The 56073-nt window shown below is 60.5% G+C and carries 55 protein-coding genes (2 of these 55 only partly in view); 26 read left to right on the forward strand and 29 right to left on the reverse strand.

Translation table 11 applies throughout. The annotated features are described in order from the left end of the window. Positions 1–108 carry the beginning of an Lrp/AsnC family transcriptional regulator gene (locus AC4IHP_RS11920; RefSeq protein ID WP_007909658.1) on the reverse strand. 372 nt of this gene lie to the left of the window's left edge, so 108 of the gene's 480 nt are visible here — the first part of the coding sequence; its start codon is at positions 106–108; its stop codon lies beyond the left edge, outside the window. 450 nt (positions 109–558) lie between these two features. On the opposite strand from AC4IHP_RS11920, the gene AC4IHP_RS11925 reads away from it, so the two are divergent. After that, on the forward strand, positions 559–1521 hold the full coding sequence (locus AC4IHP_RS11925; protein WP_490831757.1) for a DUF6515 family protein: 963 nt from the start codon (positions 559–561) through the stop codon (positions 1519–1521). Between the two features lie 48 nt (positions 1522–1569). On the opposite strand, the gene AC4IHP_RS11930 is transcribed toward AC4IHP_RS11925, so the two are convergent. Further along, positions 1570–2478 carry a cation diffusion facilitator family transporter gene (locus AC4IHP_RS11930; RefSeq protein ID WP_490831758.1) on the reverse strand — a complete coding sequence of 303 codons (909 nt, stop codon included), beginning with the start codon at positions 2476–2478 and terminating at the stop codon, positions 1570–1572. Between the two features lie 13 nt (positions 2479–2491). Next, positions 2492–2911, reverse strand: coding sequence for a polyribonucleotide nucleotidyltransferase (locus tag AC4IHP_RS11935; RefSeq protein ID WP_490831759.1), 420 nt, complete (start codon positions 2909–2911; stop codon positions 2492–2494). Between the two features lie 101 nt (positions 2912–3012). Between AC4IHP_RS11935 and hrpB the strand changes: the two genes are divergently transcribed. After that, on the forward strand, positions 3013–5532 hold the full coding sequence (gene hrpB / locus AC4IHP_RS11940; protein ID WP_490831760.1) for an ATP-dependent helicase HrpB: 2520 nt from the start codon (positions 3013–3015) through the stop codon (positions 5530–5532). Positions 5533–5561: 29 nt separating this feature from the next. On the opposite strand, the gene AC4IHP_RS11945 is transcribed toward hrpB, so the two are convergent. From AC4IHP_RS11945 to AC4IHP_RS11985, 9 genes are all read right to left on the reverse strand, one after another. Continuing rightward, positions 5562–6755 (reverse strand): MFS transporter, encoded by a 1194-nt coding sequence (locus AC4IHP_RS11945; RefSeq protein WP_490831761.1) that lies wholly within the window; start codon positions 6753–6755, stop codon positions 5562–5564. Positions 6756–6868: 113 nt separating this feature from the next. Continuing rightward, entirely contained in the window at positions 6869–8143 is a 1275-nt protein-coding gene (locus tag AC4IHP_RS11950) for an aminotransferase class V-fold PLP-dependent enzyme (RefSeq protein WP_252882726.1), read from the reverse strand. Between the two features lie 92 nt (positions 8144–8235). Then, a complete protein-coding gene (locus tag AC4IHP_RS11955) occupies positions 8236–9132 on the reverse strand; it encodes an EamA family transporter (protein WP_460121629.1) in 897 nt (298 codons plus the stop codon). Positions 9133–9163: 31 nt separating this feature from the next. After that, positions 9164–10393: an ATP-grasp domain-containing protein gene (locus AC4IHP_RS11960; RefSeq protein WP_490831762.1), complete on the reverse strand. Its 1230-nt coding sequence runs from the start codon at positions 10391–10393 to the stop codon at positions 9164–9166. Positions 10394–10424: 31 nt separating this feature from the next. Next, entirely contained in the window at positions 10425–11756 is a 1332-nt protein-coding gene (locus tag AC4IHP_RS11965) for an ATP-grasp domain-containing protein (RefSeq protein WP_252884876.1), read from the reverse strand. Positions 11757–11824: 68 nt separating this feature from the next. Beyond that, positions 11825–12967, reverse strand: a complete 1143-nt coding sequence (locus tag AC4IHP_RS11970; protein ID WP_490831763.1) for an ATP-grasp domain-containing protein — start codon at positions 12965–12967, stop codon at positions 11825–11827. Between the two features lie 213 nt (positions 12968–13180). After that, complete coding sequence (locus tag AC4IHP_RS11975) at positions 13181–13933, reverse strand: iron-containing redox enzyme family protein (protein WP_150742290.1); 753 nt, start codon at positions 13931–13933, stop codon at positions 13181–13183. A gap of 64 nt (positions 13934–13997) precedes the next feature. Beyond that, complete coding sequence (locus tag AC4IHP_RS11980; protein ID WP_150742289.1) at positions 13998–14294, reverse strand: 2Fe-2S iron-sulfur cluster binding domain-containing protein; 297 nt, start codon at positions 14292–14294, stop codon at positions 13998–14000. 98 nt (positions 14295–14392) lie between these two features. Continuing rightward, positions 14393–15655 carry an MFS transporter gene (locus AC4IHP_RS11985; protein ID WP_490831764.1) on the reverse strand — a complete coding sequence of 421 codons (1263 nt, stop codon included), beginning with the start codon at positions 15653–15655 and terminating at the stop codon, positions 14393–14395. A 148-nt stretch (positions 15656–15803) separates the two neighbouring features. Here AC4IHP_RS11985 and AC4IHP_RS11990 point away from each other — a divergent pair, with 148 nt between their 5' ends. Beyond that, positions 15804–16259, forward strand: coding sequence for a winged helix-turn-helix transcriptional regulator (locus AC4IHP_RS11990; RefSeq protein WP_076564201.1), 456 nt, complete (start codon positions 15804–15806; stop codon positions 16257–16259). A gap of 13 nt (positions 16260–16272) precedes the next feature. On the opposite strand, the gene AC4IHP_RS11995 is transcribed toward AC4IHP_RS11990, so the two are convergent. After that, positions 16273–17352 carry an endonuclease/exonuclease/phosphatase family protein gene (locus tag AC4IHP_RS11995; protein ID WP_460121627.1) on the reverse strand — a complete coding sequence of 360 codons (1080 nt, stop codon included), beginning with the start codon at positions 17350–17352 and terminating at the stop codon, positions 16273–16275. A 75-nt stretch (positions 17353–17427) separates the two neighbouring features. Then, positions 17428–18102, reverse strand: a complete 675-nt coding sequence (locus AC4IHP_RS12000) for a YciC family protein (protein WP_490831765.1) — start codon at positions 18100–18102, stop codon at positions 17428–17430. A gap of 177 nt (positions 18103–18279) precedes the next feature. On the opposite strand from AC4IHP_RS12000, the gene AC4IHP_RS12005 reads away from it, so the two are divergent. From AC4IHP_RS12005 to AC4IHP_RS12015, 3 genes are all read left to right on the forward strand, one after another. After that, positions 18280–19014: a DUF2076 domain-containing protein gene (locus tag AC4IHP_RS12005; protein ID WP_490831766.1), complete on the forward strand. Its 735-nt coding sequence runs from the start codon at positions 18280–18282 to the stop codon at positions 19012–19014. Between the two features lie 139 nt (positions 19015–19153). Next, positions 19154–19633 carry a LabA-like NYN domain-containing protein gene (locus AC4IHP_RS12010; protein WP_056790604.1) on the forward strand — a complete coding sequence of 160 codons (480 nt, stop codon included), beginning with the start codon at positions 19154–19156 and terminating at the stop codon, positions 19631–19633. Positions 19634–19668: 35 nt separating this feature from the next. Beyond that, entirely contained in the window at positions 19669–20274 is a 606-nt protein-coding gene (locus AC4IHP_RS12015; RefSeq protein WP_076564198.1) for a 3'-5' exonuclease, read from the forward strand. A gap of 135 nt (positions 20275–20409) precedes the next feature. Here the strand turns inward: AC4IHP_RS12015 and AC4IHP_RS12020 are convergent, their stop codons facing one another. Then, entirely contained in the window at positions 20410–20862 is a 453-nt protein-coding gene (locus AC4IHP_RS12020; protein ID WP_460121620.1) for an Lrp/AsnC family transcriptional regulator, read from the reverse strand. A gap of 163 nt (positions 20863–21025) precedes the next feature. Between AC4IHP_RS12020 and yedA the strand changes: the two genes are divergently transcribed. After that, entirely contained in the window at positions 21026–21961 is a 936-nt protein-coding gene (gene yedA, locus AC4IHP_RS12025) for a drug/metabolite exporter YedA (protein ID WP_490831767.1), read from the forward strand. A 52-nt stretch (positions 21962–22013) separates the two neighbouring features. After that, positions 22014–23354 (forward strand): RNA helicase RhlE1, encoded by a 1341-nt coding sequence (gene rhlE1, locus AC4IHP_RS12030; RefSeq protein ID WP_024014423.1) that lies wholly within the window; start codon positions 22014–22016, stop codon positions 23352–23354. 149 nt (positions 23355–23503) lie between these two features. Here the strand turns inward: rhlE1 and AC4IHP_RS12035 are convergent, their stop codons facing one another. Next, a complete protein-coding gene (locus tag AC4IHP_RS12035; protein WP_490831768.1) occupies positions 23504–24748 on the reverse strand; it encodes a TIGR03862 family flavoprotein in 1245 nt (414 codons plus the stop codon). A 186-nt stretch (positions 24749–24934) separates the two neighbouring features. Next, positions 24935–25855 carry a histone deacetylase family protein gene (locus AC4IHP_RS12040; protein ID WP_024014421.1) on the reverse strand — a complete coding sequence of 307 codons (921 nt, stop codon included), beginning with the start codon at positions 25853–25855 and terminating at the stop codon, positions 24935–24937. 82 nt (positions 25856–25937) lie between these two features. Here AC4IHP_RS12040 and AC4IHP_RS12045 point away from each other — a divergent pair, with 82 nt between their 5' ends. The 3 genes from AC4IHP_RS12045 to AC4IHP_RS12055 all read left to right on the forward strand — a co-directional run bounded on the left by AC4IHP_RS12045 (position 25938) and on the right by AC4IHP_RS12055 (position 28078). After that, positions 25938–26507 (forward strand): GNAT family N-acetyltransferase, encoded by a 570-nt coding sequence (locus tag AC4IHP_RS12045; protein ID WP_490831769.1) that lies wholly within the window; start codon positions 25938–25940, stop codon positions 26505–26507. A 111-nt stretch (positions 26508–26618) separates the two neighbouring features. Beyond that, the gene (tesB, locus tag AC4IHP_RS12050; protein WP_016773073.1) at positions 26619–27488 is read left to right on the forward strand and encodes an acyl-CoA thioesterase II; all 870 of its coding nucleotides are present in this window, start codon (positions 26619–26621) and stop codon (positions 27486–27488) included. Further along, positions 27485–28078 carry an HAD family hydrolase gene (locus AC4IHP_RS12055; RefSeq protein ID WP_490831770.1) on the forward strand — a complete coding sequence of 198 codons (594 nt, stop codon included), beginning with the start codon at positions 27485–27487 and terminating at the stop codon, positions 28076–28078. Before tesB ends, AC4IHP_RS12055 begins: the two co-directional genes overlap by 4 nt. A gap of 132 nt (positions 28079–28210) precedes the next feature. On the opposite strand, the gene AC4IHP_RS12060 is transcribed toward AC4IHP_RS12055, so the two are convergent. Then, on the reverse strand, positions 28211–29164 hold the full coding sequence (locus AC4IHP_RS12060) for an alpha/beta fold hydrolase (RefSeq protein WP_460121611.1): 954 nt from the start codon (positions 29162–29164) through the stop codon (positions 28211–28213). After that, complete coding sequence (gene ypfJ, locus AC4IHP_RS12065) at positions 29165–30049, reverse strand: KPN_02809 family neutral zinc metallopeptidase (protein ID WP_073475567.1); 885 nt, start codon at positions 30047–30049, stop codon at positions 29165–29167. It lies immediately after the preceding gene. 391 nt (positions 30050–30440) lie between these two features. On the opposite strand from ypfJ, the gene AC4IHP_RS12070 reads away from it, so the two are divergent. Continuing rightward, positions 30441–31319, forward strand: a complete 879-nt coding sequence (locus tag AC4IHP_RS12070) for a DMT family transporter (RefSeq protein WP_016773077.1) — start codon at positions 30441–30443, stop codon at positions 31317–31319. A gap of 131 nt (positions 31320–31450) precedes the next feature. Here the strand turns inward: AC4IHP_RS12070 and AC4IHP_RS12075 are convergent, their stop codons facing one another. Then, a complete protein-coding gene (locus AC4IHP_RS12075) occupies positions 31451–32788 on the reverse strand; it encodes an MFS transporter (protein WP_024014417.1) in 1338 nt (445 codons plus the stop codon). 352 nt (positions 32789–33140) lie between these two features. Here AC4IHP_RS12075 and quiC point away from each other — a divergent pair, with 352 nt between their 5' ends. Together quiC and AC4IHP_RS12085 are read left to right on the forward strand one after the other, a co-directional pair. After that, complete coding sequence (gene quiC / locus AC4IHP_RS12080) at positions 33141–35042, forward strand: 3-dehydroshikimate dehydratase QuiC (RefSeq protein ID WP_490831771.1); 1902 nt, start codon at positions 33141–33143, stop codon at positions 35040–35042. A gap of 102 nt (positions 35043–35144) precedes the next feature. Then, a complete protein-coding gene (locus tag AC4IHP_RS12085) occupies positions 35145–35822 on the forward strand; it encodes a TetR/AcrR family transcriptional regulator (protein WP_460121606.1) in 678 nt (225 codons plus the stop codon). A 117-nt stretch (positions 35823–35939) separates the two neighbouring features. Here AC4IHP_RS12085 and AC4IHP_RS12090 read toward each other — a convergent pair whose 3' ends face one another. From AC4IHP_RS12090 to AC4IHP_RS12105, 4 genes are all read right to left on the reverse strand, one after another. Then, positions 35940–36794 (reverse strand): shikimate dehydrogenase, encoded by an 855-nt coding sequence (locus AC4IHP_RS12090; RefSeq protein ID WP_490831772.1) that lies wholly within the window; start codon positions 36792–36794, stop codon positions 35940–35942. Between the two features lie 5 nt (positions 36795–36799). Next, positions 36800–37240 carry a type II 3-dehydroquinate dehydratase gene (aroQ, locus tag AC4IHP_RS12095; RefSeq protein ID WP_460121602.1) on the reverse strand — a complete coding sequence of 147 codons (441 nt, stop codon included), beginning with the start codon at positions 37238–37240 and terminating at the stop codon, positions 36800–36802. Between the two features lie 270 nt (positions 37241–37510). Next, positions 37511–38590: a tRNA (uridine(54)-C5)-methyltransferase TrmA gene (trmA, locus tag AC4IHP_RS12100; RefSeq protein ID WP_490831773.1), complete on the reverse strand. Its 1080-nt coding sequence runs from the start codon at positions 38588–38590 to the stop codon at positions 37511–37513. Continuing rightward, positions 38587–39882, reverse strand: coding sequence for an NCS2 family permease (locus tag AC4IHP_RS12105; RefSeq protein ID WP_460121598.1), 1296 nt, complete (start codon positions 39880–39882; stop codon positions 38587–38589). The genes trmA and AC4IHP_RS12105 overlap by 4 nt, the downstream gene beginning before the upstream one ends. 220 nt (positions 39883–40102) lie before the next feature. Here AC4IHP_RS12105 and AC4IHP_RS12110 point away from each other — a divergent pair, with 220 nt between their 5' ends. Continuing rightward, a complete protein-coding gene (locus AC4IHP_RS12110) occupies positions 40103–40549 on the forward strand; it encodes a DUF4879 domain-containing protein (RefSeq protein ID WP_490831774.1) in 447 nt (148 codons plus the stop codon). Positions 40550–40616: 67 nt separating this feature from the next. Next, the gene (locus AC4IHP_RS12115) at positions 40617–41168 is read left to right on the forward strand and encodes a DJ-1 family glyoxalase III (protein WP_460121594.1); all 552 of its coding nucleotides are present in this window, start codon (positions 40617–40619) and stop codon (positions 41166–41168) included. 5 nt (positions 41169–41173) lie between these two features. Here the strand turns inward: AC4IHP_RS12115 and AC4IHP_RS12120 are convergent, their stop codons facing one another. Then, positions 41174–42409 carry an MFS transporter gene (locus tag AC4IHP_RS12120; protein ID WP_490831775.1) on the reverse strand — a complete coding sequence of 412 codons (1236 nt, stop codon included), beginning with the start codon at positions 42407–42409 and terminating at the stop codon, positions 41174–41176. Between the two features lie 395 nt (positions 42410–42804). Here AC4IHP_RS12120 and AC4IHP_RS12125 point away from each other — a divergent pair, with 395 nt between their 5' ends. The 3 genes from AC4IHP_RS12125 (at position 42805) to AC4IHP_RS12135 (ending at position 45513) form a co-directional block, all read left to right on the forward strand. Beyond that, entirely contained in the window at positions 42805–44250 is a 1446-nt protein-coding gene (locus tag AC4IHP_RS12125) for a cytochrome ubiquinol oxidase subunit I (protein WP_024014409.1), read from the forward strand. Positions 44251–44253: 3 nt separating this feature from the next. Then, the gene (gene cydB / locus AC4IHP_RS12130) at positions 44254–45261 is read left to right on the forward strand and encodes a cytochrome d ubiquinol oxidase subunit II (protein ID WP_016773089.1); all 1008 of its coding nucleotides are present in this window, start codon (positions 44254–44256) and stop codon (positions 45259–45261) included. An 84-nt stretch (positions 45262–45345) separates the two neighbouring features. Continuing rightward, complete coding sequence (locus AC4IHP_RS12135) at positions 45346–45513, forward strand: DUF2474 domain-containing protein (RefSeq protein ID WP_016773090.1); 168 nt, start codon at positions 45346–45348, stop codon at positions 45511–45513. A 72-nt stretch (positions 45514–45585) separates the two neighbouring features. On the opposite strand, the gene AC4IHP_RS12140 is transcribed toward AC4IHP_RS12135, so the two are convergent. Then, positions 45586–46710 carry a methyltransferase gene (locus tag AC4IHP_RS12140; protein ID WP_460121592.1) on the reverse strand — a complete coding sequence of 375 codons (1125 nt, stop codon included), beginning with the start codon at positions 46708–46710 and terminating at the stop codon, positions 45586–45588. A gap of 174 nt (positions 46711–46884) precedes the next feature. Beyond that, complete coding sequence (locus tag AC4IHP_RS12145; RefSeq protein WP_490831776.1) at positions 46885–47595, reverse strand: autoinducer binding domain-containing protein; 711 nt, start codon at positions 47593–47595, stop codon at positions 46885–46887. Between the two features lie 315 nt (positions 47596–47910). On the opposite strand from AC4IHP_RS12145, the gene AC4IHP_RS12150 reads away from it, so the two are divergent. Next, positions 47911–48687, forward strand: coding sequence for a ferredoxin--NADP reductase (locus AC4IHP_RS12150; protein WP_490831777.1), 777 nt, complete (start codon positions 47911–47913; stop codon positions 48685–48687). A 45-nt stretch (positions 48688–48732) separates the two neighbouring features. Here AC4IHP_RS12150 and mscL read toward each other — a convergent pair whose 3' ends face one another. Beyond that, the gene (gene mscL / locus AC4IHP_RS12155; protein WP_024014404.1) at positions 48733–49146 is read right to left on the reverse strand and encodes a large-conductance mechanosensitive channel protein MscL; all 414 of its coding nucleotides are present in this window, start codon (positions 49144–49146) and stop codon (positions 48733–48735) included. 285 nt (positions 49147–49431) lie between these two features. Between mscL and AC4IHP_RS12160 the strand changes: the two genes are divergently transcribed. Genes AC4IHP_RS12160 through radA form a run of 3 tightly spaced genes read left to right on the forward strand, consistent with a single transcriptional unit; the run spans position 49432 to position 52991 of the window. Next, positions 49432–50973 (forward strand): catalase, encoded by a 1542-nt coding sequence (locus AC4IHP_RS12160; protein WP_490831778.1) that lies wholly within the window; start codon positions 49432–49434, stop codon positions 50971–50973. A 57-nt stretch (positions 50974–51030) separates the two neighbouring features. After that, entirely contained in the window at positions 51031–51576 is a 546-nt protein-coding gene (locus tag AC4IHP_RS12165) for an ankyrin repeat domain-containing protein (protein ID WP_490831779.1), read from the forward strand. 47 nt (positions 51577–51623) lie between these two features. Next, positions 51624–52991, forward strand: a complete 1368-nt coding sequence (gene radA / locus AC4IHP_RS12170) for a DNA repair protein RadA (RefSeq protein ID WP_095181861.1) — start codon at positions 51624–51626, stop codon at positions 52989–52991. A gap of 99 nt (positions 52992–53090) precedes the next feature. On the opposite strand, the gene AC4IHP_RS12175 is transcribed toward radA, so the two are convergent. Continuing rightward, a complete protein-coding gene (locus tag AC4IHP_RS12175) occupies positions 53091–53459 on the reverse strand; it encodes a PilZ domain-containing protein (RefSeq protein ID WP_490831780.1) in 369 nt (122 codons plus the stop codon). Between the two features lie 159 nt (positions 53460–53618). On the opposite strand from AC4IHP_RS12175, the gene AC4IHP_RS12180 reads away from it, so the two are divergent. The 3 genes from AC4IHP_RS12180 to yjiA form a co-directional block, all read left to right on the forward strand. Next, positions 53619–55685 (forward strand): carbon starvation CstA family protein, encoded by a 2067-nt coding sequence (locus tag AC4IHP_RS12180; protein ID WP_016773099.1) that lies wholly within the window; start codon positions 53619–53621, stop codon positions 55683–55685. 15 nt (positions 55686–55700) lie between these two features. Beyond that, complete coding sequence (locus AC4IHP_RS12185) at positions 55701–55898, forward strand: YbdD/YjiX family protein (protein WP_003228401.1); 198 nt, start codon at positions 55701–55703, stop codon at positions 55896–55898. Positions 55899–56051: 153 nt separating this feature from the next. Then, positions 56052–56073, forward strand: the 5' end (the start) of a protein-coding gene (gene yjiA, locus AC4IHP_RS12190; RefSeq protein ID WP_490831781.1) for a GTPase. The gene runs 953 nt beyond the window's last position; the window shows 22 of its 975 coding nt (coding positions 1–22); the start codon lies at positions 56052–56054; its stop codon lies beyond the right edge, outside the window.

The following is a 56073-nucleotide window of genomic DNA, read 5'->3' on the forward strand; positions in this document are numbered from 1 at the left end:
AGGCGAGGGCGACAGACCGATGCGCTCGGCCAGTTCCTGGTTGGAGATACGGGCGTCGCGCTGCAATTCCGCCAAAATACTCAGGTCATACCGGTCGAGTTTGCTCATCAATCTGTCCTTGGTCGTAACTATTGCGGCGGATTATCTATCCAGGGTTAAAAATTGCGCAAGCGGTGTTTAATTGAGCAATTTTCGCAATCATCTATCGCGTCCTCAGGCCTATTCTTATCACCAGAATCACTGCTCGGTAACACAGTCCACGCGGCCCGCCCAATCAGGCCCGCCGCGGCCGCCACCCCCACCGGGGATGTGCCGGCCCCCGAGCTGCACACTGTCCAGAAGACGGCGTGAGGTGAGCCGACGTCAAAAGCGTCGAGCCAGGACGAAGTTCTCCAGAAGGGAGGCCGACGGGTCTCCCTTTTTTCTTGCCTGCGATTTCATCCTGGCGCCTCAATAAATAAGTCGTGTGACTGATAACCTGTTGCAGAACCCGGTGGGGCTGTTCCGAGTCTTAGCAACAAGCCCTGCCAACGACAGGCTCCCGCAGTGAGGAAAAGCATGAATTCGCGCATCTGGCGTCTGGCCGGTGTTGGTTTGCTGTGTGTGGGTGTCAGTGCGCAAGCGCTGGCCGATGAGCCGCAGAATCGTGGGCCTGGCAACGGGCCGCAGAACGACGGGATCATCCGTGGCGACAACAGCCGTCAGTTCGAGCACAACGGCCAGCCGCACAACAATGACGGTCAATGGCAGAACCGTGATCAGAACCGCCCGGCCTACAACCCCAACCCGGTTCGCCAACCGCCACCGCCGCCACAATTACCGGCCAACAGTCTGCCGATCCAGCCGCGTCCCGACGCCGTGCGCCAGACCCAGGAGCCGCGTCAGGGTTACTACCGCGACGAGCGTCCACAAAACGGTTACCACAATCAGCAATGGCAGACGCAGCCGCGTCCCGATGACAACCGCTGGCCGGGACGGCCGAACGGTCATGGCAATGGCTGGGGGCCGGGCCCGCAGTATCGTCCGGGCCATGTGATCGATCGCTTCCCGGATCGTGATTACCGCGTGCCGTATCGCGGTCAGGATTACTTCTACTCCGGTGGTTACTGGTATCGCCCGCAAGGCCCGCGCTACATCGTCGTACAGCCACCGCGCGGGATCCGCATCCAGTATTTGCCGGATTACGCCCGTGAAGTGTGGATCGGCGGCTCACTGCTGTTCCTCGCCGCCGGTTCCTATTACGCCTATCAAGAGGCGACGCAGGATTACGTGGTGGTCGAGCCGCCGGTACAGCAACAGCCGCAACCGCAATCCCAAGGCTATGACGTCGAAGCCTACCCGGCCAACGGCCAGTCGCCGCAGCAAGTGCAGCAGGACGGTTACCAGTGCTCGCAGTACGCGGTGCAGCAAAGCGGTTTCGACCCGCGCACCGCGACTTATCAACCCGCGCCCGAGGTGGTTCAGGCTTATCGCCAGGCGCAGGGCAACTGCCTGAGCAGTCGCGGTTATCAGGTCAGATAGGAGCAGCTACAAGCTACAAGCTACAAGCTACAAGCTACAAGCTACAAGCTACAAGCTTGAAGCTAGAGGCTTGTCACTTGTGGCTGCTTTTACAGGATCGGCGTGCACCAGCACTTCGGCCTTCGGATAGGCTTTGTGAATTGCCGCCGCCGCTTGATCGCTGATGCCATGGGCGACTGACAGGGTCAGTTCGCCCGGCAATTCCAGGTGCAATTGCACGAACCAGTGGTTGCCGGAGATCCGCGTGCGCAGGTCATGTGCACCGAGCACCCCGGGGACGCTGCAGGCCAGTTCGAGCATGTGCTGGCTGACATCGGTCGGTAGTTCCTCGTCCATCAGCACCGAGAAACTTTCCCGGGCGATCTGGATCGCGCTCCAGAAGATGTACGCGGCGATCCCCAGACCGAACCACGCGTCCAGTTGCGCAAAACCCATCCCGGCCAACACCAGCGCGATGAGGATGCTGCCGTTGAGCAGCAGGTCCGAACGGTAATGCAGCGAGTCGGCGCGTACGGCATTGGAGCCGGTCTGCTTGATCACCCGGTGCTGCAACATCAGCAGCCCCACCGTCAGCAGCAGGGAAAACACGATCACGCCGATGCTTAGCCACGGTGCGCCAAGCGGCTCCGGTGTCTGCAAGCGTTGGTAGGCCTGGAATGCGATCAGCACCGCGCTGCCACCGATGAACAACGCCTGGGCCATGCCCGCCAGCGATTCGGCTTTGCCGTGGCCATAACGGTGATCATCATCCGCCGGGCGCAAGGCGTAATGCACCGCCAGCAGATTGAGCATCGAGGTGACGCCATCCAGCGCCGAGTCGGTGAGGCCGGCGAGCATGCTCACCGATCCGCTGAGCCACCAGGCAATCGCCTTGGCGACGATCAGCGTGCACGCGACCGCCACCGAGGCGCGGGTCGCCAGCCGCAGCAGGCGGGCGTGTTCGGGGCTGGAGGTCATTGAACGTCCTTATTCAAGCGGCCGGTTGCAGGCCGAACATCGCCAGTTGCTGGGTGCTGCCCTTGTGCTGGATCAGGCGTGGATCGTCGAGGGGAAAGTCTCGGCCCAGTTCGCTTTCCAGAATCGCCTGCAGCTTGTGATTATCGACCTGACCGTCCGGGCCGATGGCTTGCTTGAGCTTGGCCGGATCGACCTGCGCGGTGTGGCCCGGTTCGAAATAGATCGCCCCGGTGGCGAAGTCGACGGCAAACGCGATCAGCCCGGGAATGATGTAGAACAGCAGGCCGACGGCATCGAGCACGGCGATCGCCGGGTCGATCTTGCCGTCGATCTGGCCACGGCGGTCCGGGTAGAAAATCGAACCGCACGCCGTGAGCTGCGTGAGCAGAGTGGTGACCAGAACACCGCCGATCAGGCGAGAGGGTAAGCGCATGGAAATGTCTCCTGAGAGCTGAACAATAACGGCTACTGTTTTGAGTTCAGACTACGCCAAACAGTTCGCCGTTATACTCGCCGATCTGTTTGGGAGCCAGCATGATTTCTTTGCCGATCGACGATGTTTTACCCGCCCTGCGTGAAGCCCTCGCGTCACGCCACGAAGCCGTGCTCGAAGCACCGCCCGGCGCCGGTAAAACCACCCGCGTGCCTTTGGCCTTGCTCAACGAAGCCTGGCTGGCCGGGCAGACCATCGTCATGCTTGAGCCTCGGCGTCTGGCTGCGCGGGCGGCGGCGGAGCGCTTGGCCAGCGAGCTCGGTGAACAGGTCGGTGAAACCGTCGGTTATCGCATCCGCCTCGACAGCAAGGTCGGCCCGAAGACGCGTATCGAAGTGGTCACCGAAGGCATTCTCACCCGGCGCTTGCAGGACGACCCGGCGCTGGACGGCGTGGGTCTGCTGATCTTCGACGAATTTCATGAACGCAGTCTCGACGCTGATCTGGCGCTGGCCCTCAGTCTGAACGGTCGCGAGCTGTTTCGCGCTGAACAGCCGCTGAAGATTTTGCTGATGTCGGCCACCCTCGAAGGCGAGCGTCTGGCCGGGTTGCTCGATGACGCGCCGATCCTGCGCAGCGAAGGGCGCATGTATCCAGTGACGATGCGCTGGGGCTGGCCGTTTCAGCCAGGCGAATACATCGACCAGCGCGTCACCCAAACCGTGCTCGAAGCGCTGCACGACGAGACCGGCAGCCTGTTGGTGTTCCTGCCGGGACAGGCGGAGATCCGCCGCGTGCATCAGCAACTGGCCGACGCCATTGGCGAGCGCAAAGACGTCTCGCTGTGCCCGTTGCACGGCGAACTCGACCTCAATGCGCAACGCGCGGCGATCGATCCGGCGCCGCCCGGTCAGCGCAAAGTGGTGCTGGCAACCAACATCGCCGAGACCAGCCTGACCATCAACGGCGTGCGCGTGGTCATCGATGCCGGATTGGCGCGGGTGCCGCGCTTCGACCCGGGCAGCGGCATGACCCGCCTCGACACCCAACGCATCTCCAAGGCCAGCGCCACCCAGCGTGCCGGCCGCGCCGGGCGATTGGAGCCGGGCGTGTGTTATCGCCTGTGGTCGCAGGATCAGCATGAACAACTGGCGGCTTATGGCAGCGCGGAAATTCTCTCGGCGGATCTGGCCAGCCTCGCTTTGCAACTCGGGCGCTGGGGCGTGACCCCGGGCGAACTGGTCTGGCTCGACATGCCGCCCGCCGCAGCTTATGCCCAGGCGCAGGATTTGCTGCAACGCCTCGGCGCGTTACACGGCGACACGCTGACGGCCCACGGCCAGGCCATGGCCGAACTGCCGGCGCATCCGCGCATCGCGCATTTGCTGTTGCGCGGTCAGGCATTGGGGCTGGCGGCGATGGCCTGTGATGTGGCGGCGCTGCTCGGCGAGCGCGATATCCTGCGCGGCGCTGGCGCGGATCTGCACAGCCGATTGGTTCTGCTTTCCGGCGAAGAACGTGCCGGTCGTGGCGCGCAGGGCGGGGTGCAACGCGCCCGGCAATTGGCCCGGCAGTATCGCGGTTACCTGCGTGGCAAGCCGAGCGAACCGGTCAGCGATGCCGAGCATCCGCGCTGGCTCGGCGCGCTGCTGGCGCTGGCCTACCCGGATCGCGTCGCCCAGCAACGGCGCGCCGGTGGTGCCGAATACCGTTTGGCCAACGGTCGCGCCGCGCTGTTCGCTGACGCCGACAGCCTGATGAAGCACGAGTGGATTGTTATCGCCGACCTTGGCAGCCTCCAGGGCCAGCGCGAAGAACGCATCTATCTGGCGGCGGATTTCGATCCGGCGCTGTTCGATTCGGTGCTCGCCGAGCAAGTGCGCAGCGTCGATCAACTCGATTGGGACGAGCGTGAAGGCGTGTTGCGCGCCGAGCGCCAGCGCAAGGTCGGCGAGCTGATTCTCAGCCGTGAACCATTGACAGGTCTGGATGAAAACGCGCGCAGTCAGGCCCTGGTCAATCTGGTGCGGCGCAAGGGCCTGGAGCTACTGCCGTGGACGCCGGAACTGCGCCAGTGGCAGGCGCGGGTGGCGCTGTTGCGTCAGCTTGATCTGAGCACTCAGGACGACAGCCAATGGCCGGATGTCAGCGATACAGCGCTGCTTGATACTCTCGAAGACTGGTTGATGCCGTATCTGGGCAAGGTCTCGCGGCTGAGTCATTTCGCCAACCTCGACCTGTCGAGCATCGTGCGCAATCTGCTGCCGTGGCCGCTGCCGCAGAAGCTCGACGAGCTGGCGCCGCATCATTTGAGCGTGCCGTCGGGCTCATCGATTCGTCTGGATTACAGCGAACATCCACCGATTCTCGCGGTGCGTTTGCAGGAGCTGTTTGGTCTGGCCGATACGCCACGGATCGCCGGTGGCCGGCAAGTGGTCAAGCTGCATCTGCTGTCGCCAGCGCGGCGGCCGGTGCAGGTGACGCAGGACCTGGCCAACTTCTGGCGCAGCACCTATGCCGAGGTGAAGAAGGATCTGAAGGGGCGCTATCCCAAGCATTACTGGCCGGATGATCCGCTGGTGGCTGAAGCCACGGCGCGGGCGAAACCCCGGGGCACCTGACCGGGGTTACGCCAATGCCGGGCGCTGATTCAGGCGCCTGCGGCAGCGGTGTCTGCCTGACCTCGGGCGAAACGTGTAGCCGAGGTCTGCAACAGCAACGCGGCACTCAATGTCACCAGCAGGAAAGGCAGCAGCCAGGCGTTTTCGATCATGGCCAATTGCAGGCTGAGTATCAGCAGCAGCACGGGTGTCGCCAAGGCGTTCGCCCGGCTGACACACAGACCCACCGCCGCCTCACTGTACCGGCAGGCGATGGCGACGCGGATATGCACGCGCGCACCGCCAAATGCCATACCGAGGATCAACAGGCTCAGCGACTTGAGCATCAGATTGTCCGGCAGCAGCAACCACATCGAAGTGGCGATCAGCGCCAGTGCAATCAGGCCTGACAGGTAGGCCGTCAGGTTGCGACCGGTATTGGCAATGATTACCAGCACCCCGATTAGCGCCATGCCCAGTCCGAAGACGGCATCGAGTATGCCCAGTTCGAACAGTGCCCAGCCGTGGCTCGCCACATACACTGGCAGCATGAAGTTGAATGCGCCGAGGATCGGCCAGATCAATACCATCGGCACAAACAGCGTCAGCGGCAACCTGTCAGGTGCAGCAACGTCGGCCGTTGCCTGCACCGCTGTAGGTTGACTGTCGCGGGTGAAGCAAATCGCCGCAACCATAAAAAAGCCAGCGCTGAGCACTATCGAGAAACCCATGCCGGGTAGAATCGGCATCAAGCCTGCCGCGAGCAAAGGCCCGATCATCAGTGCGGCCTGACTGGTAGCCGTGGTTGCACCACTGATTCGCCGGACCTTGGTTTCATCCATGCCGCGTTGAATCTGGGTGAACCACATGTCCAGGCTGGCTTCGAGCGACATGACCATCAGCCAGGCAAACAGGTTGGTGATCAACAAACCGACAGTAAAATCTCGGGACACGCCCGATATCAGCGCGATGCCGGTCAGCCCAAGCACAAACCAACTGCTCATCTGCCGACCGTTCATGCGCAGCGACAGGCGCCTGATCATCGCAGGCGTGATAAACGCTGGAATGAACGAGCAAAAAATCGCTAGCGCCAGTGGCAGATATCCGCCTTCTTCCTGGTTGAGGATGGTCCATGTCAGCGAGACCATCAGCGCACCGGAAAACAACCGATATACCGTCGAGCAGAACAGGAACATGGCCAGCTCTTTTGCAGCTTTTTGGGGGGCGGCGTTTATTTCATTCATTTGATCGATCCTTGCCCTTGAGTACGCGGCGATTCTTCAACTGGAAGGCGGACGCGAGCGACCCGCACCGGCCTTGACCAGGTGCAGGCAACTGACGTCGGTTAGGGCGGATGTCAGACCAGAGTGCGCATCACTTTGAGGGTCTTTTCGATGTCTTCGGGCGTATTGATGATCCCGGCGGAAAAGCGCACGGTCGAATGCCGATAAGGCGTGGCGCTGGCAATGATTTTCTGCTCTTTGAGCCTGGCGACGATCTCTTTGGGGTCGCGGTCTTTGACATCACAGCAGACAAACCCGGCCGAGAACTCTGCAGACTGCGGCGTGTGCAAATACACGTTGGGCAGCTTCGCCAGTCCCTCCTTCAACTGCCCATTGAGTTCGGCGACCCGGTCGGCAATGCGCTTGCGGCCGATCTGCTCGATGAACTTGAACGCCTCGATCATGGCCCACTGGTTTTCGAACGCGAGAAAGCCACCAGGACTGACCCAGGCTGCCTGCGTCTGGCCCTGTGGATCGCGCTGTTGGCGCCAGGCATTGGCGGGTTCGGCGGCCATAATGGTGGGAATGGTCGGTGTGATGTGCGCCCACTGACCTTCGCGAGCCCAGACCAGACCGGTCCCGTGCGGGCCGAGAATCCATTTGTGTGTACCGGCGCTGAAAAAGTCGCAACCCAGGCTCGCCACCTGCGCCTCGGAACAGCCGAAGCCGTGCACGCCGTCGATCACGTAGATAATTCTGTCCGCTTCGGACCGATCACGATTGATCCTAGCTACCAGTGCACCTATTTCTCGCGCCGGCAAGCGTACGCCGGTGCCCGAATGCACCCAGGTCATGGCAAGAATGCGGGTTGCCGGTTTGATGGCTTTTTCAATGCGCGCGACGATGGCGTCGACACTGACATCGTCTGGTCCTTCATACAGGTCGATCCGGCGAATGCTGCCGCCCCACTTGAGGACCGCCAGACGCATCGCTTCGTCGTGGGTGTACCACTCGTGGTTGGTCGTCAGGATTTCCTGGTGGGGGGCCAGTTTCAGTCCGTTGTAGATCATCGACAGACCCTGCGTGGTGCTGGTCGTCAGTGCGATGTCCTCAGCGCGTCCGCCGGTATAGTCGGCAGCCGCGGCGCAGACCTTGCGCCAGACCATGTCCTGCGGTCTGGCGAACATGTTGTCTTCGAGGTAGGTGTACGGATTTTCGTCGAATGCCTGCCGGTGGCGCGCCATGGCATCGCGAACCGGCTTGGGGTTGGAAGCGAGAAAAAAGTTGGAAATGTGCACGAATTCAGGCGACAACTTGAACTGCGCTCGCACGGATGCCCAATCGTTGGGGTCCAGCACCGTCATCACGTCATTCTGAACAGGCTTGTTACCCGCCTGTGCGTTCGTCACACCTGCAATCATGCTGCCTCCAACCAGGGTCGCGCCAACCGAGACCCTCACGAATTCACGTCTTCCCAGACTCATACCTACTCCCTGTCGATTCATATTGAAGTGCGCGCAGGACGCGCAAACATAGCATTGAAAATACGCTGCCCATAGAGGCCGACGGCCAGGCCGATCACTATCAGTACCACCGCCATCACCTTGCTCGCCGGCACTTGCTCATGAAAGATCAAGACCGAGCCGAGCATGCCGAAAATCGGCACCAGCAGCGACAGTGGCGCGACCGTGGAAACCGGATAGGTTTTGAGCAGCGAGTTCCATATCCAGTAGGCGAACAATGTGTTCGGGTAAACCTGAAACAGGATCGACAGCACGGCGGTCGTATCGACCTGATTGACAAACGTGGTGTAGCCGGAGCTGCCGTTCACTGCGTAGTCGAGCGCGAACAACGGGATTGGTGCGAAGGCGCTGGACCAGACCAGAAACGCGAAGACCTCTTTGGTGCTGGCCTTTTTGTTGATGATATTGGCGACGCTCCATGAGGCTGCGCCCACCAGCACCAGCAGCACACCCGGCAGACTGACCGAACCGTCGCTGATCATGATGATGCACAACAACCCACCGAGTGCGATCAGCATGCCCAGCACCTGAAAGCGTGTCAGCGCTTCCTTGAACACCCAGCCGCCCAGCAGAATCGTGAAAAACGCGCTGAATTGCAGCACCAGCGAAGCGATGCCTGCCGATAGCCCGGCCTTGATGCCCAGGTTCACGATGCCCCACAGGCCGATGCCGAACACCAGTCCGTAACCGATGATGTAGCGCCACGGCACATTCGGTTTGCGGATGAAAAAGATCGCCGGTAACGCACAAAGACTGAAGCGGATGCCCGCCAGAATAAACGGGTCTACGGTGGCCAGTCCCAGCTTGATGACCGAGAAGTTGACACCCCAGATTGCCGTGATCAGGACAGCCAATACTACGTGCAGTGGTTTCATTGCTGTGTCGCCTTCATGAGGGTGGGGGGTGTCATGCGACGGATGTCAGGTTTGCCGTCAGGCGTACCCGGGAAAACAGCGTGTGCATCCAGGCCTTGGTCTGTAGCGGTTCGTAGGTTTTGACGATGCCTGCCAAAGGCGCTTCAAATGCCGAATAGGTCACATGGCCCGGCAGCGAGGCGCCCGGTTGCAACTCATTCCACTGCACGATGAAGGGACACGCGCGCAACTCGTCCGCCCCGTCGAGGCCCTGATAGATGCGCTCGCCGTGAGTGTGTCCGGGGAACACAAACCAGCCGAAACCCAGGTCGGGCTGCTGCTCGGTAAGCGGTGCAATATCCACTTCGCCCTCTACATGGATGCGCAACTCCAGCGACGGCAGATGGATGCCGGTGGCAAGCTCGTAGGTCGCGACGACGTCGGCGCCACCGACCCGGTTGCCGACTTCGAGGAACACCGGCTCGTCACCTTCCATAATGGCCTCCAGATGGAACGCGCCATTGCGGATCTGCACGGCTTCCAGCGCGGCACTGACCCATGCCTGCATCGGCGCGGTGGTCTCCAGATGCCAGGAACCCAATGGCTCGCCGCGCTCCATGTAATCCAGGCAGGTGCCGACGTATTGGCTGGAAAGCAGGGTGAGGATTCGCCCGTTCTGGACCAGACCGTCGAAGTGGCGGATGGGGCCGCTGATAAATTCTTCAACCTGAAATTCATCGATGCGCAGGGACAGATCACTGATCTTGCGCCGGATCTCGTCAAGGGCGCACGCAGGTTGCTGGTGAATACTGACGTCCATGCTCGAGGCGCCGCTGTGGGGTTTGAGGACGGTCGCGCCGTGCCACGGCACCTGCCCCTTGAGTGCCAGATAACGATCAAGCGCCATGAACCGCGGCACGCGTAGCTGCCGGGCCGCAACGGCAGCCTTCATATCCAGTTTGTTGCGCGCCAGATTCACCGCCGTCAGCGAAGCCCCTTCGACGTTCAGTGCTTCGCGAAGGCGTGCGGCGTCGAGCAATTCGTACTCGGACATCGAGATGATCCGGTCGAACCGCTGTGGCGACCGGGCCAGCCACTGTTGCGCTTCATCGTAAGCGCTGGCCTCGCCGGGCCGGGTCACTCGATGGCAGCGTAGTTCGGCCGGCAGCGTGTCGATCGCGGCTTGTTTGCCCAAATAGGTGACGTCGTGCAGGTCATGATCGATGCCACGGTGGTATTCGATGCGCGGGTAGGGCACCCGGTGAAGAATGAGAATTTTCATGCAAGCGGTCTCGAAGCGAAAAAGACAGGGATCAGGACGCAACCTTGAGGAGCAACCCGGACGATAGATTGCGCTCCAGCACAAGCAGCCACTGCTCGCGCAGCACTCGCACCAAGTCGCGGATATCTACCGATGAGTCATGCAGCGCAACGCAGGCATGGGCGACGAAGTCACTGTTGTCGCGGGGAGTGGCATGAATCAACCGCGTCTCACCAGCGACCCACGCGGTTTCGAGCAGGACAATATCTTGCTGGGCCAGCTTCAGTTGTTGTGCCGCCAGTGCCAGCGTTTGGTGAACCAGAGCCTCGATGTCGCCCAGTTCGGTCACATCGATCGTCACATCGCGCGGCACACCGAACATCACCGTCGCGGCGCTGCATGTGGCAGCAGGCAGCATGTCCGGCACTGGCCCGGCGAAGACCGAATCAACCCATGCCGCATAGAGGTCAAGGCCGTGTACGGCGTGTGCCAGCGTCCAGATTTTCATGCCGCCGGGACGCCGGTTCGGCTCGATCACAGCCGTCTGATAGCCGCTGTCGCTGAGTTTGATTTCATTGTGGAACGGCCCGATACGCTGGCCGACCAGCCGATTGACCTGCTCGCCAGCGTTGCGAATGGCTTGTCGTTCTTGCTCGGTGATGCGCGCCGGCAAGATTTGTGCGACCTCAACCGGGTAGCGTCCGCTGGCGCTGACCTTCTCAGTGACGAACCATAGCTTGCCCAGGCCGTCATAGGAGTACTCGCGGGTGAATGTAAGGAACGCTTCTGCCAGCACGCCACCGTCCAGATAAGGCTTCACTTCCTCAAACGCCTGCTCGCAGTCACCGCCCGGAGATACCACTACCACGCCACGATTGTTGCCCTCGCACGCAGGCTTGATGACGAAACTGCCTTCCTGGCGCACTGCGAAATTGCGTACATCGTTCAAGCAGTCGATCCGCACGAAGTCCGGCAGCGTGACCCCCAAAGGGTGAAGCTGAGGGCGGATGCGATCTTCGGCGATTCGATACGCCAGTTTGTCAAAGGCACCAAGTGCCAGCGCGGCATCATCAACCGGCAGTCCAAGGCGCTCCAGTAGCGCCGCGCCACTGGCCACGGCGTTGTCGGAAAAAACCATCCCTGCGCTGATCCGTGACGCATCTTCGCCCAAATGATCGAGCACTCGGCTGACGAAGTCCGGGTGCAATGGGTCGGCATCGATCACTCGATCGCTGATGGTCTGGTCATGGTCCTGGGGGTTGGCCCTGATCAGCCAGGTCTGCGCGCCCCATTGCTGGAGCGCGTAGTCACGCAGGTGCAGTACATCGCCGATCCGGCTCAGGTTGTAATCGACAATCAGCAATACAGGCGCTTGCAACGGCATGTTCGTCATCCTCATCCGTGGGGTGGTCATGGGCAGGAGTCATGTTCAGGTGACTGCTCACCGGTTTATCAGGCGCTCGGGACCTGATAGCGAATATCCAGCGCGGTGGCGCTGATGCTGGCCAGTCGTTCAAGCTCGGCTGTCCGGGTGGTACGGTCGAACGTCCATAACAATTGCCCCAGGAACACTTCGCGTGCGTGTGCAGGAATCACATCGCCTGCTTTCAACAGGATGTGCTGCACGACCGGGTCGAGCGGCAGCGCGTTGAGCGTCACTGAACTCAGCGTTCCGGGTTTGGCGAAATACACCCGAAAGAACGTCGCCACGGACTGTTCGCTGGTGCCATCGGCACTCCAGCCAAGCTGTGCCAGACGCTCAACGAGCGCTTCGCGCGGGCGCGCATCGTCCTGACTGGCGAGCAGTAGATCGAGCCACAGTGAAAGCATGCTGTGACCGTCGGTTACCGCCTCGACACTGTGCGAAATAAGGCTGCCGCCGACGCGCGGGTTGATTTCGATCAGGTCCCAGTGCTGCCCGGTGAAGCGTGCTTCCACGTGATAGCAGCCCCACTTGAGCTCCATGCAGCTCAGTACGTTTTTCAGCCATTGCAGGCCTGCGGCGATCTGCGCCTGGTCGAGACTTGCCGGCGGCGTGGTGCAACTGTCTTCAAGCACCGTGTCGGCGGTCTCGGTGACTTCGTATTTCTCATGGATGGCCACCACACTCGGCTGACCATCAACCAGCAGTGTCTCGAAACTGAATTCATTGCCGGCGATGTAATCTTCCGCCATGAACGTCAGCCCATCGTTGAACGCCGAGGCATACACCGTGTCGTCGGCCGAGGCCAGACGCAGGCTCTCGAGGGCATTCCACGTCGTGTCCTTGCGCATGGGGAAGGCCGCGTAGGAAGCGATCCCATGAATCGGTTTGATGAAATAGTGCTGATCCTTCGCTTTGAGCCGTTCCAGCACGGGCTCGGTCAGGGCGTAGGCGTTAGCGTGCGACAGGCCCGCTTCGGCCAGTCGGTTGCGTACATTGAGCTTGTTGCGCAGCGCCAATGCCTGGTCTGCGTCGATGTCATAAGTGCCGAGCGCAGCGTTGGCCGACGCCATCAGGTGGCGATAGCCTTCCCACACACTGATGCAGCAGGTGACCTGCTCGCCGGACTTGCGCAGTGTATCGAGGGCGATCTGCACATCTTCCAGTTTCAACTGGTGTGAGTCGCTGGTATAGAGCCGGTCCGCCCAAGCATGAATCTGCTCCAGGCGAGCCGGTACATGTTCTGGAAGCGGCAATGAAGACAGCACAAAGCACCGGAGCTGCCGTCGATGAAGTTCCTGCTTGAGGTCTTCCAGGAAAGAAAAGCCGCAGTGGCTCAGGATCAGAACACCGGGTCGATTTGAATTCATTGCCTGCTCCATGGCTTAAGCTGCCTGTTCTTGCGGCTTGGCCAGGGTGTTGATGTACAGCTCGCTGAAATACATCGCGAGGATCTTCTGGTGCTCCTCGAGGTAGCGTTTCAGTGCCGCGATGTCCTGCTCGCCCTTGATCAGGAAGCGCAGTGCCGCCCAGACTTCGCCAGGATGGTCATCATTGATGTCGGTGTGCGAGTGCGAAACCTGACCCACGATCTTGGTCTCCCCAACCGAGGTCTTCAGCGCTTCGAGTTTGCGCGGTTCAAGCTTCACGTTGACGTACTCGACCAGGTAGGAGTAAGCGACCACGCCGAGCGGTCCCTCGTGGTCCAGCAGATACGAGAAGAAACCGGCCAGCAGTTTGGTCGACAGGTACGGTTCGGTGGCGAGGAACTCCTCACGGCTAACGCCGACGCGCTTCAGGTCGTCGATGAACAGTTCGTCATGGAGCATTTCTTCCTGCTCGTAGTGCGCCCAGATCTGCGCCGCCGCCGGGCTGACCTTGGCCACTTCCACCAGTGCCTTGGATTCGGCTACTCGCAGCAGGCGGATACGCCAAGCGGTTTCGATCAGGTGGCGCTTGTAATACTCACTGTTAACGTCCTTGCCTTCCAGGTGAGCTGCTTGAGGTACGGTTGCGTACCATTGCTCTACTTGCACGTCGATAATCTTGTCGATCTCTGCGCGCAGATTTACCGAGCCAGCGGCGTTGAGGAAAGGAGTGGTATCACCATAGCCAACATTCTTTACACGGTTAAACATGTACTAAGTCCTTTTTTAGTTTGTTTGAAACGCTTTAATTACAACCACAGTTCAATCGCAACGCTTAGCCAATAACATCAATGGCTACTTCACCTTTTAACCGGCATTGACACGCCAGACGGTACTCTTCACCGCTGAAGCCCAGTATTTCGATAAAGGCTTCTTCGTCGTCATCGCGAGGACTAATTGCCTCGATGCCTGATGTCACCTTAATCAGGCAAGCGCCGCACGCACCTACACGACAGCCCAGCGGTATTATATTTTTGCCCCCGGATTCATACTCGATATCGGTGAATGGGGAATTAGTCGGCAACACAAACTCAAGTTGATGCGATGTGATCGTTAATGTGTGCAGTGCCATACATGCCTCATGTCATTATTAAAGTTTGTGTGGCAGGCACACAGTTTCTCACCACGTATATTCGGGCTGTGCAAGAACGTTTCAGGGGGTGGCTGGACTTAACCGGAAGTTAGCTCCAGGTATAACCAGTACAACAATGCTATTGCGCTGAAGGCTGCGCCTAACAGGCAAACGGCAACCCAGCCCAAGTGCACATACGTGTAAGTTGCCGTAATTGCGCCGACACCGCTGCCCACGGAGTAGAAGCACATATAGGCGCCCACCAGCCGGCTTTGCGCATCGGGCCGGGCGGCGAATATCAGGCTTTGGTTGGTCACATGCACCGCTTGCACAGCGAAGTCCAGCAGTACCACCCCGATGACCATGGCCAGCAGCGAGCTTTCAACAAACGCGGTGGGCAGCCATGACACGGTCAACAGCGCCAGCGCGATGCCTGTCGTGCGATTACCCAGGCCTTGATCGGCCAGCCTTCCGGCCCTTGCTGCAGCCAGCGCGCCGGCTACCCCAGCCAGACCGAACAGGCCTATCTGAGTGTGTGACAGCGACAGGGGAGGTGCGCTCAACGGCAATACCATTGCGGTCCACAGTACGCTGAATGCGGCGAATATCAGCAGGGCGAAGGTGCCCCTGACGCGCAGCGTCCGTTCGGTGATATACAGCTGCAGAACCGACCGCAGCAACTGCAAGTAACTGCCCTTGGCCGGTGGTGTGGTCGATGCTGGCATGGTGCGATACAGCACCAGTGCCATGCCGATCATCAAGGCTGCGGAAACGAAGTAAACGCCGCGCCATCCCGCCAGATCGGCTACCGCGCCCGATACGAAGCGCGCAAGCAGAATGCCCAGCACGACGCCACTGGTCACCGTGCCAATGGCTTCGCCACGTTGTTCCGGGCTGGCCAGCGTCGCAGCGTAGGCAACCACCACTTGCACGACGACCGCCATCAGCCCGACCAGCACCATCGCGCCGAGCAACATGCCCCAATCCTGTGCCAGCCCAACCGCGCACAAGGCAATGGCCGACAGCAGCATCTGCGTCAGGATCAGTCCCTTGCGATTGAGCAGATCTCCCAGCGGGACGATGAACAAAAGGCCTACTGCGTAACCAGCCTGAGTGGCGGTGACCACCACGCCGATAGTGCCGGGCGACACCGACAGGCTCGCAGCCATCGACTCCAGCAGCGGTTGTGCAAAGTAGACGTTAGCCACGGCCATGGCGCAGGTGATTGCGAAGAGAAATGTCTGGTAACGACTTAATCCGGTATTGGCCGCCTGTGTCAGAGGTGCTCGAACGCTGCCGCTGCTGGCTGATTTTTCGGCTTCGACGTCCATTTTCGAAGGCTTTTGAGGGTTCAACGTCATCATTCCATCCTTGGGAATCTGGTTTCCAAAGAAAACCGGTGCGTTGATTTTTATCAAAACTGGTTTTAATCTACAACTAGTTTTTACAGAATATTTTCTTCTGACGTTAGATCCTGTCTAACGCGCTCTTTCCCAAAATTGGAGACTCATGGCCAGACAGCTGCTACTGGCACAAAGCGAATGTCCCGTGGCCCGCACTCTCGAGGCCATCGGAGATCGTTGGGTGTTGATGATCATCCGTGATGCTTTCGATGATGTGCGTCGTTTCAGCGAATTCCAGAAACGTCTGGGGCTGGCGAAAAACATCCTCACGGTGAAACTCAAGAGATTGGTCGAGCTGGGCGTGTTCGAGGTGCAGCCAGCTTCCGATGGCACCGCTTACAAGGAATACGTGTTGACCGAGATGGGCCGTTCGGTTTTTCCCATTGTCATCAGCATGCGCCAATGGGGCGAGCGTTTCCTGTTCAGTAAGGGTGAGAGTTATTCGGTGTTGCTGGACAACGAACAATCGGAGCCGGTCGAGACCATTACGGTACGCTCCCGTGCGGGCAAGGTCTTGGGCCCGGCGGATTGCCATCGGCGCGTGGTCCGGCGCCGAAGTTGATGGCTGTCATTGTCTATGGCGCGGCAGGAAGCAGGAATCGCGCAATCACTGGCAAGTGATCGGAAATGCGCAACGTATCGTCCTGGCGCACCATCGCTTCGATTCGTTTGATCTTCGGGCTGTAGAAAAGATAGTCGACCGTGCGATCCGGGCCGTTGAGGCCGGGGTCGTTGGGGTAATGGGTCAGCCATTTGGCCCTGTCGATGCCGCCGGCTTCGTTGTTGGTCGGGATCATCGGATACTTGTCCCACAGCAGATGCAACTCGCTGTCGGCAGCGTAGGGCGTGCGGCGCTCGACGGGCAGGCGTCGGTACTGGCCCAGCGGCAACAGATTGAAATCGCCACCGATCAGCCAGGGCAGGCCTTGGCTTTCATACTTGTCGAGCACCTTGGCCACGGCAGCCATTTGCGCCTGCACGTTGCCGTCCGCCTGGCTGGCGCGCTGCAAGTGGGTGTTGAACACGGTCAGTTGTCCGCCATCGCTGAGCGGCAGTTTGACTGCCACCAAGGCGTCTTTGGGCTGGAACTGGCGGCTGATGAAGTTGCTCGGTGCTACGGGCAGTTGCAGGCGTTCGGCGTGTTCGATGCGATAGCGACTCAACGTCGCCAACTGGCGGCCGACGCTGCCGTAGATGTGGGGCTCGGGGACAAAATCGGCTTTCCAGTCGAAGGCGCTGGTGCTGCACGGGTACAGATCGGCGACGCGTTCCTGCAACAGTTTGAGCTGGTTCTGGTAGTCGCTGGCCTTGGCGCCGTCGTCGAGCTCCTGCAACAGCACCACATCGGGTTGTTCGTCGCGGATCACCCGCGCCACTTCATCGAGACTGAAAGCCATGTCTTCCTGAGTCGGCGCTTCGTCGTTGCCCTGAGCCAGATCATTCCAGAACACATAGCGCTTGCCAGCGAGGAACTGCACATTCCAGGTCATGACTTTCAATGCTTGCCCGGGCACCAGCGTCGGTGCGGTGGTGCCGCAACTGACCGGCAGGGTTTCGCGAGCGTCGGGGCGCCAGGTCAGGCTGAACAGCAGCACGCCGAACAGGACGCCGGCGAGGATGACGAGGAGCAGGGTGTAGCGCAGCAGACGGGTCATGGCTCGGCTTATAGCGTTACAGAAAGTGGCCCCGAGCATACCTGACGGCAGCGGCGAAGCCCAAGCACGGTGCGGTCAGACCGCTCCGTTACGTTTGTCAGGCAATTCGCTGATCAGCATGAACAGACGGAACAGCACGACGCTGGTGAACAGCTGCAGGAAGCTGTGGGCGCTGTCGATCAGTCCGGCAATCAGCGGATTCTGCGGTTCGGGGTACACCGCCAGCGTCGCGCCCTTGAGCAGCCATAGCGGCGTCATTACACAGAGAATGCACAGCAGAATGCGCCAGAAATGCCCGCGCGTCAGACGCAGGCTTTCCTTCATCGCCTGCAACGGCCCGAGGCCGCGCAGCACCAGCAGGTATTCGGCGAAGGCGAGCATGACCATCAGCATCAGGCCCGGCAGGAAATACAACGACAGGCCAAGCAGAATCAGCAAGGTATTGAGCGCGGTCAGCACGGCGAAGCGCGGCCACAGGGCGGCGGCCATCGCCAGCAGGTCGCGGTTGCGTGGCGCCTCGCCACGACTGCGTGCATCGAGAAACAGGATCAGTGCGGCGGTGTACAGCGGATACACCAGCAGGCCGACGATGATACTGACTCCGGCAAAGGTGTCCGGCCCGGTGGCGTGATCGACCGCCTGCTGCAAGAAAGCTTCGACGATCACCAGCGGCAGGCACAACTGCACGATGCTGCCCAGATGGCGTTTAAAAAAATACAGAGAGTCGCGCAGTACTTCGAGGGCATTCATCAGTCGGTATCGCAGGTCGAAAACAGTGGCTCACTTTAACCGATGCAACGCGGGGCGACACAAACGTAAACATTCGGTAAAGGCCATTGAAACGTTTTGTCACTGTCTCCATTACAGGAGAGCACCGCGCCCAGAGTGGGGGCGGGCACGTTATTACCGGCAATCTACGAGGTCGCCATGAACAGCGAAGAGCAAACCCTGATCGATGGACTGTTTTCCCGGCTGCAACAGGCCGAAACGGAGGCAGCCCCGCGCGACGCCCAGGCCGAGGCGCGGATCAAGGAACACCTGACGCGCCAACCGGCGGCAGGCTATTTCATGACCCAGGCGATTCTGGTGCAAGAGGCCGCGCTGAAAAGCCTCGACGAGCAGAACAAGCAACTGACCCAGCAAGTCCAGCGCCTGCAGGCCGAGCTGCAATCGGCCAAGGCCCAGAGCGGCGCACCGGCATCCAGCGGTGGCGGCGGTTTCCTGTCGAGCATTTTTGGCGGCGGCAATTCGCGTCCGGCGCCGAGCCAGAGCGCAGCACCATCGTCCTCCGGCGGCTGGCGCGAGCCGGCGCCGCAGCAGAACTTCGCCACCGCTCCGTCCAACTACGCGCAGCAGGCAGCCCCGGCGGCCGGCAACAGCTTCCTCGGCGGCGCGCTGAAAACCGCCGCAGGCGTGGCCGGCGGTGTGATGCTGGCGCAGGGCATCAGCAGCCTGTTCCATCACAACCAAGCACCTGAAGAAATCGTCGAGGTTATCAAGGAAGAACCGGCACAGGTCGCCGACCAGAGCAACAACGGCTGGGGCGATGATCAGCGCGTGGCGGACAACGGCTTCTCGGGCAATGACCAGGGCGGTTTCAACGACGCCGATTACAGCAGCGACAATTCGTCGTTCTTCGATGACGACGACTCCTTCGTCTGATTCACCATTCGTCCGGAGCCCTGCGGGGCTTCGGGCCGATTATTCGCGGAACCCTCCTTCGGGCTGGCATACTGAGCGCCTTTTTCAGGCCTGAACGCCTGACCCCGCTTCGTGCGCTTGCGCGCTCACAGGAACTCCGGTGAAAAAAATCGCAGTGTTCGCCGATGTGCAGAACCTCTACTACACCGTGCGTCAGGCCTATGGTTGCCACTTCAACTACGCCGCACTATGGGCGGACATCAGCAAGAACGGGCAGATCGTCGAGGCGTATGCCTATGCGATCGACCGTGGCGACAGCAAGCAGCAGCAGTTCCAGCAGATCCTGCGCAATCTCGGTTTCACCGTGAAGCTCAAGCCCTACATCCAGCGCAGCGACGGCTCGGCCAAGGGTGACTGGGATGTCGGCATTACCCTGGACATCATGGACGCTGCCGACCATGTCGACGAAGTAGTGCTGGCCTCCGGTGACGGCGATTTCGACATGCTGCTCGAACGCATCATCAACAAGCACGGCGTGCAAGCGGTAGCCTATGGCGTCCCCGGCCTGACCGCCAACTCGCTGATCCGCGCCGCCAGCCGCTACGTGCCGATCGAAGGCGCACTGTTGCTCAAGAGCTGAGCTGAACAATAGATTGGAACGGAGTACACCCCGGTTTGGAACGCATTGCAGTCATCGACTTTGAAACCACCGGCCTGTCGCCGAACAGCAGCTGCCGCGCCACGGAAATTGCCGTGGTCATGCTGGAAAACGGCCGCATCGTCGAGCGTTACCAGAGCCTGATGAACGCCGGCGTGCGCGTCCCCGCGTTCATCGAGCAACTGACCGGCATCAGCAACGCCATGCTGCGCACCGCGCCGCCCGCCGAGCGGGTGATGGAAGAGGTCAACGAGTTTGTCGGCTGCACGCCGTTGCTCGCACACAACGCCTCGTTCGACCAGAAGTTCTGGGATTTCGAACTGGGCCGGATCAAGCGCACACGCCTGCAGAATTTCGCCTGTTCACTGCTGCTGGCGCGGCGCCTGATGCCGGCGGCGCCGAATCACAAGCTCGGCACGCTCACCACTTTCGCGCGGTTGCCGCATACCGGCCAGGCTCACCGGGCCATGGCCGATGCGGAGATGGCGGCCAATCTGATGGCGCATTTGGCGCAAGAGTTACGGGGCAAGCACGGGGTACGCGAGTTGAATCACGACCTGCTGTGCAAGTTGCAGAAGGTGCCTGCCGCAAAAGTCGGCGAGCATTTGCAGCGTTATCGCTGAAGTCGGGCACCACACAGTAACCTTGTAGGAGTAAGCCTGCTCGCGATGACGGAGCATCAGTCGATGGAGATGTTGACTGCCACTGCGCCTTCGCGAGCAGGCTCGCTCCCACATTAATCTTTTCGGTGTGCCTGATTATTTACCGTTGCCTTCGATGTGCCCCAACGGCACACGCTTTTCGACTGCGCTTGAAAGCACAATCGACGTCTTGCTGAACCCGAACTTCGCCACCCGATCGATCAACTCTTCCAGCTCAGGCATCGAGGCCACCGCCGCTTGCATGATCACGCACGGGTCGCCGGTGACCCGATGGCATTCAGTGATCTGCGGGATTTTGATCAGTTCATCGTAGGCCTTCTGGTTGCCGTGCTGGTTCAGGCGCAGTTCGATCACGCACTGGATCGGCAGGCCGATTTTCGCCATATCGATTTTTGCTTGATAACCGGTGATCACTCCGGCCGTTTCCAGTTTGGCCACGCGTTCGGCGACGGCGGGGGCTGAGAGGTTAACCTTGCGCGCCAGATCAGCGTAGGACGCGCGGCCGTTTTCCAGAAGTGCGCCGAGCAGCATGCGGTCGTATTTGTCCAAGGCGAACTCCTGAAATGGCCAGACTTTCGAAATCGCGGCTTAACCCGGCGATCTCCGTGATTTCAAAAGTGTACCGGCGCGATAAATAGGTTTTGTAACTTATTTTTGCGCGGCAGCCTTTCTAGAATAACCCGTCCACAGAAATCTGACTGTCGAGCTGCCCATGCCTGCCTTGCGCCGTTTTTCCCTGCCGTTGATCGCCGCGTTTTTTGCGTTGTACGTGATTTGGGGATCGACCTATCTGGTGATTCGTATCGGTGTCGAATACTGGCCGCCGCTATTGCTGGCCGGGGTGCGCTTCGTCATTGCCGGCAGCCTGATGTACGCCTGGCTGCGCTGGCGTGGGGCTCCGGCGCCGACCTGGGCGCAGTGGAAAGCGGCGGGGCTGGTCGGCATTCTGCTGCTCAGTTTTGGCAATGGCGCGGTCAGCGTGGCGGAGCATACCGGCGTGGCGTCAGGTGTCGCTGCGCTGGCGGTGGCGACGGTGCCGCTGTTCACCTTGTTGTTCGGCTACTTCTGGGGTGCGCGCAATACGCGGCTGGAATGGGCCGGTGTGGCGTTGGGGATTATTGGCATAGCCATGCTCAACATGGGGTCCAACCTGCAATCGAGCCCGCTCGGCGCGATGTTGCTGATTTTCGCGGCGGCGAGCTGGGCGTTCGGCTCGGTGTGGAGCAAATACCTGCCGTTGCCGGCGGGTGCCATGGCCAGCGCGGTGGAAATGCTCGTAGGCGGCGTCGTCTTGCTGATCGGCAGCGCGCTGAGTGGCGAGCACCTGCAAGCCATGCCGCCGCTCGAAGGATGGCTGGCGCTGGCCTATCTGATTTTTTTTGGCTCGATCATCGCCTTCAATTCCTACATGTATCTGCTCAAACACGTGCGCCCAGCGGCAGCGACCAGTTATGCCTACGTCAACCCGGCAGTGGCGGTGTTGCTCGGTGTGGTGTTTGTTGGCGAGACCATCGGCATCGAAGAAGCGCTGGCGATGCTGGTGATCATCAGCGCGGTGCTGCTGATCAGCCTGCCGCAGTGGCGCCGGCCCGCGCAGCCGCCAGTGGAGGAGGTGAAAGCCGTTCCGACGGAAGCGCGTACGAATTAGGGTAAACTGCGCGGCATTGCATCCCCGCGTCATTTTTTCCTACGGTACTCCCATGACTTTCGCCTCCCTTGGCCTGATCGAACCCTTGCTGCGCTCCCTCGAGACGCTCGGCTACCAGACCCCGACGCCGGTGCAGGCGCAAGCCATTCCGGCGGTGCTGGCCGGTCGCGACCTGATGGCAGCGGCCCAGACCGGCACCGGTAAAACTGCCGGTTTCGCCTTGCCGCTGTTGCAGTTGCTGGCCATGGAAGGGCCGAAAGTCACCGCCAATTCGGCGCGTGCGCTGATTCTGGTGCCGACCCGCGAGCTGGCCGAGCAGGTCCACGAAGCCGTGCGCCAGTACGCGGAAAATCTGCCGTTGCGCACATATGCGGTGTACGGCGGTGTCAGCATCAACCCGCAGATGATGAAGCTGCGCGGCGGCGTCGATGTGCTGGTCGCCACGCCCGGTCGCTTGATCGACCTGTTCCGCCAGAACGCGCTGAAACTCAATCAGTTGCAAACGCTGGTGCTGGATGAAGCCGATCGTATGCTCGACCTGGGCTTCTCTGAAGAACTGGCGAACATTTACCGCATGCTGCCGAAAAAACGCCAGACGCTGCTGTTCTCCGCGACCTTCTCCGATGACATCCGTCTGCTCGCCGGGCAGATGCTCAACGATCCTTTGAGCGTCGAAGTCAGCCCGCGCAACGTCGCTGCCAACACGGTCAAGCAGTGGATCGTCACCGTAGACAAGAAGCGCAAGGCCGAACTGTTCGTGCACCTGATGCGCAAGAACAAGTGGAAGCAGGTGCTGGTGTTCGCCAAGACCCGCAACGGCGTCGATGCGCTGGTGGAAAAACTTCAGGGCCTCGGTGTGAATGCTGACGGCATCCATGGCGACAAACCCCAGGCTACGCGCCAGCGCGCGCTGGACCGTTTCAAGCTCAGCGAAGTGCAGATTCTGGTCGCGACCGACGTCGCCGCCCGTGGTCTGGACATCGAAGACTTGCCGCTGGTGGTCAACTTCGATCTGCCGATCGTCGCCGAGGATTACATTCACCGCATCGGCCGGACTGGCCGTGCGGGTGCCACCGGTGAGGCGATTTCGCTGGTGTGTGCCGATGAAGTGAACATGCTCTCGGCGATCGAGATGCTGACGCGGCAGAACCTGAAGCGCCAGAACGAGCCGGATTTCGAACCCGAGCACCGCGTGCCGGACACCGATGCCAGCGGTCAGGTGATCAAGAAGCCGAAGAAACCGAAGAAGCCGAAAGCATCGGGTGGTGGCGGTGGGAAACGTAATCTGGGCAAGTGGGTCGACAGCGGCGAGACCTCGGCACCGGAGCCATCGATCAAGCCAGTACGCAAAGTGCCGGTGTTCAATACCGGGCCGCGTAAACGTAAGCCGTGATTTGATGCGGCGTTTACAATAGCGCCTTCGCGAGCAGGCTCGCTCCCACATTGGGAATGCGTTTCCCTGTAGGAGCTGCGGAACGCTGCGATCTTTTGATGTTGGTTTTAAAGATCAAAAGATCGCAGCCTCGTTTCACTCGTCAGCTCCTACAGGGTTTTGTGCTTAAGCCACTGCACCATTCCCAGCCCTGCCGCCCGCCCACTGGCGAAACACCCGGTCAGCAAGTAGCCGCCCGTCGGCGCTTCCCAGTCGAGCATCTCGCCGGCACAAAACACCCCCGGCAACGCCTTGAGCATCAAACGCTCATCCATCGCCTCGAACCGCACGCCACCGGCGCTGCTGATTGCCTCATCCAGCGGACGGGTTTTCACCAGGGTCAGTGGCAACGCCTTGATCGCTCGCGCCAACAGCGCCGGATCGGCGAAGGTTTCGGCATCGGTCAGCTCGCGCAACAACGCCGCCTTCACCCCATCAATCCCTACCTGACTGTGCAGATGCTTGGCCATTGAGCGCGCGCCGCGTGGTTTGCTCAGCGCCGCCTGCAATTTATCCACAGGCCGGCCGGGCAGCAGGTCGATGTGGATAACCGCCGCGCCATAGCGATTGATCTCTTCGCGTATCGGGGCGGACAGCGCATAGATCAGACTGCCTTCAATGCCGGTCGCGGTGATCACGCATTCGCCCAGACGCGGGATGTCGTCGTTCAAACCGATGGCGATGTTTTTCAGCGGTGCGCCGGCAAATTTGCTCACCATCAGATCGCTCCAGGCTTGCACCTCGAAGCCGCAATTGCTTGGCTGCAACGGCGCCAGATCCACGCCGCGCTGCTCCAGCGGCAACATCCACGCGCCATCCGAGCCCAGCCGCGACCAACTGCCGCCGCCGAGGGCAAGCAGGGTGGCGTCGGGGTTTACGCTGATTTCGCCTTCCGGACTGTCGATGCGCATTGCGCCACTTGCGTCCCAGCCGAGCCAGCGATGACGGGTGTGGATAACCACGCCGCTGTCGCGCAGGCGCTTGAGCCAGGCGCGTAATAGCGGCGCCGCTTTCATGTCGGTGGGGAATACACGGCCGGAGCTGCCGATGAAGGTTTCGATGCCCAGTTGGTGAATCCACTGGCACAAGGCATCGGCATCGAATGCGCGCAGCAGCGGGGCGATCTGTGGTGCGCGTTCGGCGTAACGGTAGAGGAATGCCGGGTAGGCTTCGGAATGGGTGATGTTCATGCCGCCGACCCCGGCCAGCAGAAACTTGCGCCCGACCGATGGCATGCCGTCGAAAACGTCGACGCGAATTCCGGCCTGGCTCAGCACTTCGGCGGCCATCAGGCCGGCGGGGCCACCGCCGATGATGGCGACGTGGGTGTTGGCGGGAGCGGAATTTTCGGTCATGGGCGTGCGCTGCGGTATGGCGGGACAAGGCGCGCATTCTAACAGCCGAGCCCTCTGTAGGAGCTGCCGCAGGCTGCGATCTTTGCTGTGGATTTTTACAGCAAGATCAAAAGATCGCAGCCTTCGGCAGCTCCTACGGGTTATCCACAGGCAGTTCCACAGCGATTGTGGGTAACGCAGCACGTTTCAGTGACAGCCGTGTGAATCCCAGACCCGTTGCGCGCTGTGATGGAGGATGCCGTGGCGGCGGGCGAGGGCGTGGCGATCCTTGCTGTAGCCGCCGCCGATCACCCCGACCACCGGGATGTCGCGGCCCAGGCAGTGGCGCATCACCCGTTCATCGCGCTCGGCCACGCCGGCGTCGGTCAGTTGCAGATAACCGAGGGCATCGTCCTTGTGCACATCGACGCCAGCGTCGTAGAGCACCAGATCCGGTTGATACAGCGGCAGGAGGTAGTTGAGCGTGTCATCGACCACCTGCAGATAATCGGCGTCACCCATGCCTTTGGGCAGCGGAATATCCCAGTCACTTTCGGCTTTGCGTGCGGGAAAATTCTTTTCGCAGTGCAGGGAAACGGTAATCGCCTCCGGCGTGTCATGCAGAATCCGCGCGGTGCCGTCGCCCTGATGCACGTCGCAATCAAAGATCAGCACGCGATTGACCCGACCGCTCTGCAACAGGTACTGGCTGATGATCGCCAGGTCATTGAAGATGCAGAACCCGGCGGGGTAATCGTAGTGAGCGTGATGGGTGCCGCCGGCCAGATGACAGGCCAGGCCATGTTCCAGCGCTTGCTCTGCGGCGAGGATCGAGCCGCCCACCGCGCGCACGGTGCGTCGCGCCAGCGCCTCGTTCCAGGGCAGGCCGAGGCGCCGTTGGTCTTCGCGGGACAACTCGCCGCTCATGTAGCGTTCGATATAGCTGCGGTCATGGGCGAGGGCGAGGATGTCGTTGGGGCAGATCTGCGGGCGCAGCAGGTCGGCGTCGCGGGTCAGGCCGCTGTCGACCAGGTGATCGCGCAGCAGCCGGAACTTGTCCATGGGAAAGCGGTGATCCGCGGGAAACTCGGGGCTGTAGTCTTCGTGATAGATCAACGGCAAGGGCATGGCTTGTTTCGCGCAGAACCAGGGAAAGAATGAACGATCCTACCAGCGATGTAGACTCAACGGCATGGAAATGGAGGGGACGATGGAGCCGATACTGGAGCTGCAAAGCGCGCGTTTGTTGATGCGTCAGTGGCAGGACGAGGATTTGCCGGCATTCGCCGCGATGTGCGCCGATCCACAGGTGATGCGCTACTTTCCAGCGCCGTTGACCCGGCTCGAAAGTGCCGCGCTGATCGGCCGCGTGCGTGGGCATTTTGCCGAGCATGGCTTTGGCCTGTGGGCGCTGGAGCGCAAGGACACGGGCGAGTTCATCGGTTTCACCGGGTTGGGCGTGGTCGGCTTCGATGCGCCGTTTACCCCGGCGGTGGAGATCGGCTGGCGTCTGGCCAAGGAACACTGGGGCCTGGGTTACGCCAGCGAAGCGGCGTGGACCGCACTGCGCTCGGGTTTCGACCAGTTGAAACTGGAGGAAATCGTCTCGTTTACCGCCGGGCAGAATGCGCAGTCGGAGAAGGTCATGCAGGCGATCGGCATGCATCACGACCCGCAGGACGATTTCGATCACCCCAGGCTTGCGCTCGATCACCCGTTGCGTCGGCATGTCCTGTATCGCATCAGCCGCGAACAATGGCTGCAAACCTTGCATGAATAAGCCGACACGGACGTTTACAATGGCCGCCATCGTATTTGGCCCGTGCCAGAACCTGAATCGTCCGCCGCAGCCAAGACTGCGCGGCCATTGCTTTGTGTGAGGAGAGTCTGAATGAGCCAAGTGCTGGAAGATCTGGTCGATCTGCTGACCCTGGAACCGATCGAAGAAAACCTGTTCCGTGGCCGCAGCCAGGATCTGGGGTTCCGCCAGTTGTTCGGCGGTCAGGTGCTCGGCCAGTCACTGTCGGCGGCCAGTCAGACGGTGGAAGAGGCGCGCCATGTGCACTCACTGCACGGTTATTTCCTGCGCCCGGGCGATGCCAAGTTGCCGGTGGTCTATTCGGTTGATCGCGTGCGTGATGGCGGCAGCTTCAGCACCCGCCGCGTGACGGCGATCCAGAAGGGCCACCCGATCTTCACGTGCAGCGCTTCGTTCCAGTACGACGAAAAAGGCTTCGAGCATCAGGGCCAGATGCCGGCGGTGGTCGGCCCGGAAAACCTGCCCTCGGAGCTGGAACTGATCCAGCAGCGTGCGCACCTGATTCCCGAGCACATGCGTGAAAAACTGCTGTGCCCGAAACCGATCGAAGTACGCCCGGTCACCGAAAAGGATCCGTACAACCCGCAACCGGCCGATCCGATCAAATATGTGTGGTTCCGCGCCGACGGCGCCCTGGCCGACATTCCTGCGCTGCACAAATACCTGCTGGCCTACGCCTCGGACTTCGGCCTGCTGACCACGTCGATGCTGCCCCACGGCAAGTCGGTCTGGCAGAAAGACATGCAGGTCGCCAGCCTCGATCACGCGCTGTGGTTCCACAACGACCTGCGCGCCGATGACTGGTTGCTCTACGCGATGGACAGCCCGTGGGCCGGCAACTCGCGCGGTTTTTCCCGTGGCAGCGTGTTCAACCGCGCCGGGCAACTGGTCGCTTCGGTGACTCAGGAAGGCCTGATCCGCCATCGCAAGGACTGGGCATGAGCCTGACCGAGGTTCGTCATTGGGTGTTCGACATGGACGGCACGCTGACCGTCGCCGTGCATGACTTTGCGGCGATTCGCGTGGCGCTGGCGATTCCGCCAGAGGACGACATCCTCACCCATCTCGCCGCATTGCCAGCGGATGAAGCAGCGGCCAAGCATGCCTGGTTGCTGGAACATGAACGCGATCTGGCATTGGGCTCGACCCCGGCCACTGGCGCGGTGGAGCTGGTGCGCGACCTGCATGCGCGCGGTTATCGCCTTGGCATTCTCACCCGCAATGCGCGGGAACTGGCGCACGTGACGCTGGAGGCGATCGGCCTGGCTGACTGCTTCGCGGTCGAGGATGTGCTGGGCCGCGACGAAGCGCCGCCAAAGCCGCATCCCGGCGGTTTGCTGAAACTGGCCGAAGCCTGGCAAGCGCCGGCCAGTGACATGGTGATGGTCGGTGATTACCGTTTTGATCTGGATTGCGGCCGAGCAGCGGGGGCGCGGACGGTGTTGGTGAACCTGCCGGATAACCCATGGCCGGAACTGACCGATTGGCATGCGAGGGATTGTGTTGAGTTGCGGCGGATGCTCTCAGCCTGACATCTTCGTCGCCTGAGCCGGCCCCTTCGCGAGCAGGCTCGCTCCCACAGGGGAATACATTCCAAACGTGGCATTCATTCCTATGTGGGAGCGGGCTTGCTCGCGAAGAGGCCGGTACATTCAACACAAAACCTACTGATCAAACAAAGCCTTCTGCCCCTCCGCCGACGTCAGCATGCCATCCCCGTCATGTCCGACCCCGGGTACTTCAACCAGCCGCTGATTGACCCCCTCGGGATGCCGGCGCAGCAAATAGCCAAAATACATCTTCCCGCGCATCAACCGGTAAGCCCCTTGCGCCTCGGCCGCGCAACTCTTGTCCAGCGCCGGATGTTCCGGGTCGACGTCCTGCTGCCCGAGCAGATAGATCACCTCGCGTTTGACGTAAGCGCTCTCAACTTGCAACGGCGTTCGCCCACCGGCATACACCGGCATGTCCGCCAGCCCGTACTTCCAGCGATTGAAACCCGGGCATTGCGCGTGATCGAACGCCACTGGCCGCTGCTCGTTGAAGTACGCATAGGACGAAGGATTGGCCACTACATAGCGCAAGCGAATGCCGTTGGCCTTGAGTGCCGGCTGATCCTTGGCCAGCAGGGCGTAACGCTGCACCACCTGACCCCCGCCGGAGTGGCCGAAGATCACGATCTGCTTCACGTCCGGAAACTGTTTGCGGTCGCTGACCCGCGCGACGATTTCGTCCAGCGCCGCGTAGGAACTCAGCGGATTCGGCCCGGTGGACAAGCCGCCGCCCATCCACTCGTTGCCCTGCCAGCGCAGCACCGTCGGCGGCAAGGAATACAGGGTGACGTCGCTTTCATTGAGAAACTGCGGAGCGATCACCAGCGTGTGCGCGGTCTGTCCGGCGAGTTCGGCGGCGCTTTCCGCGCTTTTGCGATAGGTCTCGGCGTTGCGCAGGCGACCGTGAATCACGATCAGCACTCGCTCGATCTTCTCCGGCGCCGGGCCGATGCCCACTGCCATTTCCCCGGCCTTGAGTTGCAGGCGACCGGGGCTGATCGCATCGACGCCGGCCGCTTGCGCAGTGCCGACGAAGAACAGTAACGCCACAAGCCATTTATGCATTTACAGGGTTTTCGCCGCGAAGGTGTCGCACTGGCTTACCTGGCCTTGCGCGAATCCGGTTTTGAACCAGCGCACCCTTTGCGCTGACGTACCGTGGGTAAACGAGTCCGGGACCACTCGGCCCTGACCCTGTTGCTGCAAGCGATCATCGCCGATGGCGTTGGCGGCGTTCAAGGCTTCTTCGATGTCGCCGGGTTCCAGCCAGTTCAGGCGCTTTTGAGCGTTGTATGCCCAGACGCCGGCGAGGCAGTCCGCCTGCAATTCCTGGCGGACCAGCAAGCCGCCGTCGCCTTCCATTTGCCGACCTTGCTGGCGCGCCGTCTGCATCTTCGCCGAGACGCCAAGCAGCGTCTGCACATGGTGGCCGACTTCGTGCGCAATCACATAAGCCTGAGCGAAATCGCCAGCGGCCTTGAAACGCTGCGACATTTCCTGGAAGAACGCCATGTCCAGATAGACCTTCTGGTCGGCCGGGCAATAGAACGGGCCGGTGGCAGAAGTGGCCATGCCGCACGCGGAGTTCACCCGGTTGCTGAACAGCACCAGCGTCGGGTCTTTGTATTGGCGTCCGGCCTGCTGGAAGATCGGGCCCCAGGTGTCTTCGGTGTCGCCGAGGATCGAACGGACGAACTCAGCCTGTTCATCATTGGCCGGCGGCGCCTGACGGGTTTGCGAAGTAGCCGCCGGTTGCTCCATCTGCCCGGTCAACTGGCCGAGAATCTGCATCGGGTCCTGGCCGGTGAGCCAGCCGATGCCGACGATCAGCACGATGGCCGTCAGGCTCAGACCCTTGCCGCCACCGAAGCGCATGCCGCCGCCACCGCCGGCATCATCACCCCGGGCGTCGACGACGTTGTCACTGCGTCGGCCTTTTTTCCATAGCATGTGGGAATCCTCTTTTATTGCCGGTGATGAATCTGCTGGTGATGAGTGTTGCCGCTGTGTGAGTGTGGCGCCAGTCCGGTCGTCCGTCCATGCACACGCGCCCACGTGGTGCGGGCCTGGTATTGACGGTCGAGCGGGCCGTGAATTCAATCCCGAGTGGAATTTCTTCCGTCGAATTCATGAACCCGCTGTTTCGACGGCAGTCTGTGATGTTGCACACTTGCCGGGCGCCGAAGTGGCGGGAATCTTGCCTCAAGTTTTTACCTGGCGGCGGTTTTCCGGCGAAGAAGAGTGCAACCCGTGCGGTTGCTGAAAGCTCAGCCGACTATGATTGCCAAACCGATTGCCGCCAGCGCGAACGCTCGCCTGGGTATTTTTTCAGAGATTGCCAATGACCGTCAGCACCCCGCTCTCCGGTGTCAACCAGCCCTTCAAGGGGATCTTGCTGATTGTCGTGGCGACGTTCCTGTTTTCCAGCCACGACGCCTTGTCGAAATACCTCTCCGGTTTTTATCCGATCGTGATGGTGGTGTGGGCGCGCTATGTGGTGCACACCTTGTTGATGGCGGGGATTTTTCTGCCGCAGTCCGGCTTGCGTGTGCTGCGCACCAAGAAGCCGTTATGGCAACTCGCCCGTGCCCTGTGCCTGCTCGGCACCAGCCTGTTTTTCACCACGGCGCTGCTGTACATCCCGCTGGCGGAAGCCACGGCGGTCAACTTTCTCGCACCGGTATTGGTCACCGCATTGTCGGTGCCGCTGCTCAAGGAACGGGTGACGCGCGGGCAGTGGATCGCGGTGATCTGCGGTTTCATCGGCGTGCTGATCATCGTCCACCCGGGCGGCGAGCTGTTCACCCCGGCGATCCTGCTGCCGTTCTGCTCGGCGTTGTTTTTCTGCTTCTACCAACTGCTGACGCGCAAGCTCGCCGAAGTGGACAGCCCGACCACCAGCAACTTCTTCGCCGGCCTGTGCAATACCCTGGTGATGAGCGCGCTGGTGCCGTTCTTCTGGCAAGTGCCGACGTGGACTCACGCCGCGCTGATGCTCGCGCTGGGCAGCTGCGGGATGACGGCGCATCTGTTCCTGACCCAGGCCTTCCGCCACGCCGCACCGGCATTGCTGGCGCCGTTCGGCTATTGCCAGATCGTCTTTGCCGGGTTGTTGGGCTGGCTGCTGTTCAATCACACGCCGAGCGGGTTGACGGTGATTGGTATCGCAGTGATCTGCTGCAGCGGATTGGCGGCGGCGTGGCAGCAGAGCCGGCGCTGAAGAGCGGATCCCGGTACAACTTGTGGGAGCGAGCCTGCTCGCGAAAGCGGTGTGTCAGTCGCCATATTCGGTGGCTGACGTGACGCCTTCGCGAGCAGGCTCGCTCCCACAATGGGATGTATGCAGGCAGGTTATTCGGTAACGGTCGGAATCTTGCGCGGTGCCATGAAGTACATCCACGTCAGTGCGAGGAAGTACATCGCCGGAATCAGCGTGAACAGCACTGTGTAGTTGTTGTTGGTGACGGTGAGGATGTGGCCGACGATCTGAGTCATGAACATCCCGCCGATCGCCGCGCACATGCCGCCGAAGCCGAACACCGTGCTCATCATGTGCTTGGGCGTGTAGTCCATCACCAGGCTCCAGATGTTCGCAGTCCAGGCCTGATGCGCGCCGATCGCCAACGAGATCGCTGCCACCGCCACCCACAGATTCGCTGAACCGGCGGCCATGACCACGCCGATGATGCAGCAGGCAAACAGCAACATCGACAGCAGCCGCGCCTTGATCGAGTTCATGCCGCGACCGATCAGGAACGAGGACAGAATCCCGCCGCCGACACTGCCGAAGTCAGCCGTGACGTAGATGATGATCAGCGGAATACCCATCTGCGTCACGTTGATGCCGAGGTTGTATTGCTGATTGAGAAACGGCGGCAGCCAGTACAGATAGAACCAGAACACCGGCGCGGTCAGCGAGTAGGCGAGGGCGAAGGCCCAGGTGCCGCGCATGCGCAGGATCTTGCTGAACGGCACACGGGCCTGTTCCGGTTCGACCTGCTGCTGGATGTAATCGAGTTCCGACTGTTTCACCGTCGGATGGTCTTCCGGATTGAAGTACTTCAAGCCCCAGAACAACAGCCAGATCCCGCCGAGTGCGGCCATGCACAGGAATGCCGCTTGCCAGCCCCACACGTGAAGTACCAGAGGCAGCAGCATCGGCGTGAACATCGCCCCGACGTTGGTGCCGGCGTTGAAAATGCCGGTAGCGACCGCACGTTCACCGGCCGGGAACCACAGGCGAGTGGTCTTCACGCAGGCCGGGTAGTTGGCCGCTTCGGTCAGACCGAGGATGAAGCGACAGACCATGAAGCCGACCGCTGAGGTCGCCAGGCCATGGGCGCCGGTCGCCAGGCTCCAGAGCAGCACGGCGCAGAAGAACACGCGCTTGACGCCGACCCGGTCGATCAGTCGTCCCTGCAGGACAAAGCCGATCGCGTAGCCGACCTGAAACCAGAAGTTGATGTTGGCGTAGTCCATCGCCGTCCAGCTCATTTCCTTGGCGAGGATCGGCTGCATGACGCCGAGGGCGGCGCGGTCGATGTAGTTGAGGGTGGTGGCAAAAAACACCAGCGCCAGCATGCCCCAGCGGGTCTTGCCGACGGCCATGGCGCCGCGGATCTTGTCGCCAATGCCACCCGTGGCAGTGCTCATGGCCGGAGCCATGCGGGAAGTCTGTGAAGGAATCATGTGTTCCACCCGTTTTTGGATTTGTTATTTGGTGTTCTTTTCTGTCGAACACCTTGCCCGGTGGTTAGTGGCCGGACTCGATGTGCAACCGATGTTGGGCAGTGAACAAAAAATCGTCAATTCGCCAAATCGCCTTAGTGTTCGATAATCGCACGCAAAACTAACCGGGTAGTACACTTTAAATTGCTGCGCGCAGTGATGCAGCCAATAATTTCCCTCACTATAAAAACCCATTCCCTTGTAGGAGCTGCCGAAGGCTGCGATCTTTTGATCTTGATCTGAAAAGCAACATCAAACGACCGCAGCCTTCGGCAGCTCCTACATAAAAGCGGCGCAGTCCGGGAGTTGAAACATGCAGCGTTCCATTGCCACCGTTTCCTTGAGCGGCACCCTGCCGGAAAAACTCGAAGCCATTGCCGCCGCCGGGTTCGACGGCGTGGAGATTTTCGAAAACGACCTCCTGTACTACGACGGCAGTCCCCGGGAAATTAAACAGATGTGCGCCGATCTCGGCATCGCCATCACCCTGTTTCAGCCGTTCCGTGACTTCGAAGGCTGCCGCCGCGATCGCCTGGCGCGTAACCTGGAGCGTGCCGAGCGCAAGTTCGATCTGATGCAGGAACTTGGCACCGACCTGGTGCTGGTCTGCAGCAACGCCTCGCCGGACAGTGTCGGCGATCAACAAATCCTCGTCGATGATTTGCGCCTGCTGGCCGAACGCGCCGCTGCCCGTGGCTTGCGCATTGGTTACGAAGCGCTGGCCTGGGGCCGGCACGTCAGCACTTATCAACAGGTCTGGGACATCGTCCGTCAGGCTGATCACCCCAATCTCGGCGTGCTGCTCGACAGCTTCCACACCCTGTCGCTGCAGGGCGATCCCCGCGCGATCGCCGATATTCCCGGCGACAAGATCTTTTTCGTGCAAATGGCCGACGCGCCGATCCTGGCCATGGATGTGCTGGAGTGGAGCCGGCATTTCCGTTGTTTCCCGGGGCAGGGCGAATTTGATCTGCCGGGTTTCCTCGCGCCGATCATCAAGAGTGGCTATAGCGGGCCGCTGTCGCTGGAAATCTTCAACGATGGCTTCCGCGCCGCACCGCCACGGGCCAACGCCGCCGACGGTTTGCGTTCGCTGCTGTATCTGGAAGAGAAGACCCGTCAGCGTCTCGAGCAGGAAGCGACGCCGGTAGCCAACCGTGAAATTCTTTTCGAAACGCCGCAGGCCAGTGAATACAACGGCGTTGAATTTCTCGAGTTTGCCGTCGACGAAGCGCTCGGCGCGAAGCTCAGTCACTGGCTGCAACGCCTCGGTTTTGCCAAGGCGGGCCAGCATCGCTCGAAAAGTGTCAGCCTGCTGCGTCAGGGCGATATCAACCTGATTCTCAACTCCGAACCTTATTCGTTTGCTCACAGCTTTTTCGAAGCCCACGGCCCGTCGCTGTGCGCCACGGCTGTGCGGGTCAAGGACAGCACCAGTGCGCTGGCCCGCGCGGTCGCTTACAAGGGGCAGCCTTATCGCGGGCTGGTCGGGCCGAATGAACTGGAACTGGCGGCGGTGCGTGCACCGGACGGCAGCCTGATTTATCTGGTCGATGAGAAAGCCGACGTATACGGCACCGATTTCAATCTGTTGCCGGGCGCGCAGACCGGTGGCGGCCTCAAGCGTATCGATCACATGGCCATGGCGCTGCCGGCGGACAGTCTCGACAGTTGGGTGCTGTTCTATAAAAGCCTGCTGGATTTCGAGGCCGACGACGAAGTGGTTTTGCCCGATCCGTACGGTCTGGTGAAGAGCCGCGCATTGCGCAGCCGCGACAGTTCGATCCGTTTGCCACTGAACATCTCGGAGAACCGCAACACCGCCATTTCGCATGCGCTATCGAGTTATCGCGGCTCCGGTGTGCACCACATCGCCTTCGATTGTGACGACATCTTTGCCCAGGTCAGTCGCGCCAAAGAGGCCGGCGTGCCGCTGCTGGACATCCCGTTGAATTACTACGACGACCTCGCGGCGCGCTTCGATTTCGACGATGAATTCCTCAGCGAACTGGCCTATTACAACGTGCTCTACGACCGTGACGCTCAGGGCGGCGAGTTGTTTCATGTCTACACCGAGCCGTTCGAGGGGCGGTTCTTCTTCGAGATCATCCAGCGCAAGAACGGTTACGCCGGTTATGGCGCGGCCAACGTTGCGGTGCGGCTGGCGGCGATGGCCAAATCCCGCAGCGGTGCGGTGCGTCAGGCGAAGTTGTAGGGAATTCGTAAACGCGGGATTAAACACCGGCTGCGCGGCTTCCTTCACTGTCCCGCGCGGCCCATAATCGCCAGCTTGTGCAGTGATGGCCGTGAGCCCGCGATGACCATGAATTCAGAACTTTCCGCCGCTGCTGTCGAGTCCGAGGCAGTGCCGCGCAAGAGTCGCAAGAACAACCCGGAAAAGACCCGCGAGAACATTCTCCAGGAGGCGATCGTCGAGTTCGTCCAGCAGGGCCTGTCCGGCGCCCGCGTCGACGCGATCGCCGAGCGCATCCACACCTCCAAGCGCATGATCTATTACTACTTCGGCAGCAAGGAGCAGTTGTACGTCGAGGTGCTGGAGAAACTCTACGGCGATATCCGCAGCACGGAAAACCGCCTGCATCTGGATGAGTTGCCGCCCGAGTTGGCGATCCGTCGGCTGGTGGAATTCACCTTCGATCACCACGACCGCAACGTCGATTTCGTGCGCATCGTCAGCATCGAAAACATCCACAACGCCGAGTACGTAAAGCGTTCCGATGCGATCAAGGCGCTGAACAACACGATCCTCGACACCTTGGGCGGAATTCTGCAGCGGGGTGCGGACGAAGGTTTGTTCCGGCGTGGCATCGATGCGCTGGATGTGCACCTGCTGATCAGTTCGTTCTGCTTCTATCGCGTGTCGAACCGCCACACGCTGGGGGAGATCTTCCAGATCGACCTGCCGGATGAAGCCATCAAACAGCGCCATCGGGAAATGATCTGCGAATCGGTGTTGCGCTACCTTAAGGCCTGACTCGATCTCCCTGTGGGAGCGAGCCTGCTCGCGAAAGCGGCGTATCAGTCGCCATGTTCGTTGACTGATCCGACGCCTTCGCGAGCAGGCTCGCTCCCACAAGAGTTACCCTGTCGTTCAGCCATTCATGCGCTGAAAATGCTCAAGCATGCGCTGCGCATCCGGCACCACGCCGCTGAACAGTTCAAACGCCTTCACCGCCTGAAACACCGCCATGGTGCCGCCATCCAGCGTGCGGCAACCCAAAGCGCGGGCGTCGCGCAGCAGTTCGGTTTCCAGCGGGAAATACACAATTTCCGCGACCCACATTTGCTTGCGCAGCAACCCGGCCGGCACCGGTGAACCCGGCAGCTTGGCCATACCCATCGGCGTGGTGTTGACCAGGCCATCGGCCTGCGCCAGCGCTCCGGGCAAATCCCCTCCGGCCTGCGCGCGACTGGCGCCAAAATGTTGATTCAGATTGTTTGCCAGACTTTCCGCGCGCTCGCGATCAACATCAAAAATCGTCAGTTGCCGTACGCCTTCGCTGAGCAGTGCGTGGGCCACTGCCGCGCCTGCGCCGCCAGCGCCCATCTGGACGACACGTTCGCGCGCAACGTCCGTCAGACCCCGGCGAAACCCCTCGGCGAAACCGAGGCAATCGGTGTTGTGGCCGACACGCTTGCCGTCCTTCAGCACCACGGTGTTGACCGCGCCGATACCTCGTGCTTCCGGCGACAATTCGTCGAGCAGTGGGATGACGGCCTGTTTGCACGGGAAAGTGATGTTCAGCCCGGTGTAGTTCATCCGCTCGGCCGCGTGCAACAAGTCGGGCAGGGCCGTGCTGTCGAGGCGCAATTGATCGAGGTCGATGAGCTGGTACAGATAGCGCAGGCCTTGCGCATCCCCTTCGTGCTCATGCAGTGCCGGTGTACGTGAAGCCTGAATCCCGGCGCCGATCAGCCCGGCGAGTATCACCTTGGAACGCGACATGGTTCTTACCTCTGCAACCGCTGGCGGAAATGCTCCAGCGCCAGGCGATAACCATGGCTGCCGAACCCGCACATCACCGCCGTGGCAATGCCGGAAACAAACGAATGATGACGGAACGGCTCGCGGGCATGCACGTTGGACAGATGCACCTCGATCACCGGTAATTCACTGGCGACCAGCGCATCGCGAATCGCCACGGACGTGTGCGTCCACGCCGCCGGATTGATCACGATCCCGGCACAACGACCGCGCGCGGCGTGAATCCAGTCGAGCAGCTCGCCTTCATGATTGGTCTGGCGAAATTCCACGGTCAGGCCGAACTCGTCAGCCGCACGACCACATAGCGCCGAAATATCCGCCAGGGTCTCATGACCATAAGTCGCCGGCTCGCGGGTGCCGAGCAGGTTCAGGTTCGGGCCGTTAAGCACCAGAACGATAGGGGGCATGGGGGCAACTCCACTTATTGTTTTTGGCATCGGCCGAGAGGGTTCAGCCTGTGGAGATAAAATGTACTAGATGGTTACATCGGTCAATTGAACAGGAATGACCTTGGCGTTTTATGTTCGGTGATCGCACAGATCAAAAGATCGCAGCCTTCGGCAGCTCCTACAGATAACCGCGTTCCACATGTAGGAGCTGCCGAAGGCTGCGATCTTTTAGAGCACCCACAAAAAAGCCGTCAATCACGACGGCTTTTTCGTATCAGCTACCCGTGATCAACGCCGGGTCAGCAGCACACCGGATTCCATGTGATGGGTCCACGGGAACTGGTCGAACATCGCGCACTGGGTGATACGGTGCGTGTCATGCAACTGGGCGATGTTGGCCGCCAGGGTGTCCGGGTTGCAGGAGATGTAGAGGATGTTGTCGAAGCGCCGGGTCAGTTCGCAGGTGTCCGGGTCCATGCCGGCGCGCGGCGGATCGACGAAAACGCTGCCGAACTCGTAGCTCTTCAGATCGATGCCCTGCAGGCGGCGGAACGGGCGCACTTCGTTGAGCGCTTCGGTCAGTTCCTCGGCGGACAAACGCACCAGCGTAACGTTATCCACAGCGTTTTCGCTGAGATTGCTCAGGGCTGCGTTGACCGACGTCTTGCTGATCTCGGTGGCGAGCACTTTGCGCACGCGAGTCGCCAGCGGCAGGGTGAAGTTGCCGTTGCCGCAGTACAACTCGAGCAGATCGTCGCTGCGATCACCCAGGGCTTCGTATGCCCAGTTGAGCATCTTCTGGTTCACCGTGCCGTTGGGCTGGGTGAACGCGCCTTCGGGCTGGCGATAGCTGAAGGGGCGGCCGCCGACTTCGAGTTTCTCGACGACATAGTCCTGGCCGAGCACTTCGCGCTTGCCCTTGGAGCGGCCGATGATGCTCACGCCGAGATCGGCCGACAACTGAGTGGCTGCCGCATGCCAGTGCTCGTCCAGCGGGCGGTGATAGCACAGGGTGATCATCGCGTCGCCGGCCAGCGTGGTCAGGAATTCGACCTGGAACAACTTGTGGCTCAGCGCCGAACTGGCTTGCCACGCGGCCTTCAACTGCGGCATCAACTGGTTGATGCGCAGGCTGGCGATAGGGAATTGCTCGATGAGGATCGGCGTGCGCTTGTCGTCCTGAGAGAACATCGCGTAATGCCGCTCGCCGCCCTCGCGCCACAGGCGGAACTCGGCGCGCAGGCGAAAGTTCTGCAACGGCGAATCAAACACCGTCGGCGCAGGTGCATCGAACGGCGCCAGCAGATCACGCAAGCGCGTGACCTTGGCTTCGAGTTGTTCGGCGTAGGCTTGAGAATCGAAAGTCATGCGTTGAACCAACCCAGCTTGATCACAAACAGAATCGACAGAATCACCAGTGCCGGGTTCAGCTCACGGGCACGGCCGGACAGCAGCTTGATGGCGGTCCAGGCGATGAAGCCGAAGGCGATGCCGTTGGCGATCGAATAGGTGAACGGCATGGCCAGCGCGGTAACCACAACCGGCGCAGCCACCGTGATGTCGTCCCAGTCTATTTCCGCCAGGCCGGAGGTCATCAGCACGGCGACGAACAGCAGTGCTGGCGCGGTGGCGAAAGCCGGAACACTGGCCGCCAGCGGCGAGAAGAACAGCGCCAGCAGGAACAGGATTGCCACGACGATGGCGGTCAGGCCAGTGCGGCCACCGGCACTGACGCCGGCTGCGGATTCGATGTAACTGGTGGTGGTCGACGTGCCCAGCAGCGAACCGGCCATGGCCGCCGTACTGTCGGCGATCAGCGCACGGCCCATTTTCGGCATGTGGCCGTCCTTGCCCATCAGGCCGGCGCGCTTGGCGACGCCGATCAGGGTCCCGGAGTTGTCGAACAGGTCGACGAACAGGAAGGCGAAGATCACGCTGACCAGACCGATGTCCAGTGCGCCTTTGATATCCAGTTGCAGGAAGGTCGGCGCCAGCGACGGCGGCATCGACATGATGCCGCCGAACTTGGTGACATTCAGCGCGATCGAGGCGATGGTCACAGCGAGAATGCCGATCAGCACCGCACCGCGCACTTTCAGCGCTTCGAGGGCGACGATCACAGCGAAGCCGATTGTCGCAAGGATCGGTGCCGGTTTGGTCAGATCACCGAGGCCGACCATGGTCGCCGAATTGCCGACCACGATTTCGGCGTTGTGCAAGGCAATCAATGCCAGGAACAGACCGATACCGGCGGCGATCGCCGAGCGCAGTGGCAGCGGGATGGCATTGATGATCCATTCACGGATGCGGAAGATCGACAGCAGAAAGAACAGCACGGCGGAAATGAACACCGCCCCCAGCGCAACTTGCCAGGTGTGACCCATGTGCAGAACCACGGTGTAGGTAAAGAAGGCATTCAGACCCATGCCCGGAGCGAGGGCGATCGGGTAGTTGGCGATCAGGCCCATCACGGTCGAACCGATGGCGGCCGCCAGACAGGTGGCGACGAAAATCGCGCCCTTGTCCATGCCGGTCTCGCCGAGGATGCTCGGGTTGACGAACAGAATGTAAGCCATGGCCAGGAAAGTCGTGACGCCCGCAAGAATTTCGGTGCGCACGTTGGTGTTGTGTGCCTTGAGTTGAAACAGCCTTTCCAGCATGTCTGCTCCCCGTGGCGCGCTTGGCGCCGTGAATGTATCGACCTCAACAGCAAAGCACAGACCGTCGCAAGCGCCTGGGAAATTGTCGTGGGCCGGAAAAAGCCGCGCATCATACCAGTCGCGTGAGGAATTTGGCGGATGTTGGTGTCGATCGTCGGCGAAGTTTTGCGCAGCCGACAACTGCGCCATACTGCGCGCTGATTTTTTGGAGTGGGCAGGCATGCGCAACGGCGGGATCAGGATTTTCGGATGGATTGCAGCACTACTGGTAACAGCTCCAGCGTTCGCGGCATCGGCGCCGCCACTCTCCGAGGTGAAGGTGATCAAAGTGCAGTCACCGTCCTGCGGTCTGGAAGATATTGCCGCTAACCAGCCGCAAACCCAGTGCGATCACAGCGGGCCGAATGTCAAGGTCTACGTGCTGGAAGTCGGCTATGGCCAGAACCAGCCACACGTGACGCTGGATGGTTTCGAGGTCAACGGGACCCGAGGTCCGGTGTGCGCCTTCGATAACGGCAACCTCACCGAATGCACGCCTGGCAGCAAAACCGTCGGTTCTCTGTATACCTTCGATCTGGCCGGCAAACAGCAAGGCACCTTCAACTTCAGCAACACCTCGATCAACGCCCCGCGCAACACGCTCTCGACCCAGCTTTACATCAAGTAACGGCTGTCTGCGCACAGGGTGGGACAAAGCTGACTACGCTTGACTGACTATCCAGCGGAAAGCGCCCATGACTTCCAGAGCCCTGATTGCCCTCGCCGAGGGCATCGACGATTTGCAAAGCGTGACCTTGATCGACGTGCTGCGCCGCGCCGGCATCGAAGTGATAGCCGCCAGCATCGAAGGCCGGCGCATGCTGACCTGCGCGCGCGGCACCCGACTGACTGCCGATGGCATGCTGGTCGATGTGCTGGCGCAAAGCTTCGACCTGATTGTCCTGCCGGGCGGCGACGTCGGTTCCCGGCATCTGGCGGCGCATCAGCCCTTGCAGCAATTGCTCAAAGACCAATCCAGCGCCGGCAGGCTGTTCGCCGCCATCGGCGAAGCTCCGGCTGTCGCCCTGCAAGCATCAGGCGTGCTGCGCCAGCGACGCATGACCTGCCTGTCCGGTGCCAGCCATCAGTTGTCGGGCTGTACGTTTGTCGATCAACCAGTGGTGGTCGACGGCAACTGCATCACCGCCCAAGGCTCGGGCGCGGCACTGGAGTTTGCCTTGACTCTGGTCGAGCAGCTTGGCGGCAAGGCGCTGCGGGTGAGGGTGGCGGGGGAGTTGATGGCCTGAAGGATTCAGACCTTCTCTTCCACCGGCACATGCATACGATCCCGATTCGCCAACGTCGGGAACAGTTTGATCCACGTTCCCGTCACCACCAGCGTGCCGATCCCGCCCATGACCACCGCCGGCACGGTGCCGAACCAGTGGGCGGTGAGGCCGGATTCGAATTCGCCTAACTGATTTGAAGCACCGATGAACAGGCCATTCACCGCGCTGACCCGGCCGCGCATTTCATCGGGGGTTTCCAGTTGTACGAACGAGGCACGGATGACCATGCTGATCATGTCCGCCGCGCCGAGCACCACCAGCACCGCCAGCGAGAACCAGAACGAGGTCGACAGGCCGAACGCGATGGTGGCGACGCCGAAGATGCCGACGGCGGTGAACATCACCCGACCGACATTGCGTTCCACGGCAAATCGCGCCAGAAACAGCGACATCAGCAACGCACCCACCGCCGGCGCCGAGCGCAACAGGCCAAGGCCCCACGGGCCGGTCAGCAGAATGTCCTTGGCGAACACCGGCAGCAACGCCGTGGCGCCACCGAGCAACACGGCGAACAGGTCCAGCGAGATCGCGCCGAGAATGTCCGGACGGCTGCGGATAAAGCGAATCCCCGCCAGCAACGAATCCAGTGTGGCTTTGCCTTTGTTCAGCGGCGTCTGGCGGGCCGGCAGATTGAGCATCAGCGCGCAGGCGATCACGTACAGCAACACGGTCGGGCCGTAGACCCAGACGCTGCCGAATGCATAGAGCAAGCCGCCGAGTGCCGGTGCGACGATGGTCGCCGACTGTTGCGCCGATTGCGCGGCAGCGACGGCGCGGGGGAACAGGGCGCTGGGGACGATGCTGGGCAGTAGCGCCTGAGTCGTTGGCATCTCGAACGAACGCGCCGCGCCGAGCAGAAAGGCGAGGGTGAAAATCATCTCGCGAGTGACGTGATCGGTGGCACTGCCGACGGCCAGTGCCAAAGCAATCAACGCCTGCAACGACTGACAGAGCGCGGCGACCTTGCGCCGGTCATAGCGATCGGCGACATGGCCGGTGTGCAGCATGAACAGCACGCGCGGAGCAAATTCGACCAGCCCGACCAGGCCCAGATCCAGCACGTTGCCGGTCAGTTGATACAGGTTCCAGCCAATCGCCACGGTGAGCATCTGAAAGCCGCTGGCGGTAAAGATCCGCGCCAGCCAGAAGGCCATGAACGGACGATGGTGACGTAACAGCAGGGGCTCTTGTGTGGGCATCTGAAGGCAGGTCTTGGACGGGTGAACGGCGAGATTATCACCAGTCTGTAACAGGAAGTTGCTACGAGAAACAATTCAGTTAGCCAGGCAAGGGTTTTTTCCGCCGCGTGGATCAGGCGCAACGGCCATCCGCTCGATTGCGAAGGAGTGAGACAACTTGCCACGCGGCAAACGACCACGCAGTTCATTGGCAAAAATGGGACTACTCTTTCAACGTTGCTTGATCCAGATCAAGGCCTCATCCGGAACTGATCTGGCGGCCATTTGGCCAGACTCCCTGCGTTGCGATGGTTGCAAAAAAAGAACGAATCCGAATTCGCCGCACTCCATATCCGTGGGGGCAGTGGTGCAGGCCTCCGGGCCAGCTACCCGTATTACCTGACAGAGGAAGCCATATGTTCGGTTTAGAGGCTCTGGATCTCGCCCGAATTCAATTCGCGTTCACCATCTCGTTCCACATTCTGTTCCCGGCCATCACCATCGGCCTGGCGAGTTACCTGGCAGTGCTCGAAGGTTTGTGGCTGAAGACCCGCAACGACACCTACCGCGATCTCTACCATTTCTGGTCGAAGATTTTTGCCGTCAATTTCGGCATGGGCGTGGTTTCCGGGCTGGTCATGGCTTATCAGTTCGGCACCAACTGGAGTCGTTTCTCCGACTTCGCCGGTGCCGTCACCGGGCCGTTGCTGACCTATGAAGTGCTTACGGCGTTTTTCCTTGAAGCTGGTTTCCTTGGCGTCATGCTGTTCGGCTGGAACAAGGTCGGGCGCGGCCTGCACTTCTTCTCGACGGTGATGGTAGCGATCGGCACGCTGATTTCGACCTTCTGGATTCTCGCCTCCAACAGCTGGATGCAGACCCCGCAAGGCTTTGAAATCGTCAACGGTCAGGTCATCCCCACCGACTGGCTGGCAATCATCTTCAACCCGTCATTCCCGTACCGCCTGATGCATATGGCCACGGCCGCGTTCGTCGCAACGGCGTTCTTCGTCGGCTCGTCGGCGGCCTGGCACCTGCTGCGGGGCAGGGACAACCCGGCGATCCGCACCATGCTGTCGATGGCCATGTGGATGGCGTTGATCGTCGCGCCGATCCAGGCAGTGATCGGCGACTTCCACGGCCTCAATACGCTCAAGCATCAGCCGGCGAAAATCGCGGCGATCGAAGGCCACTGGGAAAACCATGGCGACGAGGCAACGCCGCTGATCCTGTTCGGCTGGCCGGACATGAAAGAAGAGCGCACCAAGTTCGCCGTGGAGATCCCCTACCTCGGCAGCCTGATCCTCACCCACTCGCTGGATAAACAAGTACCGGCGCTGAAGGAGTTCCCACCGGAAGACCGGCCGAATTCGACCATCGTGTTCTGGTCGTTCCGAATCATGGTCGGCCTCGGCTTCCTGATGATTTTCACCGGTCTTTGGAGCCTGTGGCTGCGCAAGCGTGACTCGCTGTACACCTCGCGGCCGTTCCTGCATCTGGCTCTGTGGATGGGGCCGTCCGGCCTGATCGCGATTCTCGCCGGCTGGTTCACCACTGAAATCGGCCGTCAGCCTTGGGTGGTCTATGGCTTGATGCGCACCGCAGATGCTTCGTCCAACCACAGCTTCATGCAGATGAGCATCACCCTGATCATGTTCGTTGTGGTGTATTTCGCCCTGTTCGGCGCCGGGCTCGGCTACATGATGCGCCTGGTGCGCAAAGGGCCGAAGATCAGCGAAGGCAGCGAAACGCCGGACGGTGGTCCAGGCAAGAAGCGCACCCCGGCGCGTCCGTTGTCCGCAGCCGACGATCCGGCCGAGGGCGAGCACGAAGACAACACTCGCTTGACCAAGGAGATTTGACTCATGGGTATCGATCTTCCGCTGATCTGGGCCGTGATCATCATCTTCGGCATCATGATGTACGTAGTCATGGACGGCTTCGACCTGGGCATCGGCATTCTCTTCCCGTTCGTGCCCGGCAAGACTGATCGCGATGTGATGATGAACACGGTCGCCCCCGTGTGGGACGGCAACGAAACCTGGCTGGTGCTGGGCGGCGCGGCGTTGTTCGGCGCATTCCCGCTGGCCTATTCGGTGGTGCTGTCGGCGCTGTACCTGCCGCTGATCTTCATGCTGATGGGCCTGATCTTCCGTGGCGTGGCTTTCGAGTTCCGCTTCAAGGCCAAGGATGAAAAACGTCATCTGTGGGACAAGGCGTTCATCGGTGGTTCGATCGCGGCGACGTTCTTTCAGGGCGTGGCGCTCGGTGCTTTCATCGATGGTTTGCCGGTGGTCAACCGACAGTTCGCCGGCGGTTCACTGGACTGGCTGACGCCCTTCACGCTGTTCTGTGGCGCGGCGCTGGTGGTGGCCTATGCATTGCTCGGTTGCACCTGGCTGATCATGAAAACCGAAGGCAAGCTGCAGGAACAGATGCATGACCTGGCGCGGCCACTGGCGTTTGTTCTGTTGGCAGTGATTGGTATCGTCAGCCTGTGGACGCCTCTGTCGCATCCGGAAATCGCCTCGCGCTGGTTCAGCATGCCGAATCTGTTCTGGTTCATGCCGGTGCCGATCCTGGTGCTGGTCACCTTGTACGGCCTGATTCGCGCGGTGGCACGTAACGCCAACTACACGCCGTTCCTGCTGACCCTGGTGCTGATCTTCCTCGGCTATAGCGGCTTGGGCATCAGCCTGTGGCCGAATATCGTGCCGCCGTCGATCTCGATCTGGGACGCCGCCGCGCCGCCGCAAAGTCAGGGCTTCATGCTGGTCGGCACGCTGTTCATCATCCCGTTCATCCTGGGGTATACCTTCTGGAGCTACTACGTGTTCCGCGGCAAGGTCACCCACGAAGACGGTTATCACTAATCCCATGCTGGGCTTGCCCTGTGGGAGCGAGCCTGCTCGCGAAGGCGTCCGCAGTGACGCCTTGGCTTAACGGAGATCGATGCAATGACCGGCAAACATTCCCTGCACGACATTGAAGAAGCCGAAAAAAAGCCGCTGTGGCAGCGGCTCGGCTGGTTGGCCCTGATCTGGGTTGGCAGTGTCGGCGTGTTGTTCATCGCCGCCAGCCTGATGCGCATGTTCATGAATGCCGCGGGTCTGACCACCCACTGAAACATCCGGTTCCGGCGCCTTCGGGTCTGGATTTGCAACCCTCCTCACGGAGGGTTTTTTTATGCCGCAGACTTATTTGCGCGCCTTGAGGATGACGAATTTCGGCGTGGCCGCCACTTGCTCGACACCGCGGAACAGGCGCGCCAGTTTGCTGTGATAGCCCAGATGCCGATTGCCGACAATGTATAGCGCACCGCCGACCACCAGTGCCTCGCGCGCCTGCTGGAACATGCGCCAGGCGAGGAAGTCGCCGACCACCTGTTGCTGATGGAACGGTGGGTTGCACAGCACCACGTCCAGTGACTGCGGCGCCTGCCCGGCCAGACCGTCGCCAGCGCGCACGATGACTTCACGATCGCCCAACGCTGCGCGCCAGTTCTCGGCAGCCGATTGCACTGCCATGAACGATTCGTCGACCAGCGTGTAATGTGCATCCGGGTTCTGCAAGGCGCTGGCAATTGCCAGAACACCATTACCGCAACCCAGGTCGGCGACTCGCGAATTGCCAAGGTTTTTCGGCAGATGCGGCAGAAACGCGCGAGTGCCGATGTCGAGGCCTTCGCGGCAGAAGACGTTGGCGTGGTTGAGCAATTCGATTGCCGGCTCGTCGAGACGATAACGAGTCGGGTAGGGCGATGTGGCGGGCGCTTTGGTGTCAGGCGTGGCGATCAGCAGTCGGGCTTTCTTCACGGCCAGCGACGCCTGGACCGGGCCGATGTAGCGCTCCAGCAGGTCGCCAGCAGCACGCGGCAGATGCTTGACCATGGCGGCGGCGATCACTTGCGCACCGGGAGCGAGTTGCCCTTGCAGGCGGATCAATTGCTCCTCCAGCAGCGCCAGGGTTTTGGGGACGCGGATCAGTACCCGATCAAACGGCCCGACCAAAGGCTCACTGGCCGGTATCGGACGGATCGCGTCGAACGCCTGGCCATTGCGCAGCAGATTCTTTTCCAGCCCGAGGAAACCCAGGAACGAGTCGCCGCTGCTGCTGATCTCGACCTTGCCCAGCAGACTGATCGCCAAGGCGCCAAAGCTGTCATTGAGCACCAGCACGCGCGTGCGGCTCTCAGGTTGTTCGCTGGCGAGATGATTGAGCAGGTATTCGTCCGCCGCGTCGAACGCTTGCAGCGGTTCATTTTGCTGTTCAGGCTGGCGGATCAGGTCGAGCTGGGCGAAAGGCGTTTCGAGCAAGGGCATGGGGCGGGGACTCAGGATATTCGGCAGATATCCCGTTGCCGGCAGATCGTGCGACGGGATCCGACCGAGTGGACTGCGACGCAAGCAGGTTGCGTCATCACTCGGAAAGGCCTGAATGGTACGTTTTTTTGCGCGTAAATACTTGCAGGATTACCGCGCGATAACGCTCAGCTGTCAGATGATCCCGGCACGAGCGGCGGCAATCACCGCAGAAATCTTGTTGCAGACGTTGAATTTCTCGATGACGTTTTGCACATGGTAGTTAACGGTGCGTTCGCTCAGGCTGAGGATCCTCGAGATATCGTGAGCGGTTTTTCCCACAGCGGACAGTTTCATGATCTCCAGCTCCCGGGACGATAGCCTGGGCTTGCTGGGCTTGGCCTGCAGGGGAATGGTGCGGGCATACAATTCGCTGAGGTGCTGGTTGGCGTAGAACAGATAACCATAATGCTCATACAGCTCGAGCGGGCTGATCGGGCAATGGGTGCGCGCCAGGCTGATGATGCTGCACAAAGCGCTGGCTTCGTCATGAAACGCTTGCGACCAGCCATGTTGCAGTCCGTTCTGTTTCAGCGCCTGCCACAGTTCGGGCGCGTCTGAAAACACGGTCTCCTCCCAAACGATCGGCAATATTGAGTGAGTGCAATGCGCTATCACCGGATCGATATTCCGATAGTTCTCTTTTTTGTACTGGACGTTCCATTCTTTCGGATAGTTATTGATTTGCAAGGCGTTAAGATGCACTTCGCGATTGGCTGACGTGACGGTGATGGCGCAGAAATTAAAGCCCAGGTTTTCGGCGAATCTCAGCAATATTGCATAAGCCGATTCTATGCCCTTCGCAAACGTCAGTTGTTTCAATTGTGATTCCTTCCACGTTTCCATGAACTATCGCCTCCATAGCCTGATATCGGGGCGCCAAATGGATCCAAAAGATCCGGCACGAATCGAAGTGTAGGATCTTTCCTGCGAATCGCCTTACATTATTTCGAGATTGAAACTTTGATGTTTTTTATAAAGTGTTCTTAGCAATACAGGCTGTTATATTTTAAATGCCATATTAAAGTTATTGCTCCAGAACTGACTCTGGCGGCACATGCAACATCGCAGTGCCGCTGTTATCAATACCATTACCAATCACGAGTGTTTGCCAGCTCGATTTTGCGGGACACTGGGGGGAATTGTTTCAAGGAGTGCCTCATGACTGCCAGCGCCGAGAAGTACACCACCCAGACCTTGCTCGATGTGCGACCGTTGACCCCGAACCTGTTCACGCTGCGCACCAGCCGCGATCCCGGCTTTCGCTTTCGTGCCGGCCAGTTCGCCCGGCTGGGCGTGACCAAGCACGATGGCAGCACGGTCTGGCGCGCGTATTCGATGGTCTCATCGCCGTTCGACGAGTTTCTCGAGTTCTTTTCCATTGTTGTGCCGGGCGGTGAATTCACCAGTGAGTTGAGCCGGCTCCAGGTCGGCGACACTTTGATGGTCGAGCGCCAAGCGTTTGGTTATCTGACGCTGGATCGCTTTGTCGATGGCCGAGACCTTTGGTTACTGTCCACCGGCACCGGAGTAGCGCCGTTTCTGTCGATCCTGCAGGACTTCGAAGTCTGGGAGAAATTCGAGCGGATCATTCTGGTTTACAGCGTGCGCGAAGCACGGGAACTGGCTTATCAGGAGTTGATCGCCGGGTTGGCGCAACGTGACTATCTGAGCGAATACGCCCACAAGCTGCAATTCATCCCCACTGTGACCCGTGAAGCACACCCCGGCGCGCTGCAGGGCCGGATCACCACGTTGATCGAAAATGGCGAACTGGAGCGAGCGGCGGGCGTTGAGCTATCGCCAGAGCATTCGCGGGTGATGCTGTGCGGTAATCCGCAAATGATCGACGACACCCGCGCCTTGCTTAAACAGCGCGACATGCGCCTGAGCCTGACGCGCAAGCCGGGGCAGGTGGCCGTGGAGAATTACTGGTAACGAAAACGGCACCCGCGGGTGCCGTTTCAATGTGTAGCGAATGCCTCAGGGCCTCTCGTTCTGTGCTTTGAGCAGGTCGCGGATTTCGCCCAGCAGTTGCTCTTCCTTGCTAGGGATCGGTGGCGCGGTGGGTGCTACCGCTTCTTCACGCTTGAGGCGGTTGATGGCCTTGACGCCCATGAAGATCGCAAATGCGACGATCACAAAATCCAGCACCGTCTGCAGGAATTTGCCGTAAGCCAGGACCACGGCGGGCGCATCGCCCTGGGCGGCTTTGAGCGTGACGGCCAGATCACTGAAGTCGACCCCACCGATCAACAGGCCGATCGGCGGCATGATCACGTCGCCGACAAACGACGAAACAATCTTGCCGAACGCTGCGCCAATGATGATACCGACGGCCATATCGACCACATTGCCTTTGACCGCGAAGGCCTTGAACTCGCTAAGCACGCCCATAGTTATTTCCTTGTTACAGATGAGTTTGGTGTTGGCAGTGTAATTCAGCGAAACGCCTCCTGCGCGAAACACCTTCTTACAATGCCCGTTTTTATCGACACATCAATTGACGATTAGTTTGCAAAATGCCAGCAATCGCGCGCGAAATACGCGGTAAAGCGCTGATTGCACAGCCAATTTCCTCAATCATGGTGTTACGTTCTTTCTATTTATGTTCAGCGGCACAGGCCTCTAGCCTTGGTGTGGCGCACCTGGATGCGCCCAATAAAACCAGAGGAACCTGATATGACATCCATTCCTGGACTGGGGGCTTTTCCCCATCGCCGCACCTTCGGTGTGCTGACCGCCAGCCTGCTGACCTTTTCAGTCAATGCCGCTCCGCTGACTCGCGATAACGGCGCTGCGGTCGGTGACAATCAGAACTCGCAAACCGCTGGCGCCACCGGCCCGGTGCTGCTGCAGGATGTGCAGTTGATCCAGAAGCTGCAGCGCTTCGACCGTGAGCGCATCCCGGAGCGTGTCGTGCATGCACGCGGCACCGGCGCCCACGGCACCTTTACCGTGACCAATGACCTCAGCGATCTGAGCAAGGCCAAGGTATTCGCCGCCGGCCAGAGCACCCCGGTATTCGTGCGCTTTTCGGCGGTGGTGCACGGCAACCACTCCCCGGAAACCCTGCGTGATCCGCGCGGCTTCGCCACCAAGTTCCACACCGCTGACGGCAATTGGGATCTGGTCGGCAACAATTTCCCGACCTTCTTCATCCGCGATGCGATCAAATTCCCGGACATGGTGCACGCCTTCAAGCCCGATCCGCGCACCAACCTCGACGACGATTCACGCCGGTTTGATTTCTTCTCCCATGTACCAGAAGCGACCCGCACACTGACCGAGTTGTATTCCAACTACGGTACGCCGGCCAGTTATCGCGAGATGGATGGTAATGGCGTTCATGCCTACAAGCTGATCAATGCAAAAAATGAAGTTCACTATGTGAAGTTTCACTGGAAGAGCTTGCAGGGGATTAATAATCTGCGGCCAAAACAGGTTGGCAAAGTTCAGGGTCAGGATTACAGCCATATGACCAATGACCTGGTCAGCAATATCAACAAAGGCAACTTTCCGAAGTGGGACTTGTACGTGCAAGTTCTCAAGCCGCAGGATTTGTCCAAGTTTGATTTCGATCCATTGGATGCAACCAAGATCTGGCCGGGTATTCCCGAACGCAAAGTTGGACAAATGGTCTTGAACCGCAATCCGGCGAATGTATTCCAGGAAACCGAACAAGTGGCCATGGCGCCGGCCAACGTAGTTCCGGGTATCGAGCCTTCGGAAGATCGTCTGTTGCAGGGTCGAGTGTTCTCTTATGCCGATACGCAGATGTATCGCCTCGGTGCCAACGCATTGCAATTGCCGATCAACGCACCGAAAACCGCAGTGAACAATGGCAATCAGGATGGTGCGATGAATTTTGGCGCCAGCCAGTCCGGCGTCAACTACCAGCCAAGCCGCCTGCAACCGCGTGAAGAAACGCCAGCGGCGCGTTACAGCCAGTCGGCGCTGGCGGGCAGCACCCAGCAGGCGAAGATTCAGCGTGAGCAGAACTTCAAGCAGGCCGGTTATCTGTATCGCTCTTACAGCAAGCAGGAACGCCGCGACCTGATCGACAGCTTCGGCGGCTCGCTCGCCACCACCGATGACGAAAGCAAGCACATCATCCTGTCCTTCCTGTACAAGGCCGACCCTGAGTACGGCAGCGGTGTGACCGAAGTGGCCAAGGGCGACCTCAGCCGTGTGAAAGCGCTGGCGGCCAAACTGACCGACTGATAGCGATGCGGCGCACGTGAGGGCTGTCCCGCCTCGCGTGCGCTCAAGGAGAGCCCGATGCGTATGTTTCTTTTAGGCCTGGCCGCGTGCCTGTCGACCCTCACCTGGGCGGCACCGGTCGAGCAAAATCCCGAGGCGATCAAGGCGCAGTTGCAGGATTATTATTTCGACGCTGCCCGCCGCGGCGACGTGCCGATGCTCGAGACCTTTATCGAGTCCGGCTATTCCCTCGATACCCGCGACAGCAAGGGTTACACCGCGCTGATTCTGGCGGCCTATCACGGTCAGGCGCCGGCGGTTGAGCGACTGTTGGCAGCGGGCGCGGACGCCTGTGCTCAGGATCAACGCGGCAACACGGCGCTGATGGGCGCGATATTCAAAGGCGAGTTGCAGATCGCCCGGCGCCTGATGGCCACCGATTGCAGCCCCGACCAACGTAACGGCGCCGGACAGACTGCGGCGATGTACGCCGGGCTGTTCAAACGTCTGGAATTACTTGATGCGTTGAAAGCCAAGGGCGCCGACCTTGATGCCGAGGATCCGCTGGGCAACAGTGCCGCGCGTCTGGCCAGCGGCGAAATCCGTACTGCCGCGCCGCGCTGATCGGCGATGGCTGCGTTATCATCGCGTCTTTTGTTCCGGGGGTTCTGATGGCCAAGGCCAAGCGCATGTACGGCTGCACCGAGTGCGGCGCAACCTTTCCCAAGTGGGCCGGGCAGTGCGGCGAATGCGGTGCCTGGAACACCCTGACCGAAACCATGATCGAAAGCGGCGGCGCCACGGCACCCACCGGGCGCACCGGTTGGGCCGGGCAGCAGGCACAGATCAAGACGCTCGCCGAAGTCAGCATCGAAGAAATCCCACGTTTTTCTACCGCCTCCGGTGAGCTTGATCGCGTGCTCGGCGGTGGTCTGGTCGATGGCTCGGTGGTGCTGATCGGCGGTGATCCGGGGATCGGCAAGTCGACCATTCTGCTGCAGACCTTGTGCAACCTGGCCAAGAGCATGCCGGCGCTGTACGTCACCGGTGAGGAATCCCAGCAGCAAGTGGCCATGCGTGCACGCCGTCTGGGCCTGCCGCAGGATCAACTGCGGGTGATGACCGAGACCTGCATCGAAACCATCATCGCCACTGCCCGCCAGGAAAAGCCCAAGGTGATGGTCATCGACTCGATCCAGACCATCTTCACCGAACAACTGCAATCGGCGCCGGGCGGCGTGTCCCAGGTACGTGAAAGTGCGGCGCTGCTGGTGCGCTACGCCAAGCAGAGCGGCACGGCGATTTTCCTCGTCGGCCACGTCACTAAAGAAGGCGCGCTGGCCGGTCCGCGTGTTCTGGAACACATGGTCGACACCGTGCTGTATTTCGAAGGTGAATCCGATGGTCGACTGCGTCTGCTGCGGGCGGTGAAGAACCGTTTCGGCGCGGTCAACGAGTTGGGCGTATTCGGCATGACCGACAAGGGTCTGAAAGAAGTCTCCAACCCGTCGGCGATTTTTCTCACCCGCGCTCAGGAAGAAGTCCCGGGCAGTGTGGTCATGGCGACGTGGGAAGGCACCCGGCCGATGCTGGTAGAGGTGCAGGCGCTGGTCGATGACAGTCATCTGGCCAACCCGCGTCGGGTGACGCTGGGGCTGGATCAGAACCGATTGGCGATGTTGCTCGCGGTGCTGCACCGTCATGGCGGCATTCCGACTCACGATCAGGATGTGTTCCTCAACGTGGTCGGTGGTGTGAAGGTGCTGGAGACCGCTTCGGATCTGGCGTTGATGGCGGCGGTGATGTCGAGTTTGCGCAACCGGCCGCTGCCACATGATCTGCTGGTGTTCGGCGAAGTCGGCCTGTCCGGCGAAGTGCGCCCGGTGCCGAGCGGGCAGGAACGTTTGAAGGAAGCGGCCAAGCACGGCTTCAAGCGCGCGATCGTGCCCAAGGGCAACGCACCGAAGGAATCGCCGGCGGGGTTGCAGATCATTGCCGTGACGCGCCTCGAGCAGGCCCTCGACGCACTCTTCGAGTAACCACAATCCCCCATGTAGGAGCTGCCGAAGGCTGCGATCTTTTGATCTTGAAACAAAATCAAAAGATCGCAGCCTTCGGCAGCTCCTACAGGGGGCAAGTCAGATTTCGATCAGCGCACCCAGTTCGCGCTCCAGCTCGGCCTCATCCGCCAGATTCAGCTCGATCAGCCGCCGCAGGCGCTGGATCGATTCCAGGCTGATATGCCGGCAGATGAACCCCAAATGCCCGTTCTCCTCGTGAGCCAGATGCACATCCATTTCGATATCGACGTCTTCGCTCAGATGAATGTCGACGACGAAGTCCTGCTCTCTGTCCCCCAGCCACGGCTCCGGTCGCTCGATCAGCAGGCCCTTGAGCGACAGGTCGATCAGTTTGACCGGCCAGATGTACTCGCCCTGTTTCAGCTCGGTTCGGGCATCGAACGCAATACGTTTGAAACGACGTCGATTGGCAGGGTGCTCACTCATGGCGCAATCCTCATGAAGGTTCGCTGACTATAGACCGCGAATGCGGGCGCCAGCCAATCGCTCAAGCGTCTAGACCTATGTCGGGGTATGGCCTTTGGCGCCGTAAGCGCTAAACTCGGGGTGGCTGTCTTTCTTGTCCACCCTGGCTGGAATAATAAAATGAAAAATAATAATAGCCTGCTGCGCCACTTACCCTGGCTCGTGCTGGCAATCGTAGGAGCGTGCGCCCTGGGCGTAGTGGCATTGCGCCGCGGCGAGGCGATCAACGCCTTGTGGATTGTGGTCGCTGCCGTGGCCATTTATCTGGTTGCGTACCGTTACTACAGTCTGTTCATCGCCAACAACGTGATGCAACTGGATCCGCGTCGGGCCACCCCCGCCGTGCTCAACAACGATGGTCTGGACTATGTGCCGACCAACAAACACATTCTTTTCGGTCACCACTTCGCGGCCATCGCTGGCGCGGGGCCGCTGGTCGGTCCGGTGCTGGCGGCGCAGATGGGGTATCTGCCCGGCACACTCTGGCTGATTGCCGGTGTGGTGCTGGCGGGCGCGGTGCAGGACTTCATGGTCCTGTTCATGTCGACCCGACGCAACGGCCGTTCCCTGGGCGATATGGTGCGTGAAGAAATGGGCCGCATTCCCGGGACCATCGCGCTGTTCGGCTGCTTCCTGATCATGATCATCATCCTCGCGGTGCTGGCGCTGATCGTGGTCAAGGCCCTGGCCGAGAGCCCGTGGGGCATCTTCACCGTGATGGCGACCATCCCGATCGCGATGTTCATGGGCATCTACATGCGCTACATCCGCCCGGGCCGCATCGGCGAAATCTCTGTGGTCGGTGTGTTGCTGCTGCTCGGTTCGATCTGGCTGGGCGGGCAGATTGCTGCCGATCCGGTATGGGCCAAAGCCTTCACCTTCACCGGCGTGCAGATTACCTGGATGCTGGTCGGTTACGGTTTTGTCGCTGCATCGCTGCCGGTGTGGCTGATCCTGGCGCCGCGTGACTACCTGTCGACCTTCCTCAAGATCGGCACCATCGTCGCCCTGGCGATCGGCATCCTGATCACCATGCCCGAGCTGAAAATGCCGGCGCTGACCCAGTTCGTCGACGGCACCGGGCCGGTGTGGAAGGGCGGTCTGTTTCCGTTCCTGTTCATCACCATCGCCTGCGGCGCGGTATCGGGTTTCCACGCGCTGATCTCGTCGGGCACCACGCCGAAGCTGCTGGATAACGAAACCAACGCCCGCTACATCGGTTACGGCGGTATGCTGATGGAATCGTTCGTGGCGATCATGGCCATGGTTGCCGCTTCGGTGATCGAGCCGGGCGTGTACTTCGCCATGAACAGCCCGGCAGCAGTCGTCGGCAGTGACGTCGCTTCGGTGGCGCAGGTTGTCACGAGCTGGGGCTTTGCGATTACGCCGGAAGCGCTGCAAGCGGTTGCCCATGACATCGGCGAGACCACCATCCTGGCTCGCGCCGGTGGTGCGCCGACCCTGGCGGTCGGTATTGCGCAGATCCTGCACAGTGTCCTGCCGGGTGAAAACACCATGGCGTTCTGGTACCACTTCGCGATCCTGTTCGAAGCGCTGTTCATCCTCACCGCTGTGGACGCCGGCACCCGTGCCGGGCGCTTCATGCTGCAGGATCTGCTCGGCTCCTTCGTACCGGCGCTGAAGCGTACTGAATCGTGGGGTGCCAACCTGATCGCCACCGCCGGTTGTGTGGCGATGTGGGGCTGGTTGCTGTATCAGGGCGTGATCGATCCACTGGGCGGCATCAACACCCTGTGGCCATTGTTCGGCATCTCCAACCAGATGCTCGCCGGTATCGCGCTGATGCTCGGCACCGTGGTCCTGATCAAGATGAAGCGCCAGCGCTACATCTGGGTCACCCTGTTGCCGGCCACCTGGCTGTTGATCTGCACCACCACGGCTGGCTTCATCAAGCTGTTCGATGCCAACCCGGCGATCGGCTTCCTGTCCCTGGCCAAGAAGTACAGCGATGCGCTGGCCAATGGTCAGGTGCTGGCACCGGCGAAAAGCGTCGAGCAGATGCAGCACGTGATCTTCAACGCCTACACCAACGCCACACTCACCGCGCTGTTCCTGTTCGTGGTCTTCAGCATCCTGTTCTATGCGCTCAAGGTCGGCATCGCCGCCTGGGGCAAAAAAGAGCGTACGGATAAAGAATCGCCATTCCAGGCCCTGCCGGATGCGTAACCAGAGGATTGCACCATGTTCAATGACCTGAGTCGCCTCGGTAAATACCTCGGTCAGGCCGCGCGCCTGATGGTCGGCATGCCCGACTACGACACCTACGTCGAGCATATGCAAACCAAACACCCGGACAAACCGGTGATGAGCTACGAGATGTTCTTTCGCGAACGTCAGGAAGCCCGTTACGGTGGCAAGGGTGGGCCGAAGTGCTGTTGAGCTGACAGCGCAGAAGTTGAGGTAATCCCCTGTGGGAGCGAGCCTGCTCGCGGATACGGAGTGTCAGTTGATGAAGGATTTGACTGATACACCGCTTTCGCGAGCAGGCTCGCTCCCACATTTGTTTTCGTGTTCTTTTCAGGAGATCGGGTTTTGTCTTCTCCCATCCCGGTAA

The sequence above is a fragment of the Pseudomonas sp. UF-293 genome, assembly GCF_058245595.1.

Bases quoted from the DNA above. Each gene is read 5' to 3' on its own strand.
- AC4IHP_RS11925 (WP_490831757.1), top strand. From the start codon at position 559: ATGAATTCGCGCATCTGGCGTCTGGCCGGTGTTGGTTTGCTGTGTGTG.
- AC4IHP_RS11930 (WP_490831758.1), bottom strand. From the start codon at position 2,478: ATGACCTCCAGCCCCGAACACGCCCGCCTGCTGCGGCTGGCGACCCGC.
- AC4IHP_RS11935 (WP_490831759.1), bottom strand. From the start codon at position 2,911: ATGCGCTTACCCTCTCGCCTGATCGGCGGTGTTCTGGTCACCACTCTG.
- hrpB (WP_490831760.1), top strand. From the start codon at position 3,013: ATGATTTCTTTGCCGATCGACGATGTTTTACCCGCCCTGCGTGAAGCC.
- AC4IHP_RS11945 (WP_490831761.1), bottom strand. From the start codon at position 6,755: ATGAATGAAATAAACGCCGCCCCCCAAAAAGCTGCAAAAGAGCTGGCC.
- AC4IHP_RS11955 (WP_460121629.1), bottom strand. From the start codon at position 9,132: ATGAAACCACTGCACGTAGTATTGGCTGTCCTGATCACGGCAATCTGG.
- AC4IHP_RS11960 (WP_490831762.1), bottom strand. From the start codon at position 10,393: ATGAAAATTCTCATTCTTCACCGGGTGCCCTACCCGCGCATCGAATAC.
- AC4IHP_RS11965 (WP_252884876.1), bottom strand. From the start codon at position 11,756: ATGCCGTTGCAAGCGCCTGTATTGCTGATTGTCGATTACAACCTGAGC.
- AC4IHP_RS11975 (WP_150742290.1), bottom strand. From the start codon at position 13,933: ATGTTTAACCGTGTAAAGAATGTTGGCTATGGTGATACCACTCCTTTC.
- AC4IHP_RS11980 (WP_150742289.1), bottom strand. From the start codon at position 14,294: ATGGCACTGCACACATTAACGATCACATCGCATCAACTTGAGTTTGTG.
- AC4IHP_RS11985 (WP_490831764.1), bottom strand. From the start codon at position 15,655: ATGACGTTGAACCCTCAAAAGCCTTCGAAAATGGACGTCGAAGCCGAA.
- AC4IHP_RS11990 (WP_076564201.1), top strand. From the start codon at position 15,804: ATGGCCAGACAGCTGCTACTGGCACAAAGCGAATGTCCCGTGGCCCGC.
- AC4IHP_RS11995 (WP_460121627.1), bottom strand. From the start codon at position 17,352: ATGACCCGTCTGCTGCGCTACACCCTGCTCCTCGTCATCCTCGCCGGC.
- AC4IHP_RS12000 (WP_490831765.1), bottom strand. From the start codon at position 18,102: ATGAATGCCCTCGAAGTACTGCGCGACTCTCTGTATTTTTTTAAACGC.
- AC4IHP_RS12005 (WP_490831766.1), top strand. From the start codon at position 18,280: ATGAACAGCGAAGAGCAAACCCTGATCGATGGACTGTTTTCCCGGCTG.
- yedA (WP_490831767.1), top strand. From the start codon at position 21,026: ATGCCTGCCTTGCGCCGTTTTTCCCTGCCGTTGATCGCCGCGTTTTTT.
- rhlE1 (WP_024014423.1), top strand. From the start codon at position 22,014: ATGACTTTCGCCTCCCTTGGCCTGATCGAACCCTTGCTGCGCTCCCTC.
- AC4IHP_RS12035 (WP_490831768.1), bottom strand. From the start codon at position 24,748: ATGACCGAAAATTCCGCTCCCGCCAACACCCACGTCGCCATCATCGGC.
- AC4IHP_RS12040 (WP_024014421.1), bottom strand. From the start codon at position 25,855: ATGCCCTTGCCGTTGATCTATCACGAAGACTACAGCCCCGAGTTTCCC.
- AC4IHP_RS12045 (WP_490831769.1), top strand. From the start codon at position 25,938: ATGGAGCCGATACTGGAGCTGCAAAGCGCGCGTTTGTTGATGCGTCAG.
- tesB (WP_016773073.1), top strand. From the start codon at position 26,619: ATGAGCCAAGTGCTGGAAGATCTGGTCGATCTGCTGACCCTGGAACCG.
- AC4IHP_RS12055 (WP_490831770.1), top strand. From the start codon at position 27,485: ATGAGCCTGACCGAGGTTCGTCATTGGGTGTTCGACATGGACGGCACG.
- AC4IHP_RS12060 (WP_460121611.1), bottom strand. From the start codon at position 29,164: ATGCATAAATGGCTTGTGGCGTTACTGTTCTTCGTCGGCACTGCGCAA.
- ypfJ (WP_073475567.1), bottom strand. From the start codon at position 30,049: ATGCTATGGAAAAAAGGCCGACGCAGTGACAACGTCGTCGACGCCCGG.
- AC4IHP_RS12070 (WP_016773077.1), top strand. From the start codon at position 30,441: ATGACCGTCAGCACCCCGCTCTCCGGTGTCAACCAGCCCTTCAAGGGG.
- AC4IHP_RS12075 (WP_024014417.1), bottom strand. From the start codon at position 32,788: ATGATTCCTTCACAGACTTCCCGCATGGCTCCGGCCATGAGCACTGCC.
- quiC (WP_490831771.1), top strand. From the start codon at position 33,141: ATGCAGCGTTCCATTGCCACCGTTTCCTTGAGCGGCACCCTGCCGGAA.
- AC4IHP_RS12085 (WP_460121606.1), top strand. From the start codon at position 35,145: ATGACCATGAATTCAGAACTTTCCGCCGCTGCTGTCGAGTCCGAGGCA.
- AC4IHP_RS12090 (WP_490831772.1), bottom strand. From the start codon at position 36,794: ATGTCGCGTTCCAAGGTGATACTCGCCGGGCTGATCGGCGCCGGGATT.
- aroQ (WP_460121602.1), bottom strand. From the start codon at position 37,240: ATGCCCCCTATCGTTCTGGTGCTTAACGGCCCGAACCTGAACCTGCTC.
- trmA (WP_490831773.1), bottom strand. From the start codon at position 38,590: ATGACTTTCGATTCTCAAGCCTACGCCGAACAACTCGAAGCCAAGGTC.
- AC4IHP_RS12105 (WP_460121598.1), bottom strand. From the start codon at position 39,882: ATGCTGGAAAGGCTGTTTCAACTCAAGGCACACAACACCAACGTGCGC.
- AC4IHP_RS12110 (WP_490831774.1), top strand. From the start codon at position 40,103: ATGCGCAACGGCGGGATCAGGATTTTCGGATGGATTGCAGCACTACTG.
- AC4IHP_RS12115 (WP_460121594.1), top strand. From the start codon at position 40,617: ATGACTTCCAGAGCCCTGATTGCCCTCGCCGAGGGCATCGACGATTTG.
- AC4IHP_RS12120 (WP_490831775.1), bottom strand. From the start codon at position 42,409: ATGCCCACACAAGAGCCCCTGCTGTTACGTCACCATCGTCCGTTCATG.
- AC4IHP_RS12125 (WP_024014409.1), top strand. From the start codon at position 42,805: ATGTTCGGTTTAGAGGCTCTGGATCTCGCCCGAATTCAATTCGCGTTC.
- cydB (WP_016773089.1), top strand. From the start codon at position 44,254: ATGGGTATCGATCTTCCGCTGATCTGGGCCGTGATCATCATCTTCGGC.
- AC4IHP_RS12135 (WP_016773090.1), top strand. From the start codon at position 45,346: ATGACCGGCAAACATTCCCTGCACGACATTGAAGAAGCCGAAAAAAAG.
- AC4IHP_RS12140 (WP_460121592.1), bottom strand. From the start codon at position 46,710: ATGCCCTTGCTCGAAACGCCTTTCGCCCAGCTCGACCTGATCCGCCAG.
- AC4IHP_RS12145 (WP_490831776.1), bottom strand. From the start codon at position 47,595: ATGGAAACGTGGAAGGAATCACAATTGAAACAACTGACGTTTGCGAAG.
- AC4IHP_RS12150 (WP_490831777.1), top strand. From the start codon at position 47,911: ATGACTGCCAGCGCCGAGAAGTACACCACCCAGACCTTGCTCGATGTG.
- mscL (WP_024014404.1), bottom strand. From the start codon at position 49,146: ATGGGCGTGCTTAGCGAGTTCAAGGCCTTCGCGGTCAAAGGCAATGTG.
- AC4IHP_RS12160 (WP_490831778.1), top strand. From the start codon at position 49,432: ATGACATCCATTCCTGGACTGGGGGCTTTTCCCCATCGCCGCACCTTC.
- AC4IHP_RS12165 (WP_490831779.1), top strand. From the start codon at position 51,031: ATGCGTATGTTTCTTTTAGGCCTGGCCGCGTGCCTGTCGACCCTCACC.
- radA (WP_095181861.1), top strand. From the start codon at position 51,624: ATGGCCAAGGCCAAGCGCATGTACGGCTGCACCGAGTGCGGCGCAACC.
- AC4IHP_RS12175 (WP_490831780.1), bottom strand. From the start codon at position 53,459: ATGAGTGAGCACCCTGCCAATCGACGTCGTTTCAAACGTATTGCGTTC.
- AC4IHP_RS12180 (WP_016773099.1), top strand. From the start codon at position 53,619: ATGAAAAATAATAATAGCCTGCTGCGCCACTTACCCTGGCTCGTGCTG.
- AC4IHP_RS12185 (WP_003228401.1), top strand. From the start codon at position 55,701: ATGTTCAATGACCTGAGTCGCCTCGGTAAATACCTCGGTCAGGCCGCG.